This window comes from Nostoc sp. (genome assembly GCF_036918245.1).
Taxonomy (GTDB): domain Bacteria; phylum Cyanobacteriota; class Cyanobacteriia; order Cyanobacteriales; family Nostocaceae; genus Nostoc.
Map to the genome: position 1 here is coordinate 1 of NZ_JBALEF010000097.1, position 57,671 is coordinate 57,671.

Here is a 57,671-nt window from a genome sequence, read left to right on the forward strand (position 1 = left end):
TCATTAATGAGGATCAAAGACTCATTAAAGGAGTTCAAAGCCTCATTAATGAGGATCAAAGACTCATTAAAGGAGTTCAAAGCCTCATTAATGAGGATCAAAGACTCATTAAAGGAGTTCAAAGCCTCATTAATGAGTATCAAAGACTCATTAAAGGAGTTCAAAGCCTCATTAATGAGGATCAAAGACTCATTAAAGGAGTTCTAAACCTCATTAATGAGTATCAAAGACTCATTAAAGGAGTTCTAAACCTCATTAATGAGGATCAAAGACTTAATTAATTAGGATTTACGCACAGGTAATGAAAAACTTCCCCCTCATCCCCCATCCCCAAAAACGCCACTTTTTAACCGAGCCATATCACGCAGTGGTGGTGCGCCGAACAACCGACTGTATTCACGGCTGAACTGTGAGGGGCTTTCATAACCTACGTAATGACTAGCTGTTGCCGCATCCATACCTTGCCCCAGCATCAGGTGACGGGCTTGTTGAAGCCTAAGCTGTTTTTGATATTGCAAAGGACTCATGGTGGTGACTGACTTGAAGTGATGATGCAGGGACGAGGGACTCATGCACGCTTCACGAGCGATCGTATCGAGCCGAAATGGTTTTTCGTAGTTCCATTTAAGCCAGTTTATCGCTCTGCTAATTGCTTGGAGTTGTTTATCGACTAAAGCAATCTGTCGCAATCTAGCACTGTGTTCGCCTGATAACAAACGGTAGAGAATTTCTCGAACAATCAAAGGTGCGAGGATGGGAATATCTTCAGGTGTTTCCAACAACCGTACAAGTCTGATTGCTGCATTAAGCAGTTGGGGGCTAACAGGATTAATAGACAAGCCCGGTTTTAGTGGTTGGTTAGCGGGAGCGTCTAGTTTTGCCTCCATCATCAGTGTGCTGAGTTCTCCCGGATCTAAATCGAGCCGCAGGCCCAGATACGGAACGGTTGGCGTTGCTTCAATCACCTGACCGACGACAGGCAGATCGATGGATACCACCAAATATTGGTCTTGACCATAAACATACAGATTATCTGCCAACATTACCTGTTTCTTGCCCTGAGCGACAATGCACAGGGAAGGCTCATGCAGGGCATGAACAGGCGCAGTTGGTTGTGAGGAGCATAACAAGAACAACCGCTCGATCGCTGTGGGATGGACACCATCTCCATTACTGTTCTGTGCAATCAGAGCGGCTAGCTCGGACTGCTGCTTTCTAACAGTCTGTTCCATAATGTCGTTTAAAATCCTTATGAAACTAACATTCAGGGCAGCCGCAATCTCTTCAGCCGCTTCGGTCAGCTGATCTTTTTATGATAAACAATAAAGGAAAATGCAGGATTAGGCAAGAATTCCGCAGGATCAGATTACCGCATCAAGCTTTGACTCTCTTAGATTAAAAGTGTGCTAGAGATTACAACGACTTGGAGATACGGTTTTATGACTACCAACGAAAACACTGGTAAAGAACAGAAAGTCGTACTGATTACAGGTGCAAGCAGTGGTATCGGTGAGGCGACAGCACGTCTACTCGCTCGTAAGGGCATCCACGTCATTTTGGGCGCACGACGCACGGAGCGACTAGAAACCCTCGTGGCTACAATCCGCTCTGAGGGAGGCTCGGCGGAGTATCAGACCCTTGATGTTACTGATCGCGCCAACTTCCAAGCCTTTGTAGAATTTGCTCTGAGCAAATTTGGCCGCATTGATGCGATCGTCAACAATGCAGGCGTTATGCCGCTCTCGAAGCTAGAAGCGCTGAAGGTTGATGAATGGGACTGGATGATTGACGTGAATATTCGTGGCGTACTCAATGGCATCGCTGCTGGGCTACCGCTAATGAAACGCCAGGGATTTGGCCAGTTCGTTAACCTGTCCTCCATCGGCGGACACGCTGTCTGGCCAACCTGTGCCGTTTACTCAGCCACTAAGTTCGCGGTGTTGGCAATTTCAGAAGGGCTGCGTCAGGAAAATACTGACATTCGCGTTACAGTTATTTCGCCAGGCGTAACGGAGTCAGAACTGGCCGATAGCATTACTGACGCCGAAGCTGGCAAAGGAATGCAGGAATTCCGTAAGATTGCCCTTCCGGCTGAAGCGATCGCCTTTGGAATCGAGCAACCGGATGACGTTGATGTGAATGAGATTATTGTGCGCCCCACAGCCAGCGTATAGTTACGCAAAGATGCAGAGAATTTTCAACCTCACCTCGCAGTAAAACAACACAGAAGCGATATATGACTACCCAAAATCAAATTCAACCTCGCCAACTTGGTTCTAAAGGTCTAACTGTTTTCCCCCTAGCTCTCGGATGTATGGGTATGTCTGGTGTGTACGGTGCAGCAGACGAAAACGAAAGCATTGCAACTATCCAGGCAGCTCTTGACCACGGGATGACATTATTGGATACTGGCGATTTTTATGCCAGTGGACACAATGAGATGTTAATTGGTCGGGCAATCAAGGAGCGTCGAGACAAAGCCTTGGTTTCGGTGAAATTCGGCGCTTTACGTACTCCCGATGGCGGATTGATTGGTATAGATACCCGTCCCGCTTCGGTGAAAAACTTTGTAGCTTATAGCCTTACCCGATTAGGAGTAGACCACATTGACATCTACCGTCCGGCTCGATTAGACCCGCAAGTTCCCATTGAAGACACCATCGGCGCGATCGCCGAGCTAGTCAAGGCTGGCTACGTCCGATATATCGGGTTATCGGAGGTGGGAGCGGACACTATCCGCCGCGCCCACGCTATTCACCCCATCAGTGACCTACAAATCGAGTACTCCCTGATTAGCCGTAGTCCTGAGAGCGAGATTTTTCCTGTACTGGAAGAACTTGGTATTGGCGTGACTGCTTATGGTGTACTTTCACGAGGACTGTTAAGTGGCTCCACTCCAGCCACACAGGGAGACTTCCGTGCCTACTTACCACGCTTCAGTAAAGAAAACCTTGCTCAGAATCAACGCCTGATCGAAGAACTAAAGCAAATTGCCGCCGAAAAAGGAGTTCTTCCTTCGCAGTTGGCTATTGCTTGGGTACTTGCAAAAGGCAGAAATATTGTGCCGGTCATCGGCGCACGCAAGCGCACCCAACTTTCCGAATCGTTGGCGGCTTTGGATGTGAACCTATCCCCAGAGGACTTAACCCGCATTGAAGCAGCAATTCCCGCATCTGCGATCGCAGGCACTCGTTATGATGAACATCAAATGCAAATGCTGGACAGCGAACGCTAATGCGATCAACAGCGTAAGCAAAGTACTAGAGGATTTGTAGTAAGCAGTTTAGTGCTTAGAAAATAAGGACTAAAGTCCTTACTATGAGCCTCTACTTATTTTTCAGCCAGAATCGCGTAAATTTCTCGTTTAACTTGCTCTAAAAGCTCCCGCACCCGATTTATCCGCTCCATATTGCCACTACGAGCAACCTGCACCACCGCAGCAGCTAACTCTGTGGCGGCATTCCGCAACTCAATAAACTCTTGGGGCTTACCTGTAACAAAACTTTTGAAGGTATCCCAAGGAGTGTCTGAAGGTTCTTGTTGGGCACGTTCTGCCAATAATTGTTTACCCTCATCCGTAATCGTATAAATCCGCTTGCCCCCTTCCTGTGCGCTCTTGAGATAACCGCCTTCTTCCAGCAATTGGAGTGTTGGATACACTGAGCCAGGACTGAGGCGACGGAAACCACCATAGCGAGTTTCCATCTCTTTAATCAGGTCGTAACCATGACTAGGATGCTCGGATAACAATTCCAGCAAAATGAACTTGATGTCACCCCGACGAGTCCGATATTCATCTCCCCAACCACGACCAAACATTTCATTGCCAAAGTGTTTCTCATGATGTCTACCATGATGCTTGTCATGATGGTTGCCATGTCCAAACCAAGACTTGACAAGCAATGAATCCTCTTCGCTAACTCCTGCCCATGCAGGTGCGCCAAAACGTGACCGAAAATGTCTAAACATAAGTGAATCTCAAATCAACTTTCTTTAATATACGATATATCGGAATATATCGCGATATATCGGAATAGAATTTTGATGAAGATTTGTAACGAAAGCAACTTTGGCTAGCTAAGAGTCTACCCAATACTTCTGGCTTTGTGCATTTTTAATTCGGAATCGGGTTTTGGGAAAAGGGTACTGGGTTTGGGTTAAAGGTTTTCCCCTTCCCCTTTTCCCCTTAACCGAGAAGTATTGAGAGTCTACCCATTGCAAAAATGCTTAATCTACGATGTTTAATCGTAGATTAAGCATTTTTGCTCAACTCTGAAGTAATAGGTGTAGCAAAGAGTTCAGTCCACAGACAAAACCCTGTATTTTTACATGGTTTGGTTTTTTCGTGCCAACTTACTTACTACATCTTGTATTTCTAGATAAAATATGTAGAAATACGAGATATTTTAGTTAATATTTTCTTGAGATTGGTGCTAATTACAGATGTGAATATAAGAATTTATTGCTAATTAAAATTATTAAAACTAATTTTGTAAATTTATAAAATAGTTTATTTTTTTGTATAGATTGTGAACTTAATTTGGGAACACTAAGTGTAAGAAAAGTTAAAATTATACAGAAAATGATGATTACTTAACTTTTTTTACTAACATTCGCTGCTAAATAATCTAGATTCCTTCTTTGAACCACAGTAAGGGAACTAATCGGGTTAAATCGAAGCTGACTAAGTTCTCTCAAAACTCTCATTGAACCCAACAACAGTTTATTTACACTTGCTTGATTCGTATACCAACCATCTAAATCAGTTTTTAACTGCTTATTACAGCGATAAAACTAGTAGATGCCTATATCCCGTTTAGTTAAAAATCACTTTAGGTTCAATACTATTCGGATAATATAAACCGCCTGGATTTAAGGGAGTGAAGGAAAAAATAGTCTCCCTTTTAAAGAAAGCCAGTGTGTTGCCAACTTTCCTAAATTTATAGGGACGGGTGTCAGCAAAGCTGACCACCAGTTTTCTATTGAAGAAAAGCTGATTAAATATTTTTGTTTTGGTTGAGATAACAATGTTAGTAACTGACAGTGGCGAACGTGGTAGTGGCAGATAGGACCAGTGTAAAGTTCTCTCTCGATTATTTGCAGGAATTTTTGAGTGTTGCGGTCAAAAAAGTGAAATCCCTCGTACTTTAGTCGGGAGATGAGCTTAAATTGCGGCAATGACTTTGCTAATGGCACAATTGAATGGTGTAAGTTCGACTTGACGAGTGCCTTCATGTCCATAAGTCAAACTCACGCTCAGATAACTATCTGGCTTGTAGGGCAATCGTTCCGCCCATTCAACTGCCACTATTCCTGGTATGATTTCAACACCTTCCCAGTAACTTTCTAAATTTAGGGTTGCAACTTCTTGCGGTTCTAAGCGATATAAATCCAGATGGTAAAGGGGAAAGCGCCCTTCCGTGTACTCATTAATCAGCGTGAAAGTGGGACTGACAATGGGTTCAGCAATTCCTAAACCTTTACCAATGCCTTGAACTAAAGTAGTTTTACCAGCGCCTAAATCACCTTCTAGTAAAATTACACTGCCAGGTATCAGGGATTCACCAAGAGTAATACCTAAGCGCAGCGTCGCTTCTGTATCTGCAAGAAAAATTTTCATGATTGAGGTATTGGGCATTACTGATTAGTCTAAAAAAATGACAAATGACAAATGACAAATTTTCACCTTCCTTAATTTTGAATTTTGTTAACGCAGCGTTAGCGAGTCCGTGTTCGCTTTTAGCGTCTCGTAGAGAGCGTCATTTTGAATTTTGAATTCCCCGAAGGGACTGACCTCTACCGTACCACCGCAATAATACTTGTGCTAGTTTCTGCGGATTGTGACGTACAAAACCTGTTTCGTCTTCATACAAAACATTAGCTGGAACAATCCGTCGCCCTAGTTGAGTTACGGCTTCTCTATCGAGGAAAACGGGATGGGAGTTTTGTTGGGCGTAGCGGATAAGTGATTGCTCCGAAGGGGATTTTTTATGTATTAATACAGCATCAAATAGCCGTCTTTGTCCACAAGCAGCATCAATTGCTCTGATGTGATCGGCAACAGTGTAGCCTTCAGTTTCTCCTGGTTGAGTCATTATATTGCAGATATAAATACGAGGGGCATCTGTTTGAGCGATCGCATCGGCAATTTCTGGTACTAATAAATTAGGAATTAGGCTTGTATAAAGGCTACCTGGGCCAATAATGATGTAATCAGCTTCTTTAATTGCCTTAATAGCTGCTGGTACCGCCGGAGGATTAGCTGGAATGCAGCCAATTTTGACAATTTTACCGCCAGCTTTAGGAATGCTAGACTCCCCATCAATTCGACGACCATCGGCTAATTCTGCCCAGAGGCGAACATCACTGAGAGTTGCTGGTAGTACTTGTCCTCGCACCGCTAGAACTTTAGAACTGGCTGCAACTGCTTGTTCTAAATCTCCAGTAATATCACTCATTGCCGTTAAAAACAAATTGCCAAAACTGTGACCAGTTAACCCATCTCCAGCCCGAAAACGGTATTGAAACAATTCTGTTAATAACTTTTCTTCATCTGCTAGTGCAGCCAAACAATTGCGAATATCCCCTGGTGGTAGCACTCCAAATTCTTGACGCAAACGCCCAGAAGATCCACCATCATCGGCGACAGTGACAATTGCAGTAATATTAGCGCTGTAGGTTTTCAGTCCCCTCAACAACGTAGAAAGTCCTGTACCACCACCAATTACCACTATTTTTGGGCCTCGGTACAATCGACGATGAGCCAGCAAGACATCAATGAGTTCCTCTCCGCCTTCTGCTCTTAGTACCTTAGTAATTGAGCCTACCGTGCGAGTTTGCCCCCAAAGCACTAACAGCAAGCCACCAAGTATCACCAAAGGCCCACTGATATAGTTGGGTAAGAGGTTGGTGATGACTCCCAAGAAACCTCTAACCAACTCAATCATCCAAAAAATTGGGGTCAGCTTAATCCAAATGGCTAACCCCAAACTTGCCAGCAGTACACCCCCAACACTAATCAACAACCAACGTTTTACTGATAGTCCAGGGGATAACCATTTGAACCACTGGTTGACCCGATAAGAAGTACGAGAGCGCGACTGCTTTTGCAGGGCGTTGAGGGCTTGTTTGAGAAAACCAATTGACATACCTGATTTGGAGCAGTGCTACAAACAATAATTAACAGAAAATTTACACCGCTTGGTTTAAAACACCAGGCGTGAAACTATTATATTTATCAATCCTATTAGACTAAGAGCAAGTCGTGAACATTGCCAGTATTTCTAGTTAAACAATACCCTGGCTTGGTAAAAGTGAATTTAATGGAAAAACGAATTTTAGGATTAGATCCAGGACTGGCAATTTTAGGATTTGGGGCAATTAGCTACACACAAAATCTCAAAAAGGCGCAAGAGACTACAGTAAATATGCTGGATTTTGGAGTAATTAAAACGTCAGCAGATGTAGAAATGGGACAGCGCTTATGTACCTTATTTGATGATTTACACACCCTGATGGAGGAATTTCAACCAGATTTAGTGGCGATCGAAAAACTATTCTTCTATCGTATGTCAAGTACTATCCTGGTTGCACAGGCGCGGGGTATAGTCATTTTAGTGTTGGGCCAGCGTCGTCTTCCTTATGTAGAGTTTACTCCGGCTCAAATTAAACAAGCTTTAACAGGCTATGGCAATGCTGATAAGTCAGAAGTGCAAGAAGCGGTGGCGCGGGAGTTGGATTTAGATGAAATTCCTAAGCCGGATGATGCTGCGGATGCTTTGGCGGTGGCTTTAACGGCTTCTTATCAGCTGTAGGTTTGTAAAACGAGAATAAAGTACAAAAATAGTTCATCAAAGATTTGGGTTTGGGGACATAATGCTTTCTCTAAAAGCCCACGAACCATCACCGATACTGGACTCTTTTTCACAAAACGCTCAAGGGCTAGTCCTGATGATGTTGCTCAATGCGATCACCTACGGTGGGCGGTTACGCCATCGCAAAAAGTCTTGCTAAATAATTGTAATAATATTTAATATGAGTCTAGGTTGTGTAATTTAGATTAACTATTGCAGAGAAATTCTCTCAGACTGAGTAAAATGACAAATACAACGAGGCAACTATTTTATAGATTAGTTACCCTAGAACTGGAGACTATGTTTTCAGTCCTGAGTTACTTCTGTATTTTGCCTCTGAGGCATACCAATTTAGACCACACCAAATCCTTCATTTAAGATCTCCCACAAATCATAATGGCTGTGATTGAGAAGAAAAGAACTCGCGATCTGCCCCAAATTAACGAACGAATTCGCTTCCCGAAAATTCGGGTCATTGACACTGACGGTGCCCAACTGGGAATTATGCCCCCACAGGAAGCACTACAACTAGCAGAAGAAAAAGAGCTAGATTTGGTGCTAATCAGCGATAAAGCTGACCCGCCGGTTTGTCGGATTATGGACTACGGGAAATACAAGTTTGAACAGGAAAAAAAGGCGCGGGAAGCCCGGAAAAAGCAGCACACGGCTGATGTCAAAGAAGTTAAGATGCGCTACAAAATAGAAGAACACGATTACAACGTACGTGTTAAGCAAGCAGAGCGCTTTTTGAAAGATGGCGATAAAGTCAAAGCGACTGTGATGTTCCGGGGTCGAGAAATTCAACACAGCGACTTAGCAGAAGATTTGCTCAAGCGAATGGCAACGGATTTGGAGCCTTTTGGTGAGCTTCAACAAGCGCCTAAAAAAGAAGGACGAAACATGATGATGCTCATCTCGCCTAAAAAATAATTCTCTAACTGTTTAATAGACCAAGTTTGAAAATCCCCTGGCTATAAGTCAGGGGATTTTTTCCTTTTTTGATTGGGTGCATATCTCTGTGCCCAAAGCTCTAAGGTCGTTTAAATTTATCTAAAATCGATAGTCCTGAAGGCTGAATGGGAAACATAGTACTCAGTTGCTCAGGACTTTTGCTATTTCCAGGGGATGAGAAAACAGAGGGGCAGGGGAGCAGGGGAGAAATAACTAATGCCCAATGCCCAATGCGCGGTGATACTACCAGAAAATAAAACTGCATGGAACTGAAAAATCACTGGTTGGCTGCAAATAAAGTTGCTTTACCACGACTACTACAGTGGGTGAATCTCCGACCAGAGGAGAGCGAACGAACCCAGATAATGTTTCTTTTTTACACAATTGTATGTGTAGGATTGCGGTGGGCAGAAGACAGTACGGTGGCGCTGTTTTTGGATGAATATGGGACTCATCTACTGCCGTGGATGTATATTGCTAGTGCGGCAATGAGTGCCGGACTGGTTTTTTTATACTCTTGGCTGCAAAAGATTTTTCCCTTACGTCGGGTAATTGTGGCGATCGCACCTTGCATGTTGATGCCATTAGTTTTATTAGTTGTATTACGTTGGGGATATCATTTTTCCTACCTGGCAGTTATTTCGGCATTTCTGCTGCGGCTGTGGGTAGATGCACTTTATGTAGTCAATGACCTCAACACTTCCATCGTCGCCAACCAAATATTTAATATTCGGGAGATTAAACGGACTTACCCACTGGTGAGTAGTGGTCTTTTGGTAGCAGATGTGATCAGTGGCTTTAGTTTGCCTTGGCTAGTGCAATACACCACGCTGAATAAGATCATCCTCATCGCCTGTATAGTGATTTTACTAGGATCGGGGATTCTATTCTATTTAACTCATCATTATCGAGCAGCTTTTCCTGAAACCCCACAAAGACTAGTTCCTGAACAACAAGCTTCACGAGAACGTTTCATTAAAAGTCCGCTGAAGCGTTACGTCTGCCAGTTATTTGCTTTTGTGGGTTTGTTGCAAGTCATTGGCTTGTTAATAGATTTTCAGTATCTGCGCGAACTCCAATCCAATTTGAGCGACCGAGAACTTGCGAGCTTTTTGGGTCTTTTTGGTGGGATGTTGGGACTGTGTGAGTTGTTGTTGCAGTGGTTTATTTCCAGCCGACTCATCGAACGAATGGGGGTATTTTTCACTGCCACGCTTTTACCAATCACCGTCGGCTTTTCACTACCAGGAGTGCTGGTATTGCTGCATTTAATTCCAGCCATGCAATCGCAAAGCTTTTTCTGGGGTTTGATAATTGTCAAATTCTGTGATGAACTTCTGCGCTACACCTTTGTCATGAGTAGCGGCCCCATTCTCTACCAACCGATTCCAGAGGCAATTCGCAGCCGGATGCAGACTTTATCTGGTGGAACTGCCGAAGCGATCGCTACAGGTTTGACAGGAGCGCTAATTTTTGTGACTATCTTGTTTTGTGGGCGGTTTGTACCCGAACCACTACAAAAATGGGTGTTGGTTGCAGAAACAATGCTGATAACTGGCACTTGTTTAACAGTAGTTTGGGAATTGCGATCGCGCTATGTGGAACTGTTAGTCTTGAGTGTGGCGCGGGGTCACTTGAGTGCAACCAATGTCGGCTTACGATTTTTCAAACAGGGTGTAGTCAAAGCTTTAGCAGAAAAAGGCAGTGAAGCTGATAAACGCTCTTGCATTGAACTTTTAGCCCAAATTGATTCCCAAGGAGCGGCGGAAGTTTTAGCACCGCTACTAGTGAAGTTAACCCCAGATTTGCAGCGCCAAAGTTTGGAAGTGATGCTGATGGGAGGTGTAAATCCGGTTTATTTAGCCGCCATTCGTCCTTTGTTAGAACAATCCCAAGAAACTAACCCCGAAGTTTTTGCCTTAGCGCTGCGCTACGTTTGGCTGGCTGAACCAAATCCTAATTTAAGCCTCTTAGAAGGATATTTACACCCCCGCCAAAACTCACTCATCCGCGCCACCGCCGCCGCTTTAGTCTTACGCCAGGGAACGCCCATGCAAAAGGTAGCAGCTACCCAAACCATGCGCCGGATGCTGACTCATAAGCAAGAACGAGAACGGGTGAATGGAGTTAGAGCGCTTAGAGAAGCAGTTTATTTGCAGGCGTTGCGGATTCACATCCCGAATTTATTACAAGATGAGTCGTTACGGGTGCGCTGTGCCGTATTAGAAATGATTGCAGCCACCCATTTAGAAGAGTACTATTCGGCACTGATTGCAGCACTTTATTACAAATCAACCCGCAGTACAGCCATGTCAGCCCTAGTGCGACTAGAAAATGAAGCTTTAGAAATGCTGTTGCGGTTAGCTATCAATATTTACAAACCAGAAGTAGTGCGGATGTATGCTTGGCGTACCATTGCTCAAGTCGGCACCCAGCAAGCATTGGAGATTTTATGGGAAAACTTGGAAACATCCTGGGGTACTACTAGGGATCATATTCTTCGCAGCTTACTAAAAATACACAAACAACCAGGACTTAAAGGTTTAGTAGATCGATTTTATGAAAGTCGGGTAGAAAATTTAATTAAGCAGGAATTAAAGTTTTTAGGTGAAATTTACGCCGCATATATTGACTTCCAAACATTAGACCAAAAAGAAAATCATCAATTCAATCAGAGGATTGTGATTGTCTCTGAATTACTGCAACGCGCCCTTATAGAATTAGAATTGGATGTGAAAGAGCGGCTGCTACTATTATTGAAACTGCTTTACTCGCCAGAAAAGATGCAGGCAGCATCCTTCAATCTGCGATCGCTCTCAGTGGTAAACTTAGCGCGGGGGTTAGAAATCTTAGAGCATACCGTAACTTTGTCTTCAAAGTCTTTATTACTGAATATTTTAGATAACCGACCACAGGCAGAAAAATTACAATATCTTGTCGAAGCCAAGATCGTAGAATATGAGAATATGATAGTTAGCGATCGCCTCCACAGATTGCTGATGTTAGGTAATTTCCTTTCTGACTGGTGTCTAGCTTGCTGTTTTCATTATGCTCAAGTGACTCGCATCCGACTGACCAGTTCTGAGATATTAGTGAGTTTGCGTCATCCAACCGGTTTTGTCAGAGAAGCTGCGATCGCATATTTAAATATGGTTTCATATCGCGTTCTCCTGCAAATCCTCCCCCAGTTACAAAAAGATCCACATCCTTTGGTGTCCGCTCAAGTTAAAGAGTTACTCAAAAAATACCAATTCAAAAATTACAATTAAAAAAACCTCCGCTCCAATAATTTTGTGATTTCCATTGCTGCTAAAGGATTTCAAATAAAAAAGCATCCAATAGCTGTGAAAGCAGGGGAAGCAGAATTAATGCCCAATGCCCAATGCCCATTTGTTAACCTGTAAACTGAAGTAAAAATTCAAAGAATATCAGGAATCATGTACGTACTCATCGGTGGAGCAGGCTTAGTGGGCTTAAGTTTAGCGCAAAAGCTGGTAGAACTGGGACATACTGTTGCCGTAATTGACATTGATCCTATCGCTTGCCGCTACGCCCGCGAACAAGTAGGAGCAATGGCTTTTGAAGGCAGTGCTGTGAGTACAGAAGTCTTGCTAGAAGCTGGGATTCGCAAAGCCGGTTCCTTGGCAGCAGTTCTCAGAAATGATGCTTTAAACTTAGCAATGGTAACTCTTGCTAGACACTACGGTGTAACCCATATTTTAAGTCGGATGCGCCACCCCGACTTTGCCGAACCACTGCGGATAGCTGGAGCTAACCACGTTATCAGTACTGTTGAACTATCAGTTTCAACAATGGTGAACGCCATTGAGTATCCCCAAGTAGAATCAATGATGCATTTTGAGCAGGGACAGATTGAGGTTCTGAAACTTTCCATCCCCAACAATTGCTATGTTGCTGGTCGTAGCGTTGCCGAAATTGCTCAGGATTCGCAATTCCCTTCTGGTTCGCTAATTATTGGCTATCAATCCCATCCCCACGAAGATTTGATGATTCCTAACGGCAGTACAATACTGGAACCTCATTCAACTGTGCTGATTGTGACAAAACCAGGATCTTTACATCAAGTCATTGATTTTATTGAACAAAGATGTTGAGCGCAGTTCCTACCTAACTGTTTATTAGGTAGGGTTAGCTACACATATAAGAAAAATTGGTGAGTTTTGATGAAGCTGTATAGATATATTTATTTAGCGATCGCTGTTATTATTCTTGCATCTTGTGAATCAACACCTAAGTCACAACCCGATGCCATTCCAGCAACTCCATTGCAAAAAACAGTGATGCTGGATAATAATTTTAAGATAGCAAGCAGTCAAACTCTTTATGTTCCGGTCTACTCTCATATCTATCATCACAATCGCCAAGAGATTTTTGAGTTAGCAGTTACGCTTAGTATTCGGAATACAGATTTGACCAATCCGATTATTATTACTTCCGTGCGCTACTATAACTCAGAAGGGAAACTAGTTAAGCAGTATTTGGAGCGCCCTATACAACTTGATGCCCTAGCTTCCACAGATTTTTTTATCAATAGAAATGATAGCAGTGGAGGTTTAGGCGCAAACTTCATTGTCGAGTGGGTAGCCCAAACCGAAATATCCGAACCGATAGTGGAAGCAGTCATGATTGGCACTGACTTTCAACAAGGAATTTCTTTTATCAGTCCTGGTAGAGTAATTAAAAGTCAAAATAACGATAAGCGATCGCCTTTAAAATAATTCATAATGACGCTCTCTACAAGACGCTAAAAGCGTAGCTTGCAACTCTTGCAGAGTACGCGGACTCACTACCGCTACTACGCTAACGTAATTCGTAATTCGTAATTCGTAATTAAGTTAATTCCTCGTTCCTATGCTCCGCATGGGAATGCATTCATTGAGTCTCTGACTCAATCTCTTACTGAAGGCAACAGATCCTAATCAGGCAAAACTTAGAGGTTCATTCACGAAGCTCAAAGGTTCACTCACAAAGCTCAAAGGTTCACTCACAAAGCTCAAAGGTTCATTCACAAAGCTCAAAGGTTCACTCACAAAGCTCAAAGGTTCACTCACAAAGCTCAAAGGTTCACTCACAAAGCTCAAAGGTTCACTCACAAAGCTCAAAGGTTCATCAACGAAGCTCATAGGTTCATCAACGAAGCTCAAAGGTTCACTCACAAAGCTCAAAGGTTCACTCACAAAGCTCAAAGGTTCATCAACGAAGCTCAGACTATCCCCCATATCCAATGCCCAATGCCCCATGCCCTATGCCCTATGCCCAATGCCCCATATTTAATCATCTTCTAATTTCAGTAATTGTTCATCAAGAATTTGTATCCGCCCGCGCACAATTTCTTCCGAGAGAATTCGCTTCCGCATTGCCTCATTGAGCGCTCCTTTTTCTGCCAGCAGTAAACGTCGACGAATGGCTTCAAGTTTACTGCTCTTATTACTTCTACCTTCCACCTCATCAGGGCGACGATTATATAGTTCCCGCAGCGTCTTTTCTGCACCGGCAATTCGTACCTGATAAGCCGAACGCATCTCTTCATAAACGGCTTTTGGTAATACCCCTGATTTCAACAGGCTATCTAATTCATCTTGTGCCGCCTTACCCGTGATCAACTGGGCTTGCAACTCTTCAACCTGTTGTTGAACTTCGGAAAATTTAGATAATTTTAAACGTTTTACCACCCAAGGCAAACTTAAACCCTGTCCCACTAACGACACCAGCACACAGCCGAAGACTATAGCTATCAAGACTTCTCGCCCTGGCAGTGTTGTAGGTAAGCTCAATGCCAGAGCCATTGAGAGTGAACCTTTGATATTGCCTAAAAACAGTAAATGTTGCCAGCGTAACGGAATTGGGCGGTCGAACCAACGAACCACTCCTAGCAGTGGATAGACCGTAAGAACTCGCCCGACTTGATAAGCTAAAACTGCAAGTAGAATTGCAGGTAAAGTCCTCCAGAGCGTTACCAGGTCTATTTCTACACCAATCAACAGAAAAATAAAGGTGTTGACGGTAAAACCGGCATATTCCCAGAAACTCAACAAGGTGATGCGACTAGAAGCAGAAGTATTGCGAGAAAGCGCTAAATTCCCGAAAATTAATCCAGCTACAACTACGGCGACAGCACCTGATACACCTAGAAATTCTCCAGCCTGGAAAGTGCCTAATGCAACTGCTACCGTCAATAAGAGACTGCTAAGGGGATCATCCAAACGGGCGAATACAGGTATGCTCAAATAGCCTAAGACTAACCCCACGAGGCAGCCACCTAGAGAGATAAATAGGAATTGTTGGATTCCCTGTAGTAAGGTGAGTGAACCTGTCGAATATACTTGCAAAACCAGGTTGAACGTAACTAGGGCAGCAGCATCGTTAAATAGGGTTTCTCCTTCAACGATGGTGGAAAGCCGGGAAGGCACCGGTATTTCCTTGAAGATGGCAATCATGGAAACTGTATCAGTGTTTGCCAGCATTACTCCTACAAATAAGGCAGGTATCCAACTCAATCCCAGTCCAAATTTCAACAGAACGGCAATAATACCACTGGAAAGCACAGCCCCTGGCCCAGCTAGAAGGGCAATTGGTTTAAAGGTGCTGCGTAGGCGACTAACATCTGTATTGATTCCAGCTTCAAACAAGAGAATTGGCAGAAAAAGATCCAAAACAAGGGTTGGATTTAAACCAATCGGCCGAGATAATAGCTCAGTGATGGGCAAACCTGCTAATACTAAACCCATAACATAAGGGATTCGCAACTGCCGGGACAGCAGAGCTACACCTGTAGCAACGAGCAAGAGAATAATTGAAACTTTGACTAATTCGGTAACATCCACTATTGCGTTTTGGAAAGTTAGTTTGACTTGACTGATAGATTCTCTCCTCATTCATGCCAAATTAGCAAGTTCAGCGTGTGGATTCGGAACTGAACGGCCCAGTACCTAGCTACCATTGCTCGGCAACCCCACAAGCTAGCCCAGAGTAAAGGCGATCGCAACATTTTTCAAAGCATATAGATGCAAAAAAAGCCGGGTTTTTTCGCTATCAAGCCTAAAAAACCCGGCTTTCTGTTGTATCTTTAGTTGAAACCAGTAACTCCCGGAATATCAAGGACAAAATCTGCCCCATATACGGATGCAGGAGTCTGGAATCCTACCTTAACTTCGCCTTGAATGACCCGTTTGATAACTGCTACAGCCGCTAATGCGGTAAAATCGTATGCTTCCGGCCCTAAGAGCTTTGCAGTTACTTGTTGACCAGTTTCATCCTCAGCAAAACCAATTACTCTAACTTGACCCTTTGCTCGTTCTGCTGCCGTTGGCCCAGTCGGTAGAGTTTTAATTAGACTTGCTAAAGCACTTTGGAATAAAGACGAGTTAAATAACCATCCCAAATACTGGCTCGACTCCATAAGGAAGCGTACAGGATTAGGAAATACGGTATAAACCTCGATATTGGGAATAGCCGTAGTCTGGAACGCAGTGATAATATCAGCACGCCAGGGGTTTGTTACTGCTGTTACCGAGCCATAACCAAAATCTATTTTACGCTTTTTCCATGCTGGTCGAGATGGGATGAGCTTACCTGCTTCTCGAACTACCCCGATGTGATGTAAAGTTGGCAGTACCGTATTTGCGGTTCCCTGAGATACACCGCCTACTGTTTCATAGACTAAAATCAGTCGCGTTGCGCTCGCTAACTTATCTTTGAGGTAAGCAGCTACACAATCAGTAGGGACAACCCCAAATCCCACACCAGGAAGAAGCATTATCTCTGCACTTTTAGCCTCAGCATTTCGTGCCTGTAGCGCCTGAAATTCAGGTACTTCGCCAGCTATGTCTAAATAGTGAGTTTTAGTTTGGAGGCAGGCATCGACAAGTGGCTTTGAGGTTTTGGAAAAAGGGCCGGAGCAGTTGATGACAGCGATCATATCCTCAAGAGAGCGAGCGATCGCCTGCGGATCATCTAAGCCAAAAACCCGAAAGTCCAAACTTAATTCATTGGCTACTGCTGCTAGGGAACTTTGATTACGTCCAGCTAAAATTAATTCCAGTCTGTTATTTTTAGCTAATGTAGCAATGAGTTTTCCAGCATAGCCAGTTGCACCATACAATAACACCCTTGATGTCATTATTATCACCAGTTAGGAGTTGTTCGCAATCTGCTGCCATAACCTGACTTCAGGTGGTTCAACTAAAAATTGTCCTGATTTTTCCCCTAAAGCTTTAATATACGGCTCCTCTAGGTGTTGAGCTAAAATTTCCTGGCTGACCCAGTTTTCATGTAATAGAAACAAAGATGGGTCGTCAACAGATTGGTGCAAATCGTAATTAATACAACCTTCTTCTGTAAGAGTGAGAGCTATTACGGGTTGGAATTCCTGCTTGAATTTGTCCTCCAAACCTGGCTTCACTTTTAGTCGAGCGGTGACGGTTACTTGCTGATTTGACATTGTTATTCCTCTTTTTTGGGAAACTAACTTAAGTATTGATGCTATTAATAATTTGCGAAGGCTTAAAGTAGTTGTAAGGTATGGGACGAGTTTGATTTCTAATGTCTATTCGCCGTTCTATTTCATGCAAATTCTGTTGGAATTGCACTACAATTTCCTGTGCCAATGGGTCGGCAAACTGCTCATCATAAAAACCCAATTTGTCATAGTGGTACGATGTTAAAATCTCAGTCCACATTACCTGATCGGCAGCTTGTTTAAAAGGAGGAAGTATCTTCATGATAGTTTCCAAGTCCACACCCTTAGTTTCTGGAATTGGGTGGTAGGCTGCATAGGGCATATTGGGTACAAAAGCCATATATTCGTACTGAGAAAAATTCAAAGCAGAGTGTAGAGGAGCGCAAGTGAAGACTACTACACTAATAATTTCAATCAGTTGTTCTAGAGTCTCAATCTTGGCTGGCATTCCCTTGACTCTACCACCATCTTGAGCCACTAATTCTCTAGCCCAATTTTGCAATTCATAGTCATCACTGAGAGCCTGTGAGGTTTTGTAATAGAGTTGCAAGTATTTAAACACAAACTTTTCGACAGCATTCCAAATTAATATGCCATCGTCCCGGAAAGGAAAGTGCGGTAAAATTTCTGGATCGTCTGTTTGACGACTTTTTATTAACCGAGGAAAGGTAAACTTTTCAACACTCCATTCTTCATAAACCTTTGCCACAAATCCAAGAGACTCCGCCAATGAACCTGCCATAAACTCATCAACCGGTCCACCAGGCTGTAAAAACTGAGTGCGTCCCAAATCGTTATCAAATAGCATGAAACGGAAGTGGGGTTTTAACAGTAAAGCGATGGGATGGTTTTCTGCTAATTGCCGCGCAGTTACAATTGCAAACGGAGCCATAACTGCATGAGTATAGGAAAAATGACTACCCAATTCTTGATGGTTGCCATCAGCAATTTGGACGCAGGTTTTTGCCAAAAACCAATCTAAATGGGGGTCATCTGGTGTATAGATCAGGCTATTTGCGCCAGAGTCATGATTAATCTGGATAGCAACAGGCACTAGAGAACCACCATTAGAACTTTCATTACTTTGCCAGTAAAATAGAGCCTGCGGCTTGGGAAGGTACTTTTTAACATTATTGTAGACACCACCTTGAATATCAGATAGCAAAGGGTAATCTAAGAAATATAGCTTACCTTCCTTCAGTGCCTTTTCCAAAGTAAATTCTGCACCTGCAACCTTCTGAAAATGGTAATCTGTTACAGCAAAATTATCAGGTAATACATTAATTCTTCGGATAGCTAATGGGTTTGCCCCAGAGAGCCGTTGTTCAGCAAAACACGAGTCTGTTTTGTAATTCTTTATGACATCAGGTTTTGGTAGTAGTGACAAAAGGTCTTCATATTCTTCCAATTCATCCAGGGGATCTAAAAAATTTCGTGCTTTGGCAGCCAGCATATTCGGTACAAGACTTGACATACTTGCCAAGCGTTTAGCAGTATATTCTGCTGAGAAGATTTCCTTATGAGGCACTTGATCAATTACTGGTAAAGGAGCCAGGTAATTGTAATTAAAATTGTACTCTTCTCGATTTTTATCCAGCCAAGTTTTTCGCAAATTAACATCAGGATCGTTTTGCGGTAAGTATGGTTTCATAATTTTCTCCAATTAGGAAGTTTTATTTCTTGGTAGTAAATGATTAATGTCAGAAAGTTACTAAATCCTTTTCTGATTTAGCAACTAATTTAATTACTGGGTTTTCAGATACTCAATCAAGGCTTTTTTATCGTCACCAGATAAATCAGTTCCATAAACATGCCCTTGATTGGAATTAGCAGTTACGGTTGTATCGTATTTAAAACCTACAACCTTGGCTTCATCTCCCTCAGTAATAAAGCCAACTTTTTTCGGGTCGTAGACATCATATCCCCGATAGAAAACTTGAGGACGATTCTCTGGTTTTTCTAACAAATCTTGTAGAGATGGGACTGAACCATTATGTAAATATGGCGCTCTTAACCATAAACCATCTAAAGAAACAGATACATATCCATTGGTTTTGCGTAAGTTTTTAAAGTCCCAAGGGTAGCCATCACCAAAATGATTGTAAGTATCCGCTCCTTGTTGCGTCCACATATCTAACCGATGGCGGTCAGTTCCCACTTCTTCCACAGGGATAACAGTACCCGTTCTTTCCGCACCAAAAGCATGACAAGATGCACAAGTATTAGCAAAAATTTGACTTCCTTTTGCAGCCACTTGCTCATCAATAGCAAATGGATATTTAGGAGGTGGTAGTTCTTGAATAAAATCTTCTACTCGTTGTAAATCGGCTACAGGAAGTGATTTTTTGGTAGCACCGTCACCAATTGCTCCAGTTTGAACAGTTTCTGTTAGTGAAGTTTCTAACCCATCCCAATGGAGTGCAAACCCTTTGTGCATCTTTTGATTCCAAAGAGGCATCATATCAGAGTTGCCAATAGTGTTATCTTTGGGCAACTTTAAAGTATTGAATTTAACTGGATTAAAAGGGTCAATTCGACCAGGGCCCCAGTTAGGACGAGAATCTGTCCAACTATAGTCTTCTTTTTGTTGCAGCAGTGCTTTCTTAGTTTGAGGAATTAGCACACAGCGATAAAGTAAATTTTCTAACCAGGAAAGGTTGTAATTATATTTGATTTCGTCAAGGATATAATCTGCTGTAAATCTGGCATCACCAGCAGTTGCACTCAAAAATCGTAAATAGCCTTGTGAATCAAACTTATTAGCAGGAGCAGCGGCTACAATTGTAGGTTTATCTTTCTCTGTTTTTCTATAGGTAGCAGTATGGCAAACAGCGCAAGTTATACCGACGCGAGGGAAGCCAATGGTTTTTTTCGTAAATCCAACTGGCATTTCTTTACCCTCTTCCCATGTGATTCCCAAGGAAGTATAACCACCTGGCCCTGGTAACTTATCAGGGAATATTCGTGGTAGTACCAGCCAAATCCAATAGGGAACACCTTGTGCTTCTTCTGTACCAATAGAACCATATTTAAAATGTTCTTCAGGCGACTCATAATGTGTGGGAACCTCTCGAAAAAGGTTGTACCATCCCACATAGCCAACTACACCAGCTAAAAGGATCACAATTAAAACAATGCTTGTGATTACCCTACTTATTTTATCTTTGAGTATTGTCATGGCACTCTCTTGCTCCTTTGCAGAAGAATCTGTTTGTAGTGCAGGCAATATGCCCACACCAGGCTAGGCATGAGAATTAGGAGAATTGCTTCACTGGGGTTTCAGTAATGGCATTTTGATCGCGCATTGCTAGGGTCAGAAGAATTACTTCCGCTAATCCAAAAAACAGGTCTACAAAAGCAATAGATAAAAATCCTTTATCTTGACCAAAGAAAAATACTGCACAAATGAAAAATGTTGACCCAAAAGCTCTTGAAGGAAATATTGATATCCAGGCAGTTGCCTGATATCGGTACGGGTCAAGTGCCCCAGGAACATAAAATGCACTAATAATAAATAACAACATTCCCGCAGCGCGAACCCAGATAATTGGCTCTGGTATATGCATTTGAAGGAACGTCAGCATTAGTTCTGGAAAGAAGCAAGAGGGAATGACAAAAAGCATATTAACAATAATGCCAAGCCAAGTAACGCGACTAAACCATTTAGCGTAATTATTCATTTTTCTCTCCTTTTAAAGCTTTTTCATGTACTCAACTAGTGCATTTTTATCTTCTGTAGGAAGATCGGTACCATATAAATGACCACTGTTACTATTTCCAGGTTTTGTGGTATCGAACTTAAAGTATTGCTTACCGTTTTCTACACCAATATCAGATACAAAGCCAACTTTTGCTCTGTCAATGACATCGTAGCCACGATAGAATTCTTTAGGTCTATTTTCTGGTGTTTCTAATAAATCCCGTAAGGTGGGGACGGAGCCATTGTGCAGATAAGGGCCACGTAACCAAACACCATCAAGGGGCATATTTGCATAGCCATTAGTCTTACGGAAATTCTTAAAGCGCCACGGATACCCTGTATACAGAGTATTTTGGTTAGACATCGTTTTGTAGGTATATGAGTCAAGACGATGAGGGTCTGTACCAATTTCTTGAATTGGTACAACTTTGCCTGTATATGCACCACCAAAAGCGTGACAACTAGCGCAATTACTCTCAAAAAGCTGTTCTCCCTTCGCTGCTATAGTTTCGTTAACTTCGTAGGGATATTTTGGTGGTGGTAGTTCCCAAAGCCAATCAGCAACTCTCTGAATTCGAGGCAAATCAATCGTTGTGGGTGTGACTCCAGCACCTAAAGCTGCACTCTTATTTCGTTCATTAACGGAAGTGTTATTACCATCCCAATGTAACTGCAATCCCTCACGGGGTTGTTGATTCCAAACGGAGGGGAAATCAGAAGTACCAATCAGTTCATCCTCACGCAATTTATCCATTGGAAAATGGAATTGAATTGCTTTATAAGGATTAAAAGTATCTACTCTTCCTGGTCCCCAATCTGGTTGTTTTTCAACGAAATTAAGTCGAGATGCCTGATTAATTAGTGCATCTCTAGTTTGAGGAATTGCAATGAAGCGATAAAGTAATTTTTCAATGGGATTAAGACCACCACTGATTTTTTCAATTTCTGGCAACATTCGGTTAGCAGTAAAGCGCTCATCTACACCAACTGCTGATAAGAATTTGATATATCCCTGCAAATTAACCACATTAGCAGGCATTGTCGTGATGACTTGATGTTCGCTATTAGAGGTATTTCGCAGCGTTCCTGTATGACATACAGCACAATTCAACCCAACTCGATCGATAAAGACTCGCCGTTGCGAAAAACCTATAGGCAAATCTTTATCAGGTTCTTTGATAAATCCCAGAGAAGTATAACCTTTTCCAGGTAATTTATCTGGGAATAATTCTGGTAAAACTTTCCAAATCCAGTAAGGGATGCCATTGACTGGTTCGCTGCCGATTGAACCATATTTAAAGTGGTTTTCAATATCAGCATAATCCACTGGGGAGTTAGACAAAACAGGCCAAAGGAAAAATACTGCTACTGCTACAATACCTACAATCACAATCCAAATTCGCTGGAAGACTCCCTTGATTGAGGTTGGAAGTAGGGTAGGGTTTGTTTGTTCAGTCATGAAACACTCCCTATATTGTCGAGATTATTTGTAAGCGAAATTGTCGATGTTATACGCATCGCTCTTTTATCTAGATAAATTTGCAAACTGAGTTTGATGAAAGACTGACATTACTTCTTCCATCATCTCTTCATAACTATTGAAGCGATCTTCCTCGTAACAACCCAAGGGATTTTCAATTATATTCAGCAGGCATTTATTGCAATAGGTACAGGGTTTATCTGCCAAATCTTTACCTGCTTTAAAAGATTTAACTAGATCATTGTTAGCAATTAATGTACGAGCCATTGTGACGCCATCGCAATAATGCTCGTCAATTGCCTGACGAATATAAGAAGCCTGCTGCAAACCACCTGTACATAATACGGGAATATTAACGTGCTTTTTAATTTCTCTGGAATCTAGTAAGTTTCTGCCTTGGTTCTCTATCAGTAACTGCTTGATTTTGGGGTCTTTTACATCATCACCACTAAATGCCTGAGGAGGCAATTGCTTTTTCACGCGGTTCCATAAAAGATTGAAAATTGGATGCAAAAATGTTTTGCGGAATAAAATATAGTTGCGTGTAGTTTCGATGCCACTTGACAACATAGCGTCATAAGTTTTAGTAATGATATCGAAATTAAAATCACCAATGGGATTGAGTGGGTGAGGAAATAAGCTACCAGTTGACACATGCACGGCATCAGCACCAGCTTCTTCTGCCCATTTACAAACTTGGATGGAATCTTCTATGGTATTACCTGGTTTTTCCCAAAAGGTGACGGCATTGTTATAGTCAACGGCACTAATTTTGAATTGCAGGTGAAAGTCGTTCCCTACTTCTTTGCGGATTGCTCTAATGACATCTAGCAAAAACCGCGCTCGATTCTCTAATGAACCACCGTATTCATCTTGACGGTCATTAATTCCAGAACTGAGAAATTGGTTAAAAAGATATCCATTAGCACTGTGCAATTCCACTCCATCTAAACCTGCTTCACGAGCACGTCTAGCACCATCTGCAAAGTATTGGATTGTTTCTTTAATCTCTGCTAGTGTCATTGCTTGACACAAAAAGCCGTGGAATGGCTCAGTTTGGCTGGTAGAACTTAACGCTTTTTTTCCTGAGTTTTCTATACCACCAATATCCTGCTGTCGCCCAGAATGACTTAATTGCAAAATAAATTTACAATCATATTCGTGGACTTTTTCTCCTACTTTTCGCCAAAAAGGAATGCGCTCATCGGAGTCAATGGTGGCGTAATTAGGCATAATTCGTCCCCGGATGGCAACTGGGACAAAGGAACTAATAATAGCTCCTACACCACCACGAGCAAACTTTTCTTCCCAGTTGATTCGGGCTTGAGTACCTGAACCATCATAGTTATCCCACCTTCCAGAAATACTAGAGCGGAATATCCGATTTTTTACTGTGAGATTACGGAATCTCAGTGGCTCAAAGATAATATCGTTTTCCATGTGTTCCTCTGTCTTTATATATTCTTTCGGCAATAAAATTAGGTGTCAAAATTATTCGTAGCACTAACAGTCTCGCCAGAGAACTACTTTTTCTAGTGTCTCTGGAAGGACAATTTTTTATGTCTACAAATCTACAGTGGAGGTTTTCGGATGCGAGCGCTAAGTATTAAGTTTTTGTTACTTAAATTTACCTACCAAGTTTCAGCATGGATATTTATCCTTATTGGTTTTTACAGTTATATAAAGACTTTTGCAGTTTGTAAACCTACGGTATTTACAGAGCAATTCTTAAAAAAAGTGAAAATTTCCGTCTTTTATTTCTTTTAAAAGGTTAAGGCAACCTTAAAAGTAGCTGCTAACAATTTGTTACAAACCTAACCAAGTAGGTAGGAAATCGATATAACCATAGCAAATTGGTTATTGAACACCATTGTAAATTTACAATTTTTTAAATTTTTGATTTATAAATGTATAAAAGTTTATTGATGACGTTTGATAAATTTGTGTAGTAACTTCATATATAACGAACCTCAGTAAGGTACATTCTAAGTCGTCAAAATCTCCCAAGACTAAATCTGGAAAATGGGAAATTAGTGATGAAGCATTAGTGTACCTCTGCAAATGTGAGGTGCAGTGCAAAAGGTTTAGGTGTTATAACCAGAGAGTTTTATGAAAAAGACAAGTCTAATTTTTAAGGGCTGTCTGCTCCTCCTATTCGTGACTATGTTTATAGTCTGCGGCTTTTATGGAACGCCTACAGCTCTAGCTGATGAGTATAGTGAAACACCTGCGTCCATAAATACTAAGTATTCAGATACACCCGTATCTGAATACCCTGATAACTGTGAGGGTATCGGTTATCTCCCAGAGTACACAAAGGAGAATTTGACAGATGCCGAGAAACGGGGTCGTTGCACTTGGTACTTATGGACTGGCGGTAATGCTAAGTACTATCGCGATCTAGCGAAGCGAACGCGTGGCGGTGTTGACCTGCTAAAGCTAATTGACTCGCGTGTGCATGACGAGCGATTGCAACGTTATGGCGCAATTAACGATCCTGGATGTGAAAAAGCGACAGCACCAGATGAATACGGATTGCTGCTAGATAAATGTAAAGACCCGCTCTCAACTGGCGTAATTGGGTTACGTAAGTTCCCTAACCCCAACTTTGACTCGGCTAAATGGAACCCTGTTGAATATGCCAAAAACTCACAAATTGAGCCTCCCTACGTGATCGGGCAGTCCTGTGCTATCTGTCATGTAGCGTTAGATCCTCTCAACCCACCTAAAGACAAGGAACATCCAAAATGGGAAAACCTTGTAGCAGCATTGGGTAATCAGTACATTAAGGAAAATAAATTATTTGCATCTAGCGTTGGAGAAAATAGTTTTGTTAAGCAAGTACTTGATTCTCAAAGACCGGGTACATCTGATACTTCTCGGATTGCCACCGATCACATCAATAATCCGAATGCAATCAATGCGATTTTTAATTTAGGCGATCGCCCCACATATCCAGAGGTAATGAATGATGGTTCAACCAAAAATGTTAATCATATTCTCAAGGATGGTGCAGACTCTACAGGAGTGCCAATTGCCTCATTACGCGTCTACGTCAATATTGGGATGTGCGGCGATTACTGGACAAGTCTCCATGAGCCTTTATTAGGCAGAACTCCCCAAAAACCTTTTGACATCGAAAAGGCACGGAAGGAGTGCGAAGGCTGGAGACAGACAGAAACACGTATGGCTGATGCCGAAGCATTCCTGAAAAGCATCAAGCCGATGCACCTGAAAGATGCACCAGATGGTGAAAAGTTCTTGATTAAAGATGAAGAAGTTCTCAAACGTGGCAAGCTGGTTTTTGCCAGCACTTGTGCTAGTTGTCATTCCAGCAAAAAGCCACCTGCTGCGATCGCTGCTGACCCCGAACAGGCTCATAAATGGTACGAAGAGTCTGTACTCAGTAGTAATTTTCTCGACCACAACTTCTTGTCTGATGACCAGCGTTATCCAGTCACACTAATTGGTACCAATGTGGCGCGATCGCTAGGAACAAATGCCGCTAAGGGTCATATTTGGGATCAGTTCTCATCGAAGACTTACAAAGAACTGCCTTCACCAGGTACTTTGACGCTGTACAATCCCTTCGATGAGAAAAAACCGATCGAATTTAAGATACCTGACGGCGGTTTGGGATATTACCGTACACCTTCACTAGTGAGCATTTGGGCAACAGCACCACTTCTTCACAACAACACGCTAGGACTTTACAACGAAGATCCTTCAGTGAAAGGACGTGTAGAAGCCTATACGGATGCTATGGAAAAGCTGCTCTGGCCTGAAAAGCGCGAGGGAATTATCAGCAGGACATCTCAAGATACTAAATTAGAGCTTCCCCCAGGAGATCCAAATCCGAGATTGAAACTTCCTGTTCCTAAAGGTACGCCTGTGAATTTGCTAGCAAGCATCAATATGAGAGAGGCAATTACATCTCTCAATCTCAGTAACCTTTTCCAAGATTTGAAACCGGGCGGTGGAATTAAGGGTAAGTTGGCACGTGTACTTTTAAGAGCCAACAAATCTCCTGACTTTGTGGAAGATGAGGGTCATTATTTTGGCTCAAATCTGCCAGATGAAGATAAGAAAGCGCTAATTGAGTTCGTGAAAACGTTCTAAGTACAGCTTTGTGTAAAATCGTAGTGTTTTGAACGCTCTAGGGGCGCAGAGAATTCGCTACTAATTAATAAAATGTTGTACTAAGATAACTTGTCTGGATATTCTGCACTCGTTCCCAGGTTAAATCTGGGAACGAGAAAAAATATTTATTAAATAAATAGCAAGGATATATATGCAGTATTTACCAATCATCTTTGTTCGTGGATATGCAGGTACACAAAAAGACGTTGAGCAAACAGTCAACGATCCATTTTATGGATTCAATAGTGGTTCAACCCATATTCGAGTAGATGAGAAGGAAAATCCTCAGAAATTTTTTTTCGAGAGTCCATTGCTACGGCTAATGACCGATCATGGTTATCAACCGATTGTTGACAATCAGAATGTGAGCAATCAGATTAAAAGATTGTCCGATCAACTTCATAAAACTATTTGGATCTATCGATTTTATGATATATCTACACCTAGTTTTGGCTCCTCAAGTGTAGTCCGACAGGAAATGGAGGAGATAGCGAAGGGTTTAAGAAACCTGATCCAGAATGTCAAAGAAACGACGGGTGCTGATAAAATTTATCTTGTCGCCCACTCGATGGGAGGTCTTGTTTGTCGCAGCTTGATTCAAAAGATTTATCCAGAACAAGGCGAGCAAGCTGCTGATCACATTGACAAATTCTTTACCTACGCTACACCTCATGGCGGTATTTATTTTGAGGTTGGGAGTGGCTTGCTTGAAAATCTGAGAGACAGGTTTCAATTGAATAATTCTGATGACTTTGGCCCTCAGCGGATGTACCAGTATTTAACACCTGATGTCCGGCCAACGGATGAGTTACCCGATAACTTTCAGCTAGAAAAACTACAAAGCATAAAGAATGCATTTTCGCCAAACCGCGTTTTTTCTTTGATCGGCACTAATGCACATGATTATGAAGAAGCTTTTGGTCTCTCACGCAATGTTGTGGGAGTGAAAAGTGATGGTCTAGTTCAGATTGATAAAGCTTATATCATAGGATCTCATCGTGCTTATGTTCATCGCTCTCATGGCGGGCGTTATGGCATATTGAACTCCGAAGAAGGTTATCAAAACCTGCAACGATTTTTGTTTGGTGATATCCAGGTAAAACTGTCTCTTAGCAATGTCGAGTTAAAAGACCTGGACAAGAATTTTTATCAACTGGAAACTAGGGTGGCTTTGCGTGGTCTTCCTATTCCTATATATGAGCAAGTGATCGCTCATTATTGCCCAATTACACAAGAGTTAACCCGAACAGATAAACCTGTTCCCCTATTTACAGCTTTCTTAATTCCAAGAAACTCAGCCAGTGATGATAATACCTGTAGATATGCCCTGCGTTTAGCACTACATTCCTTCACAAAACAAGAGACGAATTGGTTACGCGACCATCATCTCGATCAAGTGCCTCTATGGTCTGACTATCTAATTACTGATGTTGCCGAATCAAATAGCACTTATGAGGCTAAATACAGTTGGAATTCTGATGAAAAAGAGCCAGTAACAAAGTTAAATCCGACTTCTGAATCCAGTTCCGGTATATATGTTGCGTATGTTTCGGTACCTGAACGTGGGCAAAAAGTCTTAGGAACAAATGCGGCAGTTCGCTTGGAAATTTCCCAATGGCAATAAATAAGTGCTTGTTGTTGTGTAGTCAGTGATTAGTTATGGTTACTTAGCACTTTTAATTATTATGAAGAGAGAATAATTATGCTTAAAGAACGTTAAATTAATAATGACTAATAATTAATGATTCATAAGAGAGATAAGTGAAAAAGAATGTATAGATGTTGCCTATGTCTCTATAAAGTTCCTGAATTAACACATAGTTAATTTCATCAAATGTCTATTTTTTTCAAGCTGTTAATGGAGGGAAATTTATGCAAAGTAATCGCAAACAAACGGCTCTTATTACTGGTGCATCTGGCGGCATCGGTTATGAATTTGTGAAATTATTTGCTCAGGATGGTTACAATCTTGTGTTGGTAGCTAGAAGCGTGGAAAAGCTGAATAAAATTGCCGATGAATTTAAAAATAAATTTGGCATTGACGTCAAAGTTATTTCTAAAGATTTATCTAACCCATCAGCCCCAGAAGAAATTTTCAGGGAGCTAGAACAAGCATCGATCAATGTTGATGTGTTGGTGAACAATGCTGGGTTTGCTACCTACGGATTATTTAACGAAATTGACCTGAATGCTGAAATGCAATTGCTACAAGTCAATATCTTATGTCTGACACATTTAACCAAGTTATTTCTCAAGGGTATGGTTAAACGGGGGTCTGGAAAAATATTAAACTTGGCCTCTACTGCTGCTTTTCAACCAGGGCCACTGATGGCAGTATACTACGCGAGTAAAGCCTATGTCTTATCGTTCTCAGAAGCGATCACTAATGAATTAGAAGGTACAGGTGTCTCGGTGACGGCGCTTTGTCCAGGCCCTACAGAATCTGGTTTTCAACAAAGAGCCGCAATGGAAGACTCAAAATTGGTAAGTGGTCAAAAAATTATGACTGCGGAAAGGGTAGCCCAAATTGGCTATCGTGGTCTATTTGAAAACAAAACTGTTGTCGTTCCTGGAATTAAAAATAAGCTCCTTGCTGAATCTGTAAGATTTACTCCCAGAAAGCTAGTGACTAAACTAGTCAGAAATATGCAGGAAAGCAAATAAGTTGTAACATAGCAATCCTAAATAAAACTCGCAGATCCCCGACTTATTTAAGAAGTCGGGGATCTGCGGGTTGCAATTCTCACAAGTCTTTAATTACGAATTACGTTAGCGACGCGCAAAGCCAGTCCGCGTACTCTTACAGAGAAGCAAGCTACGCTTTTAGCGTCTGTCTGCGACACGCTGCGCGAACGTAGAGAGCGTCTATTACGAATTACGAATTATTTTAATCCCCCTGTGGATGCTCATCCCACAAGGTTGTTAGTTCCCGTAAACTTTGATGATTGCCATTGCCTAAAATCAAATGATCTAGTACCGGAATGCCCAAAAGCTCTGCCCCTGCTAGCAACTGACGCGTCAATTCTATATCTTCTTGGCTGGGTTCAAGGTTCCCAGAAGGATGGTTGTGGGCAACTATTACCCGCGTTGCGCCTTGACGAATAACTTCTCGAAAAATATCACGGGGAGAGGCTAGGGTTTCGGTTGCAGTGCCAATGGTAATTACTTGCGTACCCAATAAGCGATTCTTGACATCTAACAGCACCACTGCAAAACGTTCTTGTGTCTGCCACATCAAATCTTGACTGAGGGTAGCAGCAGCAGCAAGTGGGCTATCAATTAATGTGCCATCATTTGGACGAGATTGAAAGGCGCGTTTACCCAATTCTATGGCTGCTAAGATACTTGTCGCCTTCGCCGGGCCAACACCAGAAATTTGCATCAACTCAGCAGGGCTAACTTCTCGCAGAACTACCAAAGGATCGCGTTGGTGTTTGCCTAATTCGCTCAAGATATATTGTCCCAAACCAACAGCAGATAGTTTTCCTGGGCCTTGACCAGTGCCTAGAAGAATTGCGATTAACTCCGCTGTGGCTAAAATTTTTGCACCATGCGTCATTAATCGCTCACGCGGACGCTCATTTGTAGGTAGGTCAGCAATTCTGAGGCAATAGGTCATATTAAACTAAGAAAATAGCACCACACATAGAACTATCCTTAGTTATCCCTTGTTTGCTCTCAAAATCATCTTTATTTGAGAAAATCTTTAACCTTGGTAAGTTTGTATGGGTAATTGGTGGCCCGTAATCCACTGGAGTTTAGACTAAATTCTATTTTTAAGGCTAAAACCTTTGTGTAGCAAGCATTTTAAACTTCAGAGTCCAAACAAGTCTATAAATTAGAAAAGCCTGTCTAGATAAGGGTTTGAGATGAGCTTACCCTGATACTTCACAGGTGCGATCAGCTAAGGCATCATCTAAGAGCTTAAAAAAATTTCCAGAGACCCGATTATGGTTGCGTGTACCACCGTTTCTCACCACAACTCCGCCATCCCAATACTCGTAGCGTTCCTCTTGGGTAGGTTCCCAAATGAGATATTCCTCTGCACTCATCAAAATGTTGTCGGGTAAAGCAACCATCGGCGTGATCGGGGAATGATTAACTTTTCTAGGATAGCGAAAAAAGGAGGTTTCCTTTATTGCTACCCTAACTTAGCACTAACGTCCTAGCATTTTATCTCGCAGATGCTTAATGCGATCGCGTAATTTCCCCGCCTCTTCAAATTCCAGTTTCTTTGCCGCTTCTTTCATCTGCGCTTCTAACAGCGTAATCAATTGGGGAATCTGTTCTAATGACAGTTCATCTAGATGTTCATCTACTACTTTCAAGTCAGTTGCATTCAACCGCCGAGATACATCTAAAAAAGCCAAAATCGCATTACTCGATTTTTTCACAATTGGTTGTGGTGTAATCCCATGCAGTCGATTATGTGCCGTTTGAATACCACGCCGCCTGTCTGTTTCATCAATGGCTTTAATCATGCTACCTGTTAGGTTGTCGGCATACAAAATCGCTTGTCCCTGGATGTGACGCGCAGCTCTACCAATAGTTTGAATTAAGGAACGCTCAGTTCGCAAGAAACCTTCTTTATCCGCATCCATAATTACCACTAAGGAAACTTCGGGTAAATCCAAACCTTCTCGCAGCAAATTCACACCAACCAAAACATCAAATTTACCCTCGCGCAAGTTCTGCAAAATCTCAATGCGCTCAATAGAAGTAATCTCGGAATGTAAATACCGTACCCTTATACCGTGGTCTTGCAAATATTCGGTTAAATCTTCCGCCATGCGTTTGGTTAATGTGGTAATTAACACTCGTTCATGGCGGTCGGCTCTATCTTTAATTTCTCCCAACAAATCATCAATTTGTCCTTCTGTGGGACGCACGGAGATTTCTGGATCAACCACCCCAGTTGGTCGAATCACTTGCTCAACTACATGGTCTTCAGAAATTTCTAATTCCCAATTTCCGGGAGTTGCGGAAACAAAAATACACTGATTTACCTTTTGCCAGAATTCTTCTGCTTTTAAAGGACGGTTATCAGCAGCGCTAGGAAGCCGAAATCCATGTTCAATTAAAACTTTTTTTCTAGCTTGATCGCCATTATACATTCCACGAATTTGTGGCACGGTAACGTGAGATTCATCGATAATTAATAGCCAATCTTTAGGAAAATAATCAATTAAACATTCTGGTGGATCTCCAGCTTGTCTTCCTGCTAAGTGACGGGAATAGTTCTCAACACCATTGCAATAACCGACTTCGCGCAGCATTTCTAGGTCATAGCGTGTACGTTGATCTATACGTTGCGCTTCTAATAGTTTCCCTGCTTGTTCTAAGTCTAGTTTTTGCTGTTTTAATTCGTCTGCAATGTCATGACAAGCGACTTCTAACCGTTCTTCTGGGGTGACAAAGTGACGTGCAGGATAAACATTTACCGCTTCCAAACTTTTGAGAATTTCCCCTGTCACCGGATCAATATAGCGAATCGCATCAATTTCATCACCAAAGAATTCGACACGAATAATTCGGTCTTCATAAGCTGGGCCAATTTCTAAAACATCACCACGGACGCGAAATTTTCCCCGACCCATTTCTATATCATTGCGGCTATATTGAACATTTGCCAAATCCCGTAAAATTTGGCGTTGATTTACTTCCATACCTATCTGAAGAGGGATGGCAGCTTTCAGATATTCTGATGGCATTCCTAAACCATAGATGCAGCTGATGGAAGCAACGACAATGACATCACGGCGTTCAAAAAGCGATCGCGTCGCTGAGTGCCGCAACATATCAATTTCATCATTAATCGCCGCCGTTTTTTCAATATAGGTATCGGTAACGGGAATATACGCTTCTGGCTGATAATAATCGTAGTAGCTGACAAAATACTCGACTGCGTTATTGGGGAAGAAATCCCGCAACTCGTTACAAAGCTGTGCAGCCAGGGTTTTGTTATGCGCCAGTACTAAAGTAGGCTTGCCAATTTTCTCAATAACTGCTGCTACCGAAAATGTCTTACCAGTTCCAGTGGCTCCTAGTAAAGTTTGGTAACGATTGCCTGATTGGATGCTAGCAGTTAATTGTGCGATCGCTTGTGGTTGATCGCCTGTGGGACTAAAGGGAGCTTGAAGACAAAATTCTGTCATACAGTTTTGCTGTAAATACCCTATCTCATGGTGACGATTCCGCCCTGTATCCATTGTAGCTGGCTTATCAGAGCAAATAAATAGTAATATTTATTTACAAGAATTAATAATTTAAATTTACTTATGCATCAGTTTTAAAGATTCTTATATCTATATGAGGTTTTTTAAGGTTAAACTCTAAGGTATATGGGAAAAAATTTCATCTTTCCTTAATTATTGTAAAATTCAATTAACAAACCAGAGGTCTTCGTTTATGACTATTAGCAACGCTGGCAAAGCAACCAGTTCTCGGCAAAAGTATGCCAAGTCTCAAGGGGAAACCAGAGAGGAAGTTGAAAATCAACAAGACCAGAGCTTGAATGCTGATAAAGCCGAGGAAGTTAATGAACTGCCAGTTGGAGCTTCTGGAACACTCGCCATTTCTGGAATTCGTCCCATAGGCGCTAGCGACTTAGAAGTTGCTGAACACCTCTCAATTGCTGGGGTGCGTCCCGTTAGCACCAGTAGTTTGGAAGTAGTTGAAACCTATAACTCAATGGGTATTCGTCCAATTGGTGCTAATACATTCCAAGTTGTTGAAAGTATGAATCTCTCTGGGATTCGTCCAATTGGCTCAAGTTTATTGGTAATTGATGAAAGCTATTCAACATTTGGGAACCGTCCGATAGCATCAAATGAGGTTGACAATTCTGAAAGCCTAATGGGTTTTCTAGATTAAACAAAAAACACCCCCATAACTTTATTAACCCAGTTTTATATGAAACTGGGTTTTTTTATTTAAAAAGTAGAGATTACCATCTTTACATTTGTTCTATGTCTTTTAGCATAGGTAACTAAACTCTTCTTATTTTAATTTAGATTCAGTCAACAGCCAGGATGCTTACTACAACTACCTTTCTTAATTCCGAATTACGAATTGTTTAATATGCCTTGTGGTGGAAGGCTTTAGCAAAAACTTTAAGCTACTCTGTAAAGGTAATAACAAAAGAGTTTCAAAGTTAGTTTATAGCTTTGAAAGTAATTTTTAATTGAATCAGGAGTATCAAAATGAGCATAGAAGATCGCGCAAAGGCTGCTGCTAAAAATGTTGAAGGTAAAGCCCAAGAAGCATTAGGAGATATCACTGGAGATCCAGAAGATAAAGCCAAAGGTAAAGCAAAGCAAGCTGAAAGCGAAGTACGTCACGGAATTGAAGACGTAAAAGATAATGTCAAGAAGAACATTGACTAGTAATTCATGATTTTTTTGCAGAAACTCTAGGAATAGAAATGGGGTGGATTCCATTTTTGCAGAAAAATGTGGATTGTTTGAGAACCAAGCTAAACTCTTGTGATATGTCCTGAATAAGGGTTAGACAGCAGAGTATCAGCTTGATTGGCAGAATTGTAGAGACGTAATTAATTACGTCTCTACAATTCTCAAAAAATTTTAGAATTTAGATATTATATAGCGATTAATTAGTTCGAGCAGATTTAAAACTATTCTTTTAAAATTTATAATGATAAGCATCTAGACCAATAGTTGGGACTTTCTACACATAACCCCAACCGCATAACTGTTGATGATGTTAGCAAAGTAGCGTGATGTTCAACACAGGCCTAGCTGCGTTAACTTTGCCAAATCTGAAGATTATTCCAAATATCATGAAATTGTAGTAATATAGCACGGGCATTAACTATCTTCAGCTATATCTGCTTGTTAGCGCTCTTAAATTCACAATCGATGAGAATATACCGTGAGCCTAACTCTTTATTTCCTCCGTCACGGACAGACAGAATGCAGCCGCAATAATTCCTTTTGCGGTTCAATAGACTCAGAACTTACTCCAGAAGGCTTGGAGATGGCAAAGGCTTTTGCAGATACATATAGTTCTATGGATTGGACAGCAATATTTTGTAGTCCAATGCGGCGAACTGTGGAGACAGCAAAACCTTTATCTATATCCATAGGGATGGAACCACAACTTAGAGATGGTTTGAAGGAAATTAACTATGGCTTGTGGGAAGGAAAAACCCCAGAAGTAATTAGCCGTGAATATCATGATGATTATATTCGTTGGTCAGCAGATCCGGCTTGGAATGCGCCAAATGGTGGAGAAATGGCGGTTACAATTGCTTCTCGCGCTTTGCAGGTAATTGAAGAAATCAAGCAAAATTACAGTAGTGGCAATGTTTTAGTTGTTTCCCACAAGGCAACTATCAGAATTATTCTGTGTAGTTTACTAGGGATTGATGTGGGACGCTTCCGTTTTCGTTTAGGATGCCCGGTTGCTTCGGTCAGTATTGTAGAATTTACCTCACATGGGCCGTTATTAAAAGTTTTGGCAGAGCGTAGTCATTTGGATGAGCGGTTGCGAAATTTACCGGGGACATGAGGGAGTTAGGAGTTATTATTTTTCCCTTGCTTTCCTTCACTCTCTGGCTCAGTATATTTGCATAAAACATTTATTCCAATTTTCAAAATATATAACACGACAATTGTGGCGATCGCACCATCAATCGGAATTCCATGCACTGCTGCAACCGCAACCAGGGAGCCAATGATGCTGTTGAACAAAGAAGAACTACCAGGGTTATTGGTGTATTCTTTGATTTTGCCCCGTAAACCATCATCACCACAGATTTCCGCGCGGATTTCGTCGAGGGTCAGCTGCAAAATAGATTTTTTGCCCTTACTATAATCTGTTGTGCCGACTTTCTCTTGCCAGAGTGCATCAAAACTCGCTTCTAGATTCCCGTTGTGGTGCTGTAGGGTAGTCAGTGCTTTTTGCGCTGGGGTGTCGTTTTGGAGAAGTTGCCGAAGTTCTTGGATTTCGACAGAGGTTAATTGGGCATTCATATATATTTGACTTAATTATTTATGGAGTATTTGTTAGTTCCTGAGTTAACTCATCAGGTGTGATAATTCTGGGAGTAGCAATTGGAAAATCTCTAGGATTGCGAGTAATAATAGCATCGAAGTGATTGAGTACCGCAGCGCTGTATTGAATAGCGTCTTCAAAATCTTTAAAGTTAGCAGTTAATGCCATGTTGATTGTGGTACTGTCTACTGTTGCGACTTGACAGAAGGTTACAATTCTATTTAAAAGGGATAGAGCAGATGCTCGACCTTTATCTTTCCGAATGATGTAGTAGAGGTCACTAAAAGTAGAAGCAGAAAGATAACCTTCTATTTGTTTTTGATAAATAAATGAGAATACTTGTATAGTATTGCTGTAAAAGGGATGGCGTTCAAGAGCAAAATACAAAATTATATTAGTGTCTAGCAAGACTCTCACAGATTATGTTTCTCCTTCAAATATTCCCATTTGGCTTGGTTAGGGTCAAAATCTGAAGGAGTCGGCTCTGTACTTTCCAACCACTCTTTCAAAATGGGTATAGAGCATTCCACTATTCTTTTTTGCTTTTCAGGCTGGGACTGAGTTTGATTTTCTCTAGAACTTTCCAAGGATGGAACTGGTTGCAAAATAATCACTTCTACCGTTCCTGGAGCAATATTCAGAGGTTCGTTAATAATTAAATTACCGGATTCATCAATTGTTGCGTTTAGCTTGTAGGCTTGCATATTGGTTTTCCTCATCTATATATAATTAAATAATATTTCAGGCAATTTTACAGATTATGTTTCTCCTTTAAAGCTTCCCATCTGGCTTGGTCTGGGTCAAAATCAGAAGGCGTAAGTTGTGTTTTTTCAAACCAGCCTTGCAAAGCTTTGATTTTTGTTTGTCTTTTCGGCTTCTCTGGCTGTGACTCAGTAAAAGTTTCCAAGGATGGAACTGGCTGCAAAATAGTACTTGAATCAACGATCGCAGTTATAAGTGAATGTCTTGTCGTCACCAACATTACAACATTAAGTCTTAAGGTTACGACATTAAGTCTTAAGGTTACGACATTAAGCCTTAAAGTTACGACATTAAGCCTTAAGGTTACGACATTAAGCCTTAAGGTTACAGCATTAATCACCAGCATTATAAGATTAAGGCTTAAGGTTACGACATTAAGCCTTAACATTACAACTTTTTGACAAAAGCTTATGCGATCGCTAGCAATGCTTAAATAAAACTTATGAATGATTTGACATTGGCAATAAATCTTGCACTGCACCCTACGACTCTGTTTCTAGCCTATCTCGCGCTGTCCAAATTGCCTCGCGCACCTCTCCAGCGCACTCTTCACCCGTCGCCTCGCGCCAAATGTCTTGAAACTGGTTTTCTCCTAACTGCTGGAGCATACGGGCTAAGTAGTTAATCAGCAAGTCAACCCACTCTTTGTAATGCTGCAAATCTCTAATTAAGGCTTGCACATAAAGTTTCACTGCTTCAGTCGAACCTGATTGGTCTTCTGCAATATTGCCCAAGCTCATCAATGCTAATGGAATTTTATACCAATCTTCAAATTGTTGAAAAATTTCAAATGCTTTTTTATAATAGTTAAACGCAACCTCAAAGTTTTCTTGCACCTGTGCTAGCATTCCCAACAAATAATAGTCATCCGAAGCTTTGTACCATTCCTGTCTCTCTTCTCTAATTTTCAGAGATTTTTGAGAATAATCAATTGCTTCCTTAAACAGATGTTGGCGTTGTGCTAGAATAGCTAATTGATGATAGACAGTAGCAGCTTTATCCGAGTTTTTTGCATTTTCAAAAACTATTAATGCTTTTTTGTAATAGGCAAAAGCATCATCATACTTCTGTCTGATTTGAGCTACCTGACCTAGTTGCAGATATTCATCGGCTGCGTTATACCAATCTTTTGCATCTTCGTAAATCTTCAAGGCTTTCTTGTAATAATTGCTTGCTTCCGCAAACTGTCCTTGTAAATATATAATGCTTCCCAGTTGATGATATACAGCCGCAGCCTGATGTAAATCTCCAGAATTTTCATAAATATTTAGGGCTTTTTCAGAAAAAATAATAGCTTCACGGTATGATCGCTGCTCTCGTGCTATTTCACCCATTTGATAGTATGCATCTGCTGTTTTGTATAAATCTTTAGCATCTTCGTATATTCTTAAAGCTTGTTGTGAATAATCTATTGCTTTCTGGAATTGCTTTTGCAATTGGGTAATCCTACTCAAATTTAAATAAATACCAGCCGCTTTGTAAAAATCTCCAGATTCTTCCCTAATATTCAATGCTCTTTCGTAAGCAACAGTCGCTGCAGCCAAATCTCCTAGCCCGACAGCTACACCTGCTAAATTATTATTTAAAGTTGCGATACCGTCATTTACGGAAGAATTTTTTAATGCTGTCAATTCATCTAAAATTTCTTGATATATTGCTCTTGCTCTTTCCAAGTCATTAATAGCCAAAGCTTCATTAGCTTCGTTGTTACGCAAATACATCCACAGATCAAAGGCTGCGTTACCTTTTTCCTTTACCTGTTTCAAGTTTATGCCGATCTGCTTAAATGCTCTCTGCCGCAGTGAGTTAAATTCTTGTTTACGGCCCCATCGCTTATATATCTCTCCCAAGACCGTCAAAATTAACTGAACATTACGCCAATCCTTCTGTTGTTCAGCAAAGCGTAGGTTTTTTAAAAAATTCGGTTCTTCTATTCGCAACATCACGCTAGTACTGTCAGCATTGCTAATTAGCTGTTCATCATAGTGTTCTGCCAATGCAGTATAAAAAACCAGTAAATTTTTTTCAAGTTCCAGAATGGCTGCTTGAGTGCTTTGGTCATTTAGGCGTTGGCGCAGATACCAAGGTAATGCAGGGTGAATTATATAAACTGTTGAACCTAGATGTTCTAATATGCCTGTTTCTGTTGCCTCGTCAAGAATCAATTGCCAATCCCTAGCTTGCACATTTTCGCCAAAAATATCTCTGTATATCTGTCCATAGTCACTATCTGGATTTGCTAAGAAAATACTAAGCCAATAAGCATAAACCCTCTCAGAAAACAACGCCAAAAATGGTAAATGTTGGCGTGTACGTTCCGACAACTTCGCAAAAGAATAATCCAACGACACCGTTAACGACTTATCTCTACCCTCCTCCTCTGCACCCTGAAAAGCATCCAACCCCCGCCGCAACGCCTCAATTAACTGCACAGGTGTCTGCATCTTTAAATGCGGCGATACATTCTCCCCTGACTAATTCCCCATACAACCGCCCAATAAAGTGTTCTGCACCTTTGGCGTAAACTGAATACGCCATCGCTACCACAGCCTTTGCCCCCAATTTCACCAACTGTCCCGCCACAGAAGAAAAAGCTTCTTCCCCTACTTGTCCAGACTTGCAAGCATTCAGCACAAAAATAGGCACGCGACAATCTGTTAAATATTGGGCAATTTCCCTAGCACTGACAGCTTGCTCATTTCCCTGTTCATCCTCAAAGACTAAAACTCCCTGTGTTTCGCTGTCAAAATTCCCATGTCCATCAAAATGGACGATATGATAAAAACCCTTATTCGCTTGCAGTTCTGCTTCAAATGCTTTCAAGCTAGGGGGACGCAATACCTTAAGATTGACTCGCTGTCGTATCGGTTGCAGCGCCGCCAGCAAAGGACGAGCAATGGTTTTAAACCCAACGTCTTGCTCATCGTAAGGGCGGGCAATAACTAGTAAAATATTCAGTTGGTCATTGGGCATCGCTGGCAATGGTGCTTTTACGCCCTGACTGCTGAGACTGCGATACATCCCCGCCAGTGAAGGTGCAAGAAATTGATAGTCGGGTGAATATAGCAACTCCCAAGGCAAATTCAGCACGTTGGCGTTATCGGAAATGATGCCTAGTTCACAGTTATCTAGCCCTTCCCGTGTCGCTTCCTGAAAAAACTCTCTTCCTTTCTCTGTACTGCGAAATACTAGCTCAAATAGCTGTTGTCCCCAATGCTGTAATTTTTGTTCGATTTTTACAGCGTTATCTGGAAAAATCCCGTAAGGGAACTTCAGATAATCTTCTAAATACCAGCGCAACTCAGCCGCGTTTTCTTTATCGAAGGGTTGCTGGAAGGCGACTTCTGACGCAAAACGAGGACTTTCATATCCGCGTTGCCAAGAAAGTTGGATTTTGTCGTCTTGATGCGTAATCCGCAACCAATTCTGCGCCATAGCTACCGCCAACACTAGTTAATGTGATGCTACCTTATCCTAGTCATTCACGCAGAGGTTAGCTGATTACGCAAATGAAATCAGCAAATTCTATTGGGTTAGGCTTTTAATTCAGTACACATACAGCGATAATTTACTCAAATCATCACCGAGTTATTTCATGCTGCCAGTTATTGAAAGCATTGTATTACGTCAAATGGCTTCGGGCGATCGCCTCTACTTACAACTATACAAATTCATCGGCGCTCAACCTGGTAAAAAGGTTTACATTCAATCTAATCTCCACGGTGCAGAAATCGCTGGCAATGCCGTTATTCACCGGCTAATTGAGTTTTTATTAACAATAAATGATACAGATTTAGCTGGAGAAATTTGGCTGGTTCCCGTTTGTAATCCAATGGGGACGAATGAACGCGCTCATCATTTTTCTCCTGGACGATATTGCATTTACGAAGCAAAAGACTGGAATCGCATATTTTGGGATTACGAGAAAGAAGCTGATGATTTAGTAGCTTTTACTAAATCTCAACTTCATATTGATATAAAGGTCGTTCGACAAAATTATTTAACTATAATTAAGCAACAATTTGCGAAGATTTTAGAAAAAATTAATTCTCCTAGTGCAGTGCCATACACTGAGCTTTTTGGCTATAAGCTACAAAATCTGAGTTTAGATGCAGACTACTTAATTGATTTACATAGTTCTACAAATCAAGCGTTAGACTACCTTTATTACTTCCAACATCGAGAAGACAGTGCAAAATACTTCCTACTTGATTTTGGAATCTTGCTTAATAAATATGATGGTGATGCTTTTGATGAAGCTTTTATCAAACCTTGGTTAGCACTGGAAGCTTGTTTTAAAGAGTTTGGTAGAGAAATCAAGTTTGATGTGGAAGCTTGGACACTGGAGTTGGGAACAGGAATGCAAATGAACCCTGATTCAGTTGCTAAAGGTGTACGGGGTGTGAAAAGTTATTTAGCCCGAAAAGGTGTACTGCAAATTCCTAATTTATCAGAGGACACAAAAACCCATAAAATGAGTTTTGCATCTAGTAGCAATCGGAAGAAATATTATGCGATCGCAGGTGGTATGATTCAATCCAGAATCGAATTAGGTAGTTTTGTAAAAGCTGGAGAAAAATTGTATCAAATTCTCAGTTTTAATAAAGTAGGTAAGTTACCGAGTGTAATTGATGTCTGCGCTCAACAAGATGGATTAGTTTATGATGTCGCAACTAATCAAGCTGTCAATGAAGGCGAATTTGTATTGGGAATTATTAGTTAATGCGATGTGCGACTTATTTTTGGAACCCCTCTCCAAACCTCTCCCCGAAACGGAGAGAGGCTTTGATTCTTGCTCCCCTTCCCTACAAGGGAAGGGGTTGGGGGTTAGGTTTAAGATAAAGTTGCACACGGCATTAGTTAGTCATTTGTCATTTGTCATTAGGAGTTTAGAGTTTTTTAACTTCTCACTCCTCATTCCTCACTCAGCACTCTTCACTCACTTTAGTCTCCCAAATAAATACTCATACCACGAGCAGTTTTAACTAAAGTACCACTGGGATCGACGGCGCTGTATTGAGCGATCGCTTCTGTAATTGGTACACTTAATACTTGGCGATTTTGCCATGTCACCATGCGATCGTATTTACCTTCGGCAATTAGATTAACCGCCGCTACGCCAAAGGCGGTTGCAACTAATCTATCCAGTGGTGAAGCAGTTCCACCCCGTTGAATGTGTCCTAAAACGGTGACTCGCGTTTCTACATCAATATGCTGAATAATTTCATCGGCTAAATATTCGCCAATTCCTCCGTATCGAGATTGACCTAAGCGATTTGTAATCGTCACATTTTCGCCGCCTTGGGTACGAACTGCTTCGGAAACAATTATCAAACAATAATTTTTGCCTTTATCTTGGCGTTCTTTGATTTTGTGGCAAATATGCTCAATTGTGTAAGGGATTTCGGGAATTAAAATTACATTTGCTCCCCCTGCAATTCCCGCAGCTATTGCTATGTGTCCGGCATCACGCCCCATTACTTCCAAAATCATGACTCGGCTATGACTTGCAGCAGTAAAATGTAACCGATCTAGTGCTTCCGTGGCAATATTTACTGCTGTATCAAAACCGATAGCGTGTTCGGTAACGCCAATATCGTTATCAATAGTTTTGGGAATACCTACTAGATTAATACCGCCTTGTTGAGCGAGGCGACGTAAAATTGCCAAGCTACCATCGCCACCAACACCAATCAAAGCGTCTAAACCTAGTTGATGATAACCTGCAATGATTTCTTCGGAGCGATCGCATAAACTTCCATCCGCCATTGGAAAGGCAAAAGGGTCGCCTTTATTGGTTGTCCCCAACATTGTGCCACCCGCAGTTAACAACGAGTCAACTCGATCAACTTCCAGCTTGGTGAATTGTGGCGGACGCGCCATTAATCCTAGAGTCGCTTGACGAATTCCTAAAACCTCCCAGCCGTAAGTATTTACAGCACAATTTACTACAGCCCTAATCACAGCATTTAAGCCAGAACAATCACCTCCACTCGTAAGAATTCCTATGCGTTTGGGTTCTCCCACATCTTTTATTGACATTTTGATCCAAATGTATATATTAAGTAGTCGATGAAACTTAAGCCCAAGTTAGCAGCAGATTAAACCTAAGCAAAAGTTCTCCCTGTCAATGCCAAAGTAATTTTATGTTTGTTTTGTATCTAAAAACAAAACTAAGTCTAAGAATTCAGCAATTTCTGAGCCAGAAGTCAGAATTTATCTAGGTTTGGGATGATTACCGATGAAATGAGGTAAACTTGGAGTTTAATTTTTTTAATATTCTAACTACTGAATTCTGACTCCTGAATTCTACAACTAAGGTTATCTCAGCTGTAAAATATAAGTGTAGAGCCAGTAGTAGATTAAACCTCGGCAAAAGCAATCCCTAAAAATGCCAGGGTAATTTTATGCTCGTTTTGTGTCTAAGAAAAAACCAAGTTATCCCAGCTATAAAATATGAGGGTGGAGCCAAAGGTGACTAGTATTGAAAATTACACTTTCTCTTTGTCAGGAGAAGTAACAATCCCCCAGGCTCCTCCTGAATTTAAATCAGGTTTTATCGGCATTGTTGGTCGTCCAAATGTCGGTAAATCTACTTTAATGAATCAATTAGTAGGACAAAAAATTGCCATTACATCACCAGTAGCACAGACTACACGCAACCGTTTACGCGGTGTATTAACTACACCAGAAGCGCAGTTAATATTTGTAGATACGCCAGGAATTCATAAGCCCCATCATCAATTGGGCGAAGTATTGGTGCAAAATGCCAAAATTGCGATTGAATCGGTAGATGTAGTGTTATTTGTGGTAGATGGATCTGTGGCTTGTGGAGCAGGCGATCGCTACATTGCCGAATTGCTTAGTCGCAGCAAAACACCAGTAATTCTGGGTGTGAACAAAACCGACCAACAACCGGCTGATTCTCAGTTTCTAGATGATAGTTACGCTCAGATGGCCCAGTCTCATGAATGGGAAATCGTGAAATTTTCTGCCAAGACTAGTACAGGATTACCGCAACTTCAAGAATTATTAATTGAACATTTAGAAATTGGGCCATTATATTATCCTCCAGACTTGGTAACTGACCAGCCAGAACGCTTTATTATGGGTGAATTAATCCGAGAACAAATTTTATTATTGACTCGTGAAGAAGTACCCCATTCAGTTGCGATCGCTATTGACCTAGTAGAAGAAACTCCCAGCATTACCCGTGTACTTGCTACCATCAACGTCGAGCGTGATTCCCAAAAAGGCATACTCATCGGCAAAGGTGGAGCAATGCTCAAAGCAATTGGTAGTGAAGCCCGCGAACAAATCCAAAAGTTAATCGCTGGTAAAGTTTACCTTGAATTGTTTGTGAAAGTTCAGCCAAAATGGCGACAGTCGCGGATTAGTTTAGCAGAGTTAGGGTATCGCGTGGAAGAATAAAATAAGTTGGTCATTGGTCAATTGGTCATTGGTCATTGGCAAGCAAAAAAAGCAAAGGACAAATGACTCTTAATTAATAAAAATGTCTTTAGATACTCACTATCCCTTAAATTTACCCGTCAATGCTCCGCCATTGCGTGTGTTAATTGTCGAAGACGATCCGATGATGCAACTGGGATTAGAGCAATCGTTAATGGCTCATCCTCAGTTGGAGATTGTTGGACAAGCTGAAGATGGTTATTTAGGAGTTCAAGCAGCACTGCAACTGAAACCTGATTTGGTGGTTATGGATATTGGATTGCCGCGATTGGATGGCATTGCCGCAACACAGCAAATTAAGGCGGCGCTGCCAGCAACTCATGTGGTGATGTTGACATCTCATCAAACGGAGACAGAAATTATTGCGGCACTATCTAGCGGTGCAGATGCGTATTGTATAAAAGGTGCAAGTGTGGAAAGATTGTTAAGTGCGATCGCAGCCGCAGTTGATGGTGCAGCCTATCTCGATCCCCAAATTGCACGGCGAGTAATTGATAATCTCAAACCGCCTTCACCCACCACCAACACTGCCAACTTATCTGGGCGCGAGTTAGAAGTGTTAAAGCTGATGGTAGACGGCTTGAGTAACCCAGAGATTGCCCAAAAACTCTATCTCAGTCCTAACACCATCAAAACTCACGTCCGCGGGATTATGAATAAATTAGCAGTGGACGATCGCGTGCAAGCAGCAGTCGTTGCATTGCGTTCTGGTTTGGTTTGATTATCTTATCTGGCGATTGCCACACCTTTTGCTTTCAAGTTAGCACGAATATTTAATCCCATTTACAAGTAGAGACGTACATATATATGTACGCCTCTATGGCTGATTAATTTGTTGCCAAGATGTTTGAAAAATAGTCTACCTCAATGCATTTCAGTTAAAAGAGTTTGAGAATTCATTAGGGTCTACATTAGCAGGAAATAACAAAATTTCTTTGCCTTCTAAATTTGCCTTATGGTGAAGCAAAATTGCCTTTTCCAAAGAACAATATTTAATTGGAACCCATCTATCGCTATAAAAGTAGACAGTTACTCGGCTCATTGCATACTCTTTCAACAGCAGTGGAAGAGACCAGGACGAGTCCACAGTTTGAACCTTACCTGTTGAGTCCATGCTTTGAACCTCAGTGATTAAGTATATTTACTTTCACTGATCACAATGATTTAAAGGAACTATCATAAGTAATAATAATCTGTCTTAACAGTACATCTTTAGATAAAAGTTAAAATAATTAAAACTGCTCTCACGCCCTTGGCACTAAATACGATCGCTACTTCTTGTGTCTCAGCAGCTTGGGTTATATCTACAGCATGACCCCCTAAAATAGTCGTTACTGAGATCGCCATTACAAAAATAAGTAGGAATTTGATAGAAGAGTGCGATCGCATAACCTAGTTTTCTTACAGCAATTTTCAGCTAAATAGCTGTAAGCTGTATGCATCTAACTCTTAACAAATGTCCACTCTAGTACCTTGATCGGGGCTTCTTGTAGTACTTGAGATAATTCAGTGCTGCTCTCAAATTTCACTTGGGAGAGGTCGCAGGCTTCGACGTTGACCGTGAATTTATCGTCCTGGAAGGGCCAGGGTTTGACAACAACCAAGTTATCACTGCGCTGCATGATGTCATAGCGCTTACCTTCAGGGCCCTTGCTAATTTCTAAAAACCGCTCATCGTCAGGTAATTCTTGCTGACAGAGAATAAGCGAAAGGCGATCGCACCATTGCATAAATGCATAGGCTGCATCAACTTCCTCCTTTTTGATGCCCAGTTCTTTACGCCAACGTTGCTGGTTTTGAAGTTGCTCGTCTAAAAGTTTGTCTAATTTTGAAGACTTACCCCGGCTTGGCTCATTTAAACGGCTGATGTGCATAGAAATTAATAGAGCCACCCATCGTCCACGGTAAAGGGCATTCTTTGCCAAATTAGCCAATTTATCGGCACCAGCATCTACATCGGGATTTGACTCAAGGGTGAAGTCCTTTGGCGCACCCGCTTCAGTCAGAATATCTTCTTCCCACTCTTTTTCTAAGTCATCATGATGGGAAATTGCAGCTACCGTTTCATATAATCTTACTGGCGCATTTTTACGTTGCCATTGTCCCGCTAGTTCAGCTGCTAATAAAGCATGGGCACGATGATAAATAACTTCCCAACCAGTTGGCGTAGCGTTGACAATCACAAGTCAATCTCCTGATTCTGAGTTTTGATTTTGAATTGAATTAATTTTTGAAGTCAGAAATGTCGAGGTAGAAATTGAAGCAGCGATCGCTCTAACTGTCTCAGTGTCGCTGAATATTTAATAGCTATAGCTATCTTCAATTAAGTGTAATACCCAAATACTTACAGCTATTTTCAGGTAAATAGACCAGGCGGTAGGGGGGCAAGGCCTTGCGCCCCTACGACAGGTGCGGTTTATATGAAAACTGCTGTAAAGAAAAATCCCGACCTCTTAGAAAAGTCGGGATTTTTTTGCTTACTAATTGGAGCTAAACAGCCCAACATTTTCTAAAGAGGTAGGCTATTTGCCCACCAGTTTATTGGGAGTTGTTCAGAATCTACCAAAAATCTCTTTGCTCAAAATCAACCTGTATTCTAACTGCAACCTATGCAATTAAGAGTGGCTTTCTAGCGGATTAGCAACGTATTTGAACGTAGGCTCAGAATTCCAAGGCCCACGCTCATCTTTACCATCTCCGTCTGTAGATAGGTTGTAGTAGAGAGCAACAGTTTCATCTGGCTTAACATTACCAAAGAATGGATCTGTCAACTTACCTAGCGAATCTAGAGCTTTCATAAACATCTGGGTATGAGAAATTTCTCGTGTTAACAGATGGACTAAAGTCTCTTGGGTTCCTTTATCGGTTGCCAACTTAATCAATTCTTCGTAAGTCTGACGAGCGCCAGCTTCGGCTGCAAGGTTAGCTCTTAAATCACGCACTACATCTCCACCTTCATTCAAGTAATTTGCAGTCCAAGCATTACCTTGACTATCTAGAAAATGAGGCCCAACCCCTCGAATTGCAAAGAGAGTACTTTTATAAGCCTCTGTTTGATCAACATTTTTGGTATGACCTTCGATAAGCTTCCCAACCATTTCTAAATGGCCGAATTCCTCGATCGCAATGTCTTGGAGCATGTCTTTAATGCCAGCATTTTCGACATGGAATGATTGTACCCAATATTGAAGTGCTGCACTAAGTTCTCCAGTAGCTCCGCCAAACTGCTCTAAAAGTAACTGAGCAAAACGAGGGTTTGGTTCACTAATGTTAACTGCATGAATAAGCTCTTTCTTGTGAAAAAACATAGATTTACACTTCCCAAAGTTATGATGTTACACAAAGGATCGGCTATTTTACTGTCTCTTAGTTTTTCCCAAAAGAGCTAGTCTAACCTTTAATAGCTTCTCAAATTGGTGAACTAAAAGACCGATAAAATAAAGTGGTTAAGTCAGTGTTGATAACTGTCAATTAGCGATTAGGCATTCCTGCTTCTTCTAATTAATCCCCATAGATAAATAGCAACAATTGCACCAAGCACAGCTACTATAATACCAGGGTAGAGTTAAACCAGCGCCAGCCGAAGTAATTTGCAGAGTTCCTGTTCGTAGCAAGGTAAACAGACTTCCACCGACGAAAGTACCAATGATACCCAAAATCATTGTGGAGAGAATTCCATCACCTTGATAGCCAGGATAAATAGCTTTAGCAATCGCACCTGCCAAAAGTCCTAAAACTATTCAAGCAATAATACTCATAACCGCCTCAACAATCTTACTTATATCTAAGCTATCAATTCTAATTCCAATTTCTTTCTACCAGATGGGGTAAATGCTAAATCCAAAAGTTATACAAAATGATTTACATCCAAATTAGATGAGAATTGCCATTTTTACATTGTAATATTAAACGCAATTATTTTGCATATTTAAGTTAAAAGTTGTTAAAAACATATTATTACACATATAATTATTTTCTGCAAAACTAAATATTAATTGATTAATTCATTTATTCTCTTTTATCTCTATCTTAAGACATAAAGTTTATCTCTAACTTTTTGGGGATACATTAAAAATTTTTATTTTAAAATTTTTGAATAATTTCGTTATAATTCATCATTACTTATCTATATCAATAATTAACCAAGCTTTTTGCACATTTTTTATTTAACAAGTTTATTTAAATTGCCTTTTGACTGCCTATCACGCTTGCGCTGCCCTTCATGCACCACACAAATAAGTTCAAAAATAAAATCGGATTGCTATGGGCTTAATAATATCCCCTCAACTTTTATTTCTAAGGTAGATTGAGGGGATAAGATGTAGTAAAGATTTACAGAAGCGATATCAAATAGCGCGGGAGAATTTTGTCTCTCGCGTTCTTGTATAAGTATCAAAGATAACAGCAATGTTTCTTACTAGTAATCTACCGATGTCGGTAATCTGGATCTGATTTTTTGATAAACTGACTAGACCATCGGCTTCTAGTGGTTTTAATGCCTCTAGTTCCTCAAAGAAATATTCATCAAAACTGATATGATATTTGTTTTCAACATCTTGCTTGTAAAGCTGAAAATGAGACATAATACCCATAATCACATCCCGTCTGATGATATCATTCTGAGTGAGTTTGATACCTTTACTAATAGGTAAAGTACCTGCTGCAAATGTCTGATAATAATCCTTTAACTCCTTGTGGTTTTGGGCATAAGCATCTTCTAACATACTGATGGATGTTGCACCAAAACCAAATAATTCTGTCTCAGCGTGGGTAGTGTAGCCCTGAAAATTGCGTTTGAGAGTGCCATTACGTTGAGCGATCGCTAATTCGTCATTAGTTTTAGCAAAATGATCCATCCCAATAAATAGATATTGGTTATTCGTCAATTCTTCAATGGTCATTTTCAGAATCTCTAACTTTTCCTCTGCTGGAGGTAGCGCCTCTTGAGGAATATTTTTTTGCGTCGGTTTTAGCCACGGGACATAAGCAAAGTTAAAGACGACAATTCGGTCAGGATCTAATTCAATCGTCTTTTTCAGCGTCTCTTGAAATGTCTCACGTGTTTGATAAGGTAAACCATAAATTAAGTCTACATTCACACTTTCAAACTTAGCTTCTTTGATCCAATTCATGACATCAAAAAGCATTTCTTCTGGCTGGACACGATTGACAGCTACTTGAACTTGGCGATTAAAATCCTGAATGCCAAAACTAATACGGTTAAATCCAATCTGTTTCAGAAAGAAAATGTAGTTTTTATCGATATAGCGGGGATTAATCTCAATTGAGATTTCTGCTTGGGGATCGATGTTGAAATAGCGATTGATGTTTTTCCATAAAAATTCTACTTGGTGAGGCTCCAAGTAATTAGGAGTACCACCTCCCCAGTGGATTTGCAGCACTTTTCTATCTGGGTCGATTAAAGCTGCGGTGTTTTTAATGTCTTGAACCAAAGACTCCACGTAAGGTTTAGCAATATTCTTGTTGTTGGAAATTACTGTATTACAGCCGCAGAAGTAGCAAGCACTTTGGCAAAAAGGGATATGGAAATATAAAGAAAGAGGGGTTTTGCGTTGATTCGATGCTGCGATCGCGGCCTTAAAATCAGTTTCAGTGAATGTTTCGCTTAACTCTGTAGCGGGCGGGTAACTGGTATATCTAGGTGCGCGAGTGTCGTACTTTTGAATCAAATCCAGATCAAACTTGACATCAGGTAATAGAAAAACCATTAAGTTGCTTTCCAATGAATGAAGGGAGTAGCTAGAGACGCGATGATTAATCACGTCTCTAGGGAGTAGGGCGATGAGTGGGAAATAACCAATGACAAATGACAAATGACAAAATTAATTAGCCGCAGCTATTTCAGTGCTACCTGAATTCTGAGAACGAGTGAGGCTATTAAAGAGAACTTGACCAAGTGCTTTAATTAAGCTTCCCTCTAACTCTTGAGCCATGTTTAAATTGAACCCAAAGGCATTATTAGCTTCTGCAACAATCCGTTCTGCTGTTATATCATCAACTGGTAATGCATTTAATGCCTGACGATACTTATCCTTAAATGCCTTTTTGTCAGGAATTTGCTCAAAGTTGTAAAAGGATGTGCCTTCATAGCCAGAAAGCTTCAGGGCTGACTGAGCAACTTTTTGTAGCATTTGACCCCCAGAAAGATCGCCCATGTAGCGAGTGTAGGCATGACCTAGCAGTAAGGCTGGTTCACTAGCAGAAATTTCCTGAATGCGGTTAATATAGCTTTGGGCAGCAGGTGAGACCATAACTTGCTCTCTCCAATTATCCCCATAATAGAACACCATGTCTTTTTCGAGTGAGGATTGGCGATTAAGTTCAGGAAAGTAAACTGCACTAATCACAGGATGCTCTACATGGCTCTCTAATGCCGCTTCTAGTTCGCTGTAGACGTAATACAAGTTGCTTAAGAACTTGGCGAAGCAGCCTCTATCCACAACTCCTTGCAAAAAACATTTCATGAATGCCACATTTTCCGCTGATGTGTGGGCTTGTTGAGTTCCAGAGCGGAGTTTGATGGCTAGATTGCTACTCATTGTTGCTTCCTTCATGTTCAAGCGCAAGGTTTCTCAGCAGTCACCGACTCACGATGCCTGCCACGACCAGCTAAAAAATTGTTATTCTAGGTTTAGAAAGTATCTGCATCACTCTATCCAACAAGTACAACTGCCGATGCAAATCCCAGCTATTTTTATTTATCCTAAGATTATTTAACTATTCATTTATATATAGCTATTAAGATATTAATCTTTATTTATGTTTTTCTGATGCTCATATTCAGATACATCCCAGTTGAGTAGTAATAAAAATGGTTGTGGGATAGGTATTTAAACTCGGCAAAAATGATCGGCGATAAGTTTATTTGTCACCATTTAATTTCAAAAAAGTAACTAAAATAGTCTATTTATGGTTATTAACTTATGACCTTAATCTGAATCCCCAGTGACTAGTCACTGTGAACAGTGCCTTGATTGGGATCAACCATGCCTTAATTTCAACGATCTGCTGATGAAGTTGGTCTAGGCTGCCTTCAATATCTTTAAAGCCAGCAGCAATGCCCTGTGAAATTTGGAGTTGGTTATTGCGAAGATGGTTGAAGTCGCGTTTCTCGGTTGCAATTTTTACAGCAGCAGCGTTCCTACAATAAATCTCAAATATTAAGCTGAGATCCATCCACGAGGTAGAAGAAACTACTTACAAAATTCAGTATTGTAAAATTGCTGTCTTAAAATCAGGAAAAAACGCTCGTGGTTCCCATTAGAGATAATAATCCAACAACAATCACGCCTTATGTAACTTATGGGCTGATTGCTGTCAATGTCCTCGCTTTTCTTTATGAAGCAAGTCTTCCTCCACAAGCATTAAATGGATTTTTACACCTTGCGGCTGTAGTTCCACGAGAACTGACTTTAAGCTTTGGAGGCATCTCTGTACATCAACCAGTGCCAGAATGGGCAACTTTGATTACTTCACAATTTTTGCACGGTGGTTTCTTGCACTTAGCCGGGAATATGTTGTTTCTCTGGATTTTTGGTAACAACGTTGAAGATAAGTTAGGTCATGCTAAATATTTACTGTTTTATTTATCTTGCGGTATTTTGGCATCCTTGACACAGTGGTTCTTCGCTCAAGATTCTAGCATTCCTTCTTTGGGTGCGAGTGGTGCGATCGCAGGTGTCATGGGTGCATACATTCTCCGCTTTCCCAACGCTGAAGTTCTCGGCGTCGTACCTTTAGGATTTTTCTTCCCAACTTTCCGTGTCCCCGCATATTTCTTTTTAGGATTCTGGTTTCTCGAACAAGCTTTCTACGGACTTGCCGGCCTCGAAGCACGTACCAACATCGGTATGGAAAATGGTGGTATTGCCTACTGGGCCCATGCAGGCGGGTTTATCTTTGGGGCAATTCTTGGCCCACTGTTGGGTTTATTTAGCGATAAATCCCAGGAAGAATCTTGGTACAAGTAATTTTTTATAATATCGTGTTACCCTCAATTATGCTAATTGATTTAATAGGTGAAATTGCCTAACCTTCGCAACTGCTAGCCTTACAAGCTATATTGCAGTTAGTCAATAATTTAGGAAAAACACCTGTGTTTCCCCTCTACGATGAAAATCCGACGCGAATCACCCCGTATTTCACCTACGGGTTAATTGGCATGAATATTTTAGTTTTTATTCACGAGGTGAGCCTATCACATCCACAATTGAGTCAGTTTTTAGGTGAGTATGCGGTAGTGCCTCAACAGTTAACCACCAATTTGAGTGCAGAGTGGATAACGTTATTTACGTCACAATTCTTACATGGCGGTTGGTGGCACTTAATATCGAATATGGTGTTTCTCTGGGTTTTTGGCAACAATATTGAAGATCGATTGGGTCATGCGAAATATCTGATTTTTTATTTGGCGTGTGGTGCTTTAGCTGCCTTGTGCCAATGGTTTATTGGGATGAATTCTGACATTCCTTCATTGGGGGCAAGTGGTGCAATTTCTGGGGTTTTGGGTGCGTACATTATCCGCTTTCCCCATGCTCAAGTCATGACTTTAATATTTTTGGGGATTTTCATCACTACAATCAGAGTTCCAGCACTAGTAATAATTGGACTTTTCGTTGTGCAAAATGTGATATCCGGTCTTGCTACTCTACAAACAGCCGCTAATATGACCGTGCAAACTGGTGGAGTTGCCTACTGGGCGCACATCGGTGGTTTTGTGTTTGGGGTAATTCTTGCTCCCCTATTTGGCTTGTTTCGGCGCGACTAAATACAGCATTTCCTGAAACTCGTAGCAAAAAAAATAGCTACCTTTCAATTCTCTGCATATCCTCTGGGTTAGAATTTCCACATTTGAAAACTATTAGTTTTTGTTAGCACTCGCTGAAACTTCTTCAGATGAAAATGTTGATGATTTTGCAACTTCTTCAGGTACAGAAACGATAATATCAGCACCATTAATAATTGCTCCCAATAACCCCAGTTCAGATTCAACCAATTGATCGATAGCTTCAGCTAGCATATTCTCTTGCGTATAGTTTGGTCGCGCCACTAATATGATCCCATCGCTGTAGGGTTGAATTAATAAAGGGTCATTGGATATGCTGAGAGGGCTAGTATCTAAAATGACTAAATCAAATCGTTCGCGGACATCTTCTATCAGCCGCCGCATTTCGCTGGATTCAAGAATAGCAGCGGATTGCCGCACTGGGCCAGGACTGGGAAGAATGTATAAATTTGCTACATCAGGAACTAAACGAATACATTCACTCAAATTAGCGTAATAACGCAGGGGTTCAATAGTGGCCTCAGGATCAGGAATTACTTTCAAGGATGCACAACGGGAAGGCGATCGCAAATCTGTTTCGATAATCAAGGTTCTTTTACCAGCACGGGCTGAAGCAATACCCAAATTATAAGCACTTGCCGTTTTACCCTCTAGGCTACTGGTGCTAGTAATCAATACTACCTTTAAGTTTTTACCACCAATCCGGCGCATATTACTACGGAATTTCTCATAAAATTCTAAATAAGGAGAATCTTGGGAAAATACTACCGGTACAGCATCTGGCTCCAAATCATCAACTGGCATTAAAGGCAATTCTCCCAACAGTGCCACTTCTCGTTGCTTGAGGCTCTCGCGAATATCCTCCCTGGTTTTGAAAGTCCCTTCCAATGCTCCCAACAAAAATATCACTCCGCCACCAACCAATACACCTAAGAAACCGCCCACAGCAAGGGTAATAGGCACACTCTTCGGAGGTTTGGGATCGACAATGACTGCGGGGCGTCTGGCAATGCTGAGGCTGCTAGTAGTTTCTGCCTCTGCGGTTTTCGCATCGGTCAGTTTCGCCTGCATTTGGTCATAGATGCCTTTTTTGAGTCCAACCTCCTGTTCTAAACGCGATCGCTCTAATTGCTTATTGGGTATCAGAGAATACTCTCGCCGTAGTCGCGCTTCTTGTTGGATTTCTTGAGCTAGTTGTTGTTGCAGTGTCTCCCATTGGGTTTGTAAAGACACCATTTGGTTTGCCAATTGCTGGCGTGTTGGATCTAAGCTGCTTTGAGTACGAATACCTGCAACGCTACCCTGAAGCGGAGACGCCGTCCCACCACCACCTAAAACCTCAGCAGCACGTTGTTGTAGTAATTCCTCAGCAGCTTGTTTCTGACGCATTAACTGCACCATCGTTGGGTGTTCCGGCCGTAAATCTTTTCTGAGTACAGCGATTTGCGATTCACTTTGATAAATTTGCGCTCGTAAGTTACCAATAATTGGATCGGCACTCAAAGCAGAAGAAACATAAGCCTGTCCGACTGTTAAGCCTAACTTATTTTGTAAACTGCGAACTTGACCATCAACCCCAGAAATAGTTAATTGAATTTGCCGTTGTAGATTTTGGCTGGCAGTAATGGCGCTTAACAAGCTGCCATTCTCTGCTGCTAATATTGCTGTTCGCTCTACGCGATCGTACTGTTCCAGCTTCTTTTCAGCAATTTGCAATTCCCGTTTAGCTTGTGGTGTGCGATCGTTAATCTTTTGAATAATTGCTTGTAATCGCCCAGTATTGATGTCACTACTCAACTTGATCATTGCTTGCATCAATTCTGTCAAGACCTGTATAGCTCGTTTGGCGTCACTATCTACATATTTCAATTCAAAGGTAGAAGATTCTAATTCTCCACTCTTAACATTTTTTTTAGGTAGAGAAAGGGCAAGACTTGTACCGAGTTGTTTCGGTTTGACACCAACTTTCTCTGCCACACCTGCAATTATCTGGTTTGATAGTAAAACTTCCTCATTTAGTTCCTTTCCTTGCTGTTGGATTTCATTACCAGTTGCAGAGAAAGAAACTGGCGGGCCACTATAAGTAAGTGCCCCAGATGCTATATAGTTAGTAGGTGGCTCTGGTTGCATAGCTACCACAGTTGACCCGGCGACAACTAAAGCAAAACTAGCTAGTCCAATCCACTTATATTTATCAAAAGCAATCAGATAGCGTTTAACAATTGGTGGGGTCATGGTCGCTTCGCTCCAATTCAAAATTTAAAATTCAAAATTCAAAATTTAGGAAGCACCAAACTAAAGATAGTGGCTTTGATAAAAGGATGCTATCAACTTCCTACTGTATATATCAGTTTATATCTTTAAGATTTTTCCATTAATGAATTCAAAGATAAGTTAGAGATGTGGCTTCCTACAGTCCAAACTATTTTCAGCTTGCATCCTTCTTTTAATGTTACTAATTTATCTACCACCGACGTTGTCAAAAAACCGGAGAAAGGATTGAACATTGAAGAAAGGTTGGGTAATCGTGGTCAGGAAATTAGTAATTCTACCAATGAGGTTCCGACCAACAACAATAACATCATTATCCTGAAGTGCTACATTTTGCGACGCATCACCGCCTAGAGCTTTTTTAGCATCAAGTTTTTGGGTAACAGCTTTGCCTCGTTCCGAATCAAAGCGAACCAGAGCGATATCTCTCAGATTAGCAGTGTCTAGATTTACACCTCCCAAAGCATCTACAAATGTACTGCCGTTAGGCAGTGCTTGAATGGAAAGACCACCCGCAGCGTAGTTTAAAACTCGGACTCTAATCTGTGGTGTGGCCAAGGATGAACGTGCTACTAAATTGCGGTCATAACCATCCTCATTACCAACTTCACGACGGGGCACGAGTATCGCATCTCCGTCTTGCAAGCGTAAATTCGGGATTGAACCGCCATTTTGCAGTGCTGCATATAAGTCAATAGTTTGTGAAATCACAGAACCATCGATTAACTTCCGGCGTACTTGCACCTGTCGCAGGTCTGCATTCAACGTTGAACCACCAGATATTAGCAAAGCATCGGCAACGCGGGGTGTTGGTGAATTAATCGGATAAATTCCTGGTCGAAATATTTCCCCACTAATAGTAACTTGAACCGGTCGCGTTCCTGCCAAGGATACTACCACGATTGGATCTGGGAAAAAGCGACTCAAGCCCAGGCGAATTTTTTCTTGAGCTTCTTCCAAGGTTAAACCTTTTAATGACACCGTTCCCACTTGCGGCACGATGATGTTGCCTTCTGGACTAATTACAGCTTGAAAACTGAGGTCTTGACGCTGCGTTGCTAAGGCTAAAACTATTACTGGATCAACTACATAACGATTTAAACCCAAGCGAATTTTTTCTTGAGCTTCTTCCAAAGTTAAACCTTGTAAAGAAACTGTTCCCAATAACGGCACCGCAATATTACCTTCTGGATTGATTAAAGCTTGAAAGCTCAAATCTGGAAAGCGCTGAACCGAAACGCTAATTCCATCTCCTATGCCTAAACGGTATGGACCAGGAGGACGCTGAAGCACAACACCAATTGCATCTCCTGGCCCCAAGAGGTAGCGGCTGAGTTGCGGGGAAATTTCTTCATTTGCACCTGGAGGTACAACTTCATTACCTGGTATAGGTGAGGGGAATTGCCCTGGTGATTGTCCTTGAGATGGAAAAGGCTGGGCAACAACAAGTTGGATAGGTGTTGTTAAGAAAACTCCTACTTGAAGACTGACAAAACACAGGGCGCTGAATCCACGCATATAATAACTGGGATCTATGAACATCGGTGCAGAAAATATTGATATATAAATTAGTAGCGCCGAGTGGTTATTTTACTCTAAAAATGCCTTAGATATCTTTTTTATCTACAAGTATTTACCAAGAGAAAGAGAATAATTTTGCTAAATTTAATTTCTAACTTCATATTGTTAACATCATTTTAGGTGAGTTTCAGCCTGACACAATTTATAGAGATACTCTTGATAAATCTCTGCACAAGTGCATCTATAACAGACTCTACAGAGGGCCTGCCATTAATGCAGCTTGCACTGTTTCCCCAATAGACTGGGCTAAAGACCAAGATGTTTCTACTTGCCCTAAAGGTTCCATTGGAATCAGAATGCTGACGCCAACCCAAGGAGTTCGTTGCTTGCGCCACTGTGCGAGTTGATCTGCCAAGAACCAGTGAAAAGGTGATGGATTTCCGCCGTCTGGCATCGCATACCATTGCAAAACAGCGAAGGTTTGCTGTGGTGTGGAGGCGCGAAAAAACCTAGCTTCTACTTTAGTTTCGACATTAGAAGCCAACTTTGCAGATGGTTTCACAGTAAATTCCGCAGAACGAGATTGAGCTACATCCCACTTTCCCCAGCGTGACCTTCCCCAGCCGTTAACGTCTGTCCACTCTACCTCTGGTTGATCCATAGGCCCATTTTGCGGCAACAAAAGCAGGATTGCTTGGGATTCGGAACCTTCTTTTTTAATTACCTGCAAAGACCAATTATGTTCGCCAATTTGCTGTTCTGCTTGTTCAATCGTTTGCCAACCAGGAAGGGTTAACCCAGTTTTGCGGATCTGTTTTAATTCGTGCAGGGTAGGAACAGGGGGCGGCTGTTTCCATTGCCAGTGTCCTGTCAGATATCCGGGAACCCCTGCCATTGCTAGCAGCAGTAGCAATAACAAAAGTGCTGCTACCTGAGTCAATTGGTTTTCCTTGAAAAATTTAGAGAAGGAAATCATCAGTAAAATTTGCAATACTTAGGCAAAATTTTACTTTATAAAATCACATTGTGAGTTCAGTAATATTTAGGACTTACGTATAAGTGATGAAAAATTAAGGGAGTTGGAGAGACGCGATTAATCGCGTCTGTACTAGGGAGATGAGAGAGAAATCAATTCAAAATTACAGAACTTCTGCCTCCTCCTGCCTCCTCTTTCCCAATGCCCAATGGCCAATGGTTCTAACTTTCTGCTTCTTGCTCAGTTT

Annotated in this window: 51 protein-coding genes and 2 pseudogenes (1 of these 53 running past the window's edge); 20 read left to right on the top strand and 33 right to left on the bottom strand. The window is 41.3% G+C overall.

Annotation, left to right across the window (positions count from 1 at the left end; all coding sequences use genetic code 11):
* A partial coding sequence (locus V7L12_RS27965) for a hypothetical protein (protein ID WP_442947926.1) occupies positions 1-281 on the top strand: 281 nt, incomplete at its 5' end.
* A gap of 36 nt (positions 282-317) precedes the next feature.
* Here the strand turns inward: V7L12_RS27965 and V7L12_RS27970 are convergent.
* Positions 318-1,232, bottom strand: coding sequence for an AraC family transcriptional regulator (locus tag V7L12_RS27970; RefSeq protein WP_335089346.1), 915 nt, complete (start codon positions 1,230-1,232; stop codon positions 318-320).
* 171 nt (positions 1,233-1,403) lie between these two features.
* Here V7L12_RS27970 and V7L12_RS27975 point away from each other — a divergent pair, with 171 nt between their 5' ends.
* On the top strand, positions 1,404-2,174 hold the full coding sequence (locus V7L12_RS27975) for an SDR family oxidoreductase (RefSeq protein WP_442947927.1): 771 nt from the start codon (positions 1,404-1,406) through the stop codon (positions 2,172-2,174).
* 62 nt (positions 2,175-2,236) lie between these two features.
* Positions 2,237-3,235 carry an aldo/keto reductase gene (locus V7L12_RS27980; RefSeq protein ID WP_335089348.1) on the top strand — a complete coding sequence of 333 codons (999 nt, stop codon included), beginning with the start codon at positions 2,237-2,239 and terminating at the stop codon, positions 3,233-3,235.
* Between the two features lie 95 nt (positions 3,236-3,330).
* On the opposite strand, the gene V7L12_RS27985 is transcribed toward V7L12_RS27980, so the two are convergent.
* The 3 genes from V7L12_RS27985 to V7L12_RS27995 all read right to left on the bottom strand — a co-directional run bounded on the left by V7L12_RS27985 (position 3,331) and on the right by V7L12_RS27995 (position 7,148).
* Entirely contained in the window at positions 3,331-3,969 is a 639-nt protein-coding gene (locus V7L12_RS27985) for a PadR family transcriptional regulator (RefSeq protein WP_335089350.1), read from the bottom strand.
* Between the two features lie 1,195 nt (positions 3,970-5,164).
* Positions 5,165-5,620 (bottom strand): tRNA (adenosine(37)-N6)-threonylcarbamoyltransferase complex ATPase subunit type 1 TsaE, encoded by a 456-nt coding sequence (gene tsaE, locus V7L12_RS27990; protein ID WP_335089352.1) that lies wholly within the window; start codon positions 5,618-5,620, stop codon positions 5,165-5,167.
* Positions 5,621-5,759: 139 nt separating this feature from the next.
* Positions 5,760-7,148: a gluconeogenesis factor YvcK family protein gene (locus V7L12_RS27995; protein ID WP_335089353.1), complete on the bottom strand. Its 1,389-nt coding sequence runs from the start codon at positions 7,146-7,148 to the stop codon at positions 5,760-5,762.
* A gap of 174 nt (positions 7,149-7,322) precedes the next feature.
* Here V7L12_RS27995 and ruvC point away from each other — a divergent pair, with 174 nt between their 5' ends.
* The 6 genes from ruvC (at position 7,323) to V7L12_RS28025 (ending at position 13,543) form a co-directional block, all read left to right on the top strand.
* A complete protein-coding gene (ruvC, locus tag V7L12_RS28000) occupies positions 7,323-7,814 on the top strand; it encodes a crossover junction endodeoxyribonuclease RuvC (protein ID WP_335089355.1) in 492 nt (163 codons plus the stop codon).
* A 61-nt stretch (positions 7,815-7,875) separates the two neighbouring features.
* Positions 7,876-8,013, top strand: coding sequence for a hypothetical protein (locus V7L12_RS28005; RefSeq protein WP_335089357.1), 138 nt, complete (start codon positions 7,876-7,878; stop codon positions 8,011-8,013).
* Between the two features lie 236 nt (positions 8,014-8,249).
* The gene (gene infC / locus V7L12_RS28010; RefSeq protein ID WP_104908867.1) at positions 8,250-8,783 is read left to right on the top strand and encodes a translation initiation factor IF-3; all 534 of its coding nucleotides are present in this window, start codon (positions 8,250-8,252) and stop codon (positions 8,781-8,783) included.
* Positions 8,784-9,067: 284 nt separating this feature from the next.
* On the top strand, positions 9,068-12,073 hold the full coding sequence (locus V7L12_RS28015) for an MFS transporter (RefSeq protein ID WP_335089359.1): 3,006 nt from the start codon (positions 9,068-9,070) through the stop codon (positions 12,071-12,073).
* A gap of 168 nt (positions 12,074-12,241) precedes the next feature.
* Positions 12,242-12,919 (top strand): potassium channel family protein, encoded by a 678-nt coding sequence (locus V7L12_RS28020; protein ID WP_335089360.1) that lies wholly within the window; start codon positions 12,242-12,244, stop codon positions 12,917-12,919.
* A 69-nt stretch (positions 12,920-12,988) separates the two neighbouring features.
* Complete coding sequence (locus V7L12_RS28025) at positions 12,989-13,543, top strand: DUF3124 domain-containing protein (protein WP_335089361.1); 555 nt, start codon at positions 12,989-12,991, stop codon at positions 13,541-13,543.
* 201 nt (positions 13,544-13,744) lie between these two features.
* On the opposite strand, the gene V7L12_RS28030 is transcribed toward V7L12_RS28025, so the two are convergent.
* The 9 genes from V7L12_RS28030 to V7L12_RS28070 form a co-directional block, all read right to left on the bottom strand.
* Complete coding sequence (locus V7L12_RS28030; RefSeq protein ID WP_335089363.1) at positions 13,745-14,065, bottom strand: hypothetical protein; 321 nt, start codon at positions 14,063-14,065, stop codon at positions 13,745-13,747.
* 30 nt (positions 14,066-14,095) lie between these two features.
* Positions 14,096-15,649, bottom strand: a complete 1,554-nt coding sequence (locus V7L12_RS28035; RefSeq protein WP_335089364.1) for a cation:proton antiporter — start codon at positions 15,647-15,649, stop codon at positions 14,096-14,098.
* A gap of 242 nt (positions 15,650-15,891) precedes the next feature.
* Positions 15,892-16,944: a saccharopine dehydrogenase family protein gene (locus tag V7L12_RS28040; protein WP_335089365.1), complete on the bottom strand. Its 1,053-nt coding sequence runs from the start codon at positions 16,942-16,944 to the stop codon at positions 15,892-15,894.
* A gap of 12 nt (positions 16,945-16,956) precedes the next feature.
* Entirely contained in the window at positions 16,957-17,265 is a 309-nt protein-coding gene (locus tag V7L12_RS28045; RefSeq protein ID WP_335089367.1) for a putative quinol monooxygenase, read from the bottom strand.
* 28 nt (positions 17,266-17,293) lie between these two features.
* Positions 17,294-18,934 (bottom strand): lipoxygenase family protein, encoded by a 1,641-nt coding sequence (locus V7L12_RS28050; protein ID WP_335089369.1) that lies wholly within the window; start codon positions 18,932-18,934, stop codon positions 17,294-17,296.
* 93 nt (positions 18,935-19,027) lie between these two features.
* Positions 19,028-20,461 carry a cytochrome c gene (locus V7L12_RS28055; protein WP_335089371.1) on the bottom strand — a complete coding sequence of 478 codons (1,434 nt, stop codon included), beginning with the start codon at positions 20,459-20,461 and terminating at the stop codon, positions 19,028-19,030.
* A 76-nt stretch (positions 20,462-20,537) separates the two neighbouring features.
* Positions 20,538-20,963, bottom strand: a complete 426-nt coding sequence (locus tag V7L12_RS28060; RefSeq protein WP_334819684.1) for a hypothetical protein — start codon at positions 20,961-20,963, stop codon at positions 20,538-20,540.
* A 12-nt stretch (positions 20,964-20,975) separates the two neighbouring features.
* Positions 20,976-22,442 carry a c-type cytochrome gene (locus V7L12_RS28065; RefSeq protein WP_335089373.1) on the bottom strand — a complete coding sequence of 489 codons (1,467 nt, stop codon included), beginning with the start codon at positions 22,440-22,442 and terminating at the stop codon, positions 20,976-20,978.
* 66 nt (positions 22,443-22,508) lie between these two features.
* Positions 22,509-23,903, bottom strand: a complete 1,395-nt coding sequence (locus V7L12_RS28070; RefSeq protein ID WP_335089375.1) for an NADH:flavin oxidoreductase — start codon at positions 23,901-23,903, stop codon at positions 22,509-22,511.
* A 669-nt stretch (positions 23,904-24,572) separates the two neighbouring features.
* Between V7L12_RS28070 and V7L12_RS28075 the strand changes: the two genes are divergently transcribed.
* From V7L12_RS28075 to V7L12_RS28085, 3 genes are all read left to right on the top strand, one after another.
* On the top strand, positions 24,573-26,582 hold the full coding sequence (locus V7L12_RS28075) for a hypothetical protein (RefSeq protein ID WP_335089377.1): 2,010 nt from the start codon (positions 24,573-24,575) through the stop codon (positions 26,580-26,582).
* Positions 26,583-26,754: 172 nt separating this feature from the next.
* Positions 26,755-28,227, top strand: coding sequence for an esterase/lipase family protein (locus V7L12_RS28080; protein WP_335089378.1), 1,473 nt, complete (start codon positions 26,755-26,757; stop codon positions 28,225-28,227).
* Positions 28,228-28,475: 248 nt separating this feature from the next.
* A complete protein-coding gene (locus tag V7L12_RS28085; protein ID WP_335089379.1) occupies positions 28,476-29,267 on the top strand; it encodes an SDR family NAD(P)-dependent oxidoreductase in 792 nt (263 codons plus the stop codon).
* Between the two features lie 223 nt (positions 29,268-29,490).
* Here the strand turns inward: V7L12_RS28085 and radC are convergent, their stop codons facing one another.
* The 3 genes and pseudogenes from radC to uvrB form a co-directional block, all read right to left on the bottom strand.
* A complete protein-coding gene (gene radC / locus V7L12_RS28090) occupies positions 29,491-30,222 on the bottom strand; it encodes a RadC family protein (protein ID WP_335089381.1) in 732 nt (243 codons plus the stop codon).
* Positions 30,223-30,487: 265 nt separating this feature from the next.
* Positions 30,488-30,682: pseudogene (locus V7L12_RS28095) on the bottom strand (Uma2 family endonuclease); the annotation flags it as partial.
* 78 nt (positions 30,683-30,760) lie between these two features.
* A complete protein-coding gene (gene uvrB / locus V7L12_RS28100) occupies positions 30,761-32,758 on the bottom strand; it encodes an excinuclease ABC subunit UvrB (RefSeq protein WP_335089383.1) in 1,998 nt (665 codons plus the stop codon).
* A 253-nt stretch (positions 32,759-33,011) separates the two neighbouring features.
* Between uvrB and V7L12_RS28105 the strand changes: the two genes are divergently transcribed.
* The 3 genes from V7L12_RS28105 (at position 33,012) to V7L12_RS28115 (ending at position 35,132) form a co-directional block, all read left to right on the top strand.
* Positions 33,012-33,476 carry a hypothetical protein gene (locus tag V7L12_RS28105; protein ID WP_335089385.1) on the top strand — a complete coding sequence of 155 codons (465 nt, stop codon included), beginning with the start codon at positions 33,012-33,014 and terminating at the stop codon, positions 33,474-33,476.
* A gap of 329 nt (positions 33,477-33,805) precedes the next feature.
* A complete protein-coding gene (locus V7L12_RS28110; protein ID WP_335089386.1) occupies positions 33,806-33,988 on the top strand; it encodes a CsbD family protein in 183 nt (60 codons plus the stop codon).
* A gap of 505 nt (positions 33,989-34,493) precedes the next feature.
* The gene (locus tag V7L12_RS28115) at positions 34,494-35,132 is read left to right on the top strand and encodes a histidine phosphatase family protein (RefSeq protein ID WP_335089388.1); all 639 of its coding nucleotides are present in this window, start codon (positions 34,494-34,496) and stop codon (positions 35,130-35,132) included.
* A gap of 5 nt (positions 35,133-35,137) precedes the next feature.
* Here the strand turns inward: V7L12_RS28115 and V7L12_RS28120 are convergent, their stop codons facing one another.
* The 6 genes from V7L12_RS28120 to V7L12_RS28145 all read right to left on the bottom strand — a co-directional run bounded on the left by V7L12_RS28120 (position 35,138) and on the right by V7L12_RS28145 (position 39,815).
* Positions 35,138-35,596: a hypothetical protein gene (locus V7L12_RS28120; RefSeq protein ID WP_334819705.1), complete on the bottom strand. Its 459-nt coding sequence runs from the start codon at positions 35,594-35,596 to the stop codon at positions 35,138-35,140.
* Positions 35,597-35,615: 19 nt separating this feature from the next.
* The gene (locus V7L12_RS28125; protein WP_335089390.1) at positions 35,616-36,035 is read right to left on the bottom strand and encodes a type II toxin-antitoxin system VapC family toxin; all 420 of its coding nucleotides are present in this window, start codon (positions 36,033-36,035) and stop codon (positions 35,616-35,618) included.
* A complete protein-coding gene (locus V7L12_RS28130) occupies positions 36,032-36,322 on the bottom strand; it encodes a hypothetical protein (protein ID WP_335089392.1) in 291 nt (96 codons plus the stop codon). The genes V7L12_RS28125 and V7L12_RS28130 overlap by 4 nt, the downstream gene beginning before the upstream one ends.
* A gap of 47 nt (positions 36,323-36,369) precedes the next feature.
* Positions 36,370-36,600, bottom strand: coding sequence for a hypothetical protein (locus V7L12_RS28135; protein ID WP_335089393.1), 231 nt, complete (start codon positions 36,598-36,600; stop codon positions 36,370-36,372).
* A 262-nt stretch (positions 36,601-36,862) separates the two neighbouring features.
* Complete coding sequence (locus V7L12_RS28140) at positions 36,863-38,824, bottom strand: tetratricopeptide repeat protein (RefSeq protein WP_335089395.1); 1,962 nt, start codon at positions 38,822-38,824, stop codon at positions 36,863-36,865.
* On the bottom strand, positions 38,799-39,815 hold the full coding sequence (locus V7L12_RS28145) for a CHAT domain-containing protein (protein ID WP_335089397.1): 1,017 nt from the start codon (positions 39,813-39,815) through the stop codon (positions 38,799-38,801). The genes V7L12_RS28140 and V7L12_RS28145 overlap by 26 nt, the downstream gene beginning before the upstream one ends.
* Before the next feature lie 160 nt (positions 39,816-39,975).
* On the opposite strand from V7L12_RS28145, the gene V7L12_RS28150 reads away from it, so the two are divergent.
* Positions 39,976-41,103: a succinylglutamate desuccinylase/aspartoacylase domain-containing protein gene (locus tag V7L12_RS28150; protein WP_335089399.1), complete on the top strand. Its 1,128-nt coding sequence runs from the start codon at positions 39,976-39,978 to the stop codon at positions 41,101-41,103.
* 221 nt (positions 41,104-41,324) lie between these two features.
* On the opposite strand, the gene V7L12_RS28155 is transcribed toward V7L12_RS28150, so the two are convergent.
* Positions 41,325-42,407 (bottom strand): ATP-dependent 6-phosphofructokinase, encoded by a 1,083-nt coding sequence (locus V7L12_RS28155; protein WP_334819172.1) that lies wholly within the window; start codon positions 42,405-42,407, stop codon positions 41,325-41,327.
* A 429-nt stretch (positions 42,408-42,836) separates the two neighbouring features.
* Between V7L12_RS28155 and era the strand changes: the two genes are divergently transcribed.
* Positions 42,837-43,811 carry a GTPase Era gene (gene era, locus V7L12_RS28160; RefSeq protein WP_335089401.1) on the top strand — a complete coding sequence of 325 codons (975 nt, stop codon included), beginning with the start codon at positions 42,837-42,839 and terminating at the stop codon, positions 43,809-43,811.
* Between the two features lie 82 nt (positions 43,812-43,893).
* Complete coding sequence (locus V7L12_RS28165) at positions 43,894-44,571, top strand: response regulator transcription factor (protein ID WP_335089403.1); 678 nt, start codon at positions 43,894-43,896, stop codon at positions 44,569-44,571.
* Positions 44,572-45,062: 491 nt separating this feature from the next.
* Here V7L12_RS28165 and V7L12_RS28170 read toward each other — a convergent pair whose 3' ends face one another.
* The 6 genes and pseudogenes from V7L12_RS28170 to V7L12_RS28195 form a co-directional block, all read right to left on the bottom strand.
* Positions 45,063-45,239 carry a hypothetical protein gene (locus tag V7L12_RS28170; RefSeq protein WP_335089405.1) on the bottom strand — a complete coding sequence of 59 codons (177 nt, stop codon included), beginning with the start codon at positions 45,237-45,239 and terminating at the stop codon, positions 45,063-45,065.
* A gap of 53 nt (positions 45,240-45,292) precedes the next feature.
* Positions 45,293-46,033: a DUF3891 family protein gene (locus tag V7L12_RS28175; protein WP_335089407.1), complete on the bottom strand. Its 741-nt coding sequence runs from the start codon at positions 46,031-46,033 to the stop codon at positions 45,293-45,295.
* Between the two features lie 432 nt (positions 46,034-46,465).
* Positions 46,466-47,158: a manganese catalase family protein gene (locus V7L12_RS28180; protein WP_335089409.1), complete on the bottom strand. Its 693-nt coding sequence runs from the start codon at positions 47,156-47,158 to the stop codon at positions 46,466-46,468.
* Positions 47,159-47,328: 170 nt separating this feature from the next.
* Positions 47,329-47,590 (bottom strand): annotated as a pseudogene (locus tag V7L12_RS28185) (GlsB/YeaQ/YmgE family stress response membrane protein).
* Positions 47,591-48,196: 606 nt separating this feature from the next.
* Complete coding sequence (hemN, locus tag V7L12_RS28190) at positions 48,197-49,579, bottom strand: oxygen-independent coproporphyrinogen III oxidase (protein WP_335089411.1); 1,383 nt, start codon at positions 49,577-49,579, stop codon at positions 48,197-48,199.
* Between the two features lie 114 nt (positions 49,580-49,693).
* Complete coding sequence (locus V7L12_RS28195; protein ID WP_335089413.1) at positions 49,694-50,410, bottom strand: biliverdin-producing heme oxygenase; 717 nt, start codon at positions 50,408-50,410, stop codon at positions 49,694-49,696.
* 711 nt (positions 50,411-51,121) lie between these two features.
* On the opposite strand from V7L12_RS28195, the gene V7L12_RS28200 reads away from it, so the two are divergent.
* Together V7L12_RS28200 and V7L12_RS28205 are read left to right on the top strand one after the other, a co-directional pair.
* Positions 51,122-51,841: a rhomboid family intramembrane serine protease gene (locus V7L12_RS28200; RefSeq protein ID WP_335089415.1), complete on the top strand. Its 720-nt coding sequence runs from the start codon at positions 51,122-51,124 to the stop codon at positions 51,839-51,841.
* Between the two features lie 125 nt (positions 51,842-51,966).
* Positions 51,967-52,638 (top strand): rhomboid family intramembrane serine protease, encoded by a 672-nt coding sequence (locus V7L12_RS28205; RefSeq protein ID WP_335089417.1) that lies wholly within the window; start codon positions 51,967-51,969, stop codon positions 52,636-52,638.
* 93 nt (positions 52,639-52,731) lie between these two features.
* Here the strand turns inward: V7L12_RS28205 and V7L12_RS28210 are convergent, their stop codons facing one another.
* The 4 genes from V7L12_RS28210 to crtB all read right to left on the bottom strand — a co-directional run.
* A complete protein-coding gene (locus V7L12_RS28210) occupies positions 52,732-54,891 on the bottom strand; it encodes a GumC family protein (protein WP_335089419.1) in 2,160 nt (719 codons plus the stop codon).
* Positions 54,892-55,116: 225 nt separating this feature from the next.
* Positions 55,117-56,469, bottom strand: coding sequence for a polysaccharide biosynthesis/export family protein (locus tag V7L12_RS28215; RefSeq protein ID WP_334816526.1), 1,353 nt, complete (start codon positions 56,467-56,469; stop codon positions 55,117-55,119).
* A 232-nt stretch (positions 56,470-56,701) separates the two neighbouring features.
* Positions 56,702-57,424, bottom strand: a complete 723-nt coding sequence (locus V7L12_RS28220) for a cyanoexosortase B system-associated protein (RefSeq protein ID WP_335089420.1) — start codon at positions 57,422-57,424, stop codon at positions 56,702-56,704.
* Between the two features lie 221 nt (positions 57,425-57,645).
* Positions 57,646-57,671, bottom strand: partial view of a cyanoexosortase B gene (gene crtB / locus V7L12_RS28225; RefSeq protein ID WP_335089422.1) — the end only. The gene runs 868 nt beyond the window's last position; only the last 26 of its 894 coding nucleotides appear in the window; the start codon falls outside the window, past its right edge; it ends in the stop codon at positions 57,646-57,648.

Coding starts and splice junctions, on each gene's coding strand:
- V7L12_RS27970 (WP_335089346.1), bottom strand. CDS start 1,232: ATGGAACAGACTGTTAGAAAGCAGCAGTCCGAGCTAGCCGCTCTGATT.
- V7L12_RS27980 (WP_335089348.1), top strand. CDS start 2,237: ATGACTACCCAAAATCAAATTCAACCTCGCCAACTTGGTTCTAAAGGT.
- V7L12_RS27985 (WP_335089350.1), bottom strand. CDS start 3,969: ATGTTTAGACATTTTCGGTCACGTTTTGGCGCACCTGCATGGGCAGGA.
- tsaE (WP_335089352.1), bottom strand. CDS start 5,620: ATGAAAATTTTTCTTGCAGATACAGAAGCGACGCTGCGCTTAGGTATT.
- V7L12_RS27995 (WP_335089353.1), bottom strand. CDS start 7,148: ATGTCAATTGGTTTTCTCAAACAAGCCCTCAACGCCCTGCAAAAGCAG.
- ruvC (WP_335089355.1), top strand. CDS start 7,323: ATGGAAAAACGAATTTTAGGATTAGATCCAGGACTGGCAATTTTAGGA.
- V7L12_RS28005 (WP_335089357.1), top strand. CDS start 7,876: ATGCTTTCTCTAAAAGCCCACGAACCATCACCGATACTGGACTCTTTT.
- infC (WP_104908867.1), top strand. CDS start 8,250: ATGGCTGTGATTGAGAAGAAAAGAACTCGCGATCTGCCCCAAATTAAC.
- V7L12_RS28015 (WP_335089359.1), top strand. CDS start 9,068: ATGGAACTGAAAAATCACTGGTTGGCTGCAAATAAAGTTGCTTTACCA.
- V7L12_RS28020 (WP_335089360.1), top strand. CDS start 12,242: ATGTACGTACTCATCGGTGGAGCAGGCTTAGTGGGCTTAAGTTTAGCG.
- V7L12_RS28025 (WP_335089361.1), top strand. CDS start 12,989: ATGAAGCTGTATAGATATATTTATTTAGCGATCGCTGTTATTATTCTT.
- V7L12_RS28030 (WP_335089363.1), bottom strand. CDS start 14,065: ATGGGGCATTGGGCATTGGATATGGGGGATAGTCTGAGCTTCGTTGAT.
- V7L12_RS28040 (WP_335089365.1), bottom strand. CDS start 16,944: ATGACATCAAGGGTGTTATTGTATGGTGCAACTGGCTATGCTGGAAAA.
- V7L12_RS28045 (WP_335089367.1), bottom strand. CDS start 17,265: ATGTCAAATCAGCAAGTAACCGTCACCGCTCGACTAAAAGTGAAGCCA.
- V7L12_RS28050 (WP_335089369.1), bottom strand. CDS start 18,934: ATGAAACCATACTTACCGCAAAACGATCCTGATGTTAATTTGCGAAAA.
- V7L12_RS28055 (WP_335089371.1), bottom strand. CDS start 20,461: ATGACAATACTCAAAGATAAAATAAGTAGGGTAATCACAAGCATTGTT.
- V7L12_RS28060 (WP_334819684.1), bottom strand. CDS start 20,963: ATGAATAATTACGCTAAATGGTTTAGTCGCGTTACTTGGCTTGGCATT.
- V7L12_RS28065 (WP_335089373.1), bottom strand. CDS start 22,442: ATGACTGAACAAACAAACCCTACCCTACTTCCAACCTCAATCAAGGGA.
- V7L12_RS28070 (WP_335089375.1), bottom strand. CDS start 23,903: ATGGAAAACGATATTATCTTTGAGCCACTGAGATTCCGTAATCTCACA.
- V7L12_RS28075 (WP_335089377.1), top strand. CDS start 24,573: ATGAAAAAGACAAGTCTAATTTTTAAGGGCTGTCTGCTCCTCCTATTC.
- V7L12_RS28080 (WP_335089378.1), top strand. CDS start 26,755: ATGCAGTATTTACCAATCATCTTTGTTCGTGGATATGCAGGTACACAA.
- V7L12_RS28085 (WP_335089379.1), top strand. CDS start 28,476: ATGCAAAGTAATCGCAAACAAACGGCTCTTATTACTGGTGCATCTGGC.
- radC (WP_335089381.1), bottom strand. CDS start 30,222: ATGACCTATTGCCTCAGAATTGCTGACCTACCTACAAATGAGCGTCCG.
- uvrB (WP_335089383.1), bottom strand. CDS start 32,758: ATGACAGAATTTTGTCTTCAAGCTCCCTTTAGTCCCACAGGCGATCAA.
- V7L12_RS28105 (WP_335089385.1), top strand. CDS start 33,012: ATGACTATTAGCAACGCTGGCAAAGCAACCAGTTCTCGGCAAAAGTAT.
- V7L12_RS28110 (WP_335089386.1), top strand. CDS start 33,806: ATGAGCATAGAAGATCGCGCAAAGGCTGCTGCTAAAAATGTTGAAGGT.
- V7L12_RS28120 (WP_334819705.1), bottom strand. CDS start 35,596: ATGAATGCCCAATTAACCTCTGTCGAAATCCAAGAACTTCGGCAACTT.
- V7L12_RS28130 (WP_335089392.1), bottom strand. CDS start 36,322: ATGCAAGCCTACAAGCTAAACGCAACAATTGATGAATCCGGTAATTTA.
- V7L12_RS28135 (WP_335089393.1), bottom strand. CDS start 36,600: ATGTTGGTGACGACAAGACATTCACTTATAACTGCGATCGTTGATTCA.
- V7L12_RS28140 (WP_335089395.1), bottom strand. CDS start 38,824: ATGCAGACACCTGTGCAGTTAATTGAGGCGTTGCGGCGGGGGTTGGAT.
- V7L12_RS28145 (WP_335089397.1), bottom strand. CDS start 39,815: ATGGCGCAGAATTGGTTGCGGATTACGCATCAAGACGACAAAATCCAA.
- V7L12_RS28150 (WP_335089399.1), top strand. CDS start 39,976: ATGCTGCCAGTTATTGAAAGCATTGTATTACGTCAAATGGCTTCGGGC.
- era (WP_335089401.1), top strand. CDS start 42,837: ATGAGGGTGGAGCCAAAGGTGACTAGTATTGAAAATTACACTTTCTCT.
- V7L12_RS28165 (WP_335089403.1), top strand. CDS start 43,894: ATGTCTTTAGATACTCACTATCCCTTAAATTTACCCGTCAATGCTCCG.
- V7L12_RS28170 (WP_335089405.1), bottom strand. CDS start 45,239: ATGCGATCGCACTCTTCTATCAAATTCCTACTTATTTTTGTAATGGCG.
- V7L12_RS28180 (WP_335089409.1), bottom strand. CDS start 47,158: ATGTTTTTTCACAAGAAAGAGCTTATTCATGCAGTTAACATTAGTGAA.
- hemN (WP_335089411.1), bottom strand. CDS start 49,579: ATGGTTTTTCTATTACCTGATGTCAAGTTTGATCTGGATTTGATTCAA.
- V7L12_RS28195 (WP_335089413.1), bottom strand. CDS start 50,410: ATGAGTAGCAATCTAGCCATCAAACTCCGCTCTGGAACTCAACAAGCC.
- V7L12_RS28210 (WP_335089419.1), bottom strand. CDS start 54,891: ATGACCCCACCAATTGTTAAACGCTATCTGATTGCTTTTGATAAATAT.
- V7L12_RS28215 (WP_334816526.1), bottom strand. CDS start 56,469: ATGTTCATAGATCCCAGTTATTATATGCGTGGATTCAGCGCCCTGTGT.
- V7L12_RS28220 (WP_335089420.1), bottom strand. CDS start 57,424: ATGATTTCCTTCTCTAAATTTTTCAAGGAAAACCAATTGACTCAGGTA.